This is a genomic window from Bythopirellula superficialaquae (assembly GCF_059632245.1).
The window spans coordinates 4,612,363-4,670,033 of sequence record NZ_CP197426.1; the positions used below are offsets into that span (position 1 = coordinate 4,612,363).

A 57,671-nucleotide genomic window follows, 5' to 3' on the forward strand; every position below is an offset into this window, starting at 1 on the left:
CGCGGATTAGCCGTCGGCACGATCAAGCACACGCACCACCAGCACGAGTTGGACGTTCCTGGAAAAGATTCTCACCGGCATCGTATGGCTGGTGCCAAAGTGGTCGGTATTGCGTCGCCTGCGTTGAATGCCGTCTTTGTTTCAACGGATGGTAGTCAACGCGGCAGGGAAGACTACTATGCTCAATTCGAGCCCTTGTATGCGGAATGCGAACTGGTTCTCGTGGAAGGAGACTCTTTCGCCCCTGCCCCAAAGCTTGAAGTTTGGCGCAGTGAATTCAAAACGCCGCCGCTTGCTGCCAGCAACGGTTCCATACTGGCGATTGTCAGTGATGATGTTGTGCCTATTTCGAAGCCCGTCTTGCCACGCTCGCAGGTTTCGCAACTTGCTGATTGGATTTACAAGGGTATCGTTACAAAATCGCAACCCAAATAGAGTGAGTGGTAACGCCAGTTTCTGGTGTGACTCTTGTCGCGGAATAGGATAGGAGAGAATGCCCCCCAGGGCTGGCTTACGCAGAGGCCCTGGGGATGCACGGGGATCTAAATGCAGCCGGATAGCTACATCCTCCGAATGTTCCGTGGTGTGAGTAGTGAGCAGATAACAAAGAGACTGACCAACGTGAAACTACCTGGTTCAGGTGACTGCGGATTTAAGTTCCAGAATCGTCCGATCAGCCGCCAGTCATTAAGAGATAGATCAAACATTACAACGTCGGCAGTCAGCAAGCTCTCAAATGCTGAACCACGATTATTCGTTAGATCGACAAACACATCAAAAAACGAGTCGATCATTGTCGGTGGAGTGAGAATTGATACCGGCTGAAGGGGCTGGGTGACTATGATAGGACTCCCTCCTACCAGTTCCAACGATACTAATTCAGTCGGAATGGTTTCGTGCATGCTCAGCGGAGGTGTCTGCAAATGAGGGTCCAGGGCGGAGGTCAGATCATCCAGATCGAGCAGTTCCGCTGGAAGATCGCTAAATGTGCGAATATTCCTCAATCCCGCAGTTCCCGCGAAGTTCGGGGCCACTTGCAGATTCATCACCACTGCCTCCGTGAAATCCGGAAATGGAAATATCTGCGTCAATTCGTAAACGATGGCTAGAGGTTCTCCAATTGGTAATCCATCTCTCGTCCAGTAAGCGCCCAGAACCCGCCCTGAACCCTGCATGGCAGCACCGATATGAGCGACTCCCTCTGGAGGTACTGAATTGCCCGACCAAGAGAGGATGGTGCCTCCGGTGCTTGGATCAGGTCGTGTGGTAAAGTTCGGGAAGAAACCCGTGTAAACTTGTGGTGGAGTCCAGTTAGGGCTCGCCACCACGATCTCAAAATCGTTGGCTTCCTGCCCGGTATAGTTTAAGAAGTCCCAATTCAACCAGGGGTCGTGAAAGATGGACTGCTGGCCGACGACCTCAGGACTTCCTGCAAATATCAAAGTTCCCATAACGAGCCATTGAAACAGACTTCTTATACACATGAGTTTTCTCCTCAAAGGTAAGCTACGAAGTACTCCATTCGAGAAGCTTTGGCATCCGTGTTATCAAAAAGGACCATTCACAGGTACATAGGCTCCTCCTTTCTCACTCTATCGTCGGTAACTCAATCATCAACCTCGGAAGCAAGAAGGCCGACAAAAGAGGCTGCTTTGAATGATCGCAACCCTTTCGCGACCGCTGACCAGTATCGGACGTAGTCGATCGTCGTTTATCTCAATCGAATGCATCACCATCGTTAGGCTTTGTCAACTCAAGTACAAATTTGACCAGTGAGTGCTGATAGTCACGCAATAGTCGGCTAGCATGAGCAAATACGTTGGTGCCTTGGTGGTCTGCCTCTCATGATTGTCGTGCAAGTTGGTAATAGCTGGTATGTCAAGCCAATTTACGGATTTGCGGATCCTTATATCCTTTTTGTGTGTCGTTTGGATTTTCGGACTGGCACAGAGAAATGTCAAGCAGCCTGCTGTTGCTGCGGAGAATTATGCGATAGAAAGGCAGTTTCAACCATAAATCGAGAAGTAGAAAGAGCCAATCTCAGCCCGATTCTCTATGGGCGCCGTAGACTACTCTGCGGGGAAAGAGCAAGGCCTTCTCTTGCCTCGCGGCATTGCGATCAAATCGGCGATCGTCGTGGCATCAAAAGACTTTTCCACCAATTCCGCAGCCTCATCAAGGCGGCTGTGGAGCGGACACAGCCGGCGACCGTGACTAGCAATTCCAAGTGGGCATTCAGGGTAGCGTTTGATAGGATCAACCGCGTTAATAGCAGCCAGCACAGAGATATCTTCTGGCTCGCTTGCCAGAATGTATCCACCACCCATTCCGCGTTGCGACTTTACCAAGCGGGCGCGGCTAAGGTTCTGCATGACTTTGGCGAGATAGCCGACAGGTACGTGCGTGGCCGTCGCAATCTCAGCGGTTGTGCGTGCTACTTTCTGCTCGCCTGCCAGGAAAACGATAGCTCTCAAAGCATATTCGGTTGTTTGTGAAATCATGGTTGGGCAATACCGAAAGCTGGAGACAAGGAAACATACACACCTTTATCTCCACAATTATGCTAGATGTACTCACAGCAGTCAAACAATTCAGAAGTTGGTGACGTTTGGGATGTTGACAAGTGGATTAAAGGAGATGTTTGTATAACCTACGCTTCCGTCGGATGGTGTTGTGCAATAATGACAACTATCGTGCTCCGTTTGACGCGAAGGTTGCTGAATCGCAAATTTCTTCCGATAGCGGATAAGTAGCTCCTTGTGCCTTGGACAAAGATTCAGCAGCACAGGGGGCTAGCACACTTAGAGCTTGACTAGAGTTGGGCGGACCGTTCTGATAATTGGTTTCATAAAATGTCGGCGGCTCGTAAGTCCAGCCCGCATCGAGCATTTCCTGTTGCTTCTTGAGCTTGCGGTAGAGGTAACGACCAGCAATAGGGGCAGCCAAATACGATTGCCAGCCAAACTCTGTGTGCAACTCTGAGAGCAATTCGTTAATCTGAGCGACATACTTGGGATTGTCCCGATATTGCCGACGAGTTGCCCAAAGGACTCCCGCATAGCGGACCGGAAGATTAGCTGCTTCGTGAGCAAAGCGTGCTCGAATACGGAGGTTGGGATGCTCCTTATATTTTCGCCAACCACGCAAAACAGTGCGCACAATCCTTACAACACTTGGTCCATTTGCTTCAAAGTCTCGTCGAAATGCACGAAGCAAGAACTCTGTTTCTTGACCGTTTTTGATGTGTGGATGATGGTAATTGAAGACGTGCTGACCATGAATATCGGCGATAGATACTTCTGCTAGGCTTTTGAGCGAGTCGTTCGCCTCATGCTCGGCAAAGAGCGGCGTACCTGGAATAGGGGTATAGAGCATGAACTGGTGGAACTCTGTTTTGTGACTCACGGCATGCTCAATTGCCTCGTTAATATTATCAGGTGTGTGATCTTCCAAGCCAATTATACTTGAACCCAAAACGCGAATTCCGTGCGACTGCAGTGTTCTTACAAATTCAATGGTGTCCGTGCCAGCTAACTTGGTGTACTGAGACCCTTTACCTTCGAGTCCTAGCCAGACCCAAGATACTCCGAGTGCAACAAGCTGCTCCATGGTGTACTTCTGCAAGACATTCGCCGAACTGAAAACATAAAGAGACCACGGTTTTTTGTGTTCATCTATATGCTCAAGAAGCTCTAGAGCACGCTTTTTGTCCAAGAGAAAGTTTTCGTCCATGACAAAGAACGCCCGGACTCCCAAAGTCGACTCTAACTCGCACATAATTTGGAAAAGTTCTTCGCCGCTCTGGTAATATTTAATGAATTTTCCTTTGCCCCCAAACATGGCTGACGTCGAGCAGAAGTTGCACCCAATAGGGCAGCCAACTGACGGAATTAGTGTTGCACAGGCATCGCCGGGATGATTGCGGAGACTGACGCCCATGATTCGCGAACCGATGTTTGCACGGACGATGGGATGTCTCACGGGCTGATCGTCATCCTCACCGAGAAATTTTCTCATCCAACTCACGCCATCGCCGCGAACTATGTGATCTACGTCAGCATACTTCGACAACACCGCAAGATTGGCAATGTGCCCGCCGATGACAATAGTCGCCAGCGGCTGATGCTTGCGAATTAGCTTGCACATACGACGCACTTTGAACAAATTGGTCATGATCGAGCTTATGCCGACGACGTCGTATTGATTTGTCTTCAGTTCTTCCACAAAACGAGCTTCCGTCGGAAAGTCAAGAAGCGTACAAGGGGCTTTTAAGTTCACCTGAATCAACATCAGTCCCCATGATCGATTGAAAGTGCGTAGTGAAAAGGCTTCTTGCACCCTGGTGACCTGATTGTGATAAAGCTCCATTGGGTTGATGAGCCGACTGCCGTAAGCGTCATCCTGCGCATAGGGTCCGAAAACGCTCGTTAGCAGCACACGAGCATTTGTACGCTTAGGATGTAGTGGGTGTGACATACGGAACCTCATCTTAAGTGAGAGTCGATTACCAACCTACAGGGTCTTGAGGCCCGACTAGGCCCACACATAGATCGCTGCTCAGAATCGATTCCATTGCCGACACCGATTCTTGGGAGTAGCCACTTCTTTCGAGTTCGACGAATTTGGCAAGTGACAATTCGTGACGGAGGAGATGCCGAAGGAGAGTCATATCTACTCCGTCGTGTGTATGTAAAATCTCGTTGCCATTTTCGTCAAAAAGGAATGCGGAAAACAACTCTGGATGGATCGTGGCCTCAAAATGATCCAAGAACTTGTTCCAATCTCCGGCGCCAAGTTTCTGACCTAGTTTTATGCCGTTGTGGTAGTATGCTACTTCCACGATTGGTCTAGTTACGCCTTCATTTTGAAGAGCTCTTGCGCAGAGTATCTTATTGCTCGCTTCAAGCCTACGAAAAATGTTGAGCTTGGCTTTCTCCTTAACGTCTTCTCGTAATAGCATGGCAACTTCGCCGGCAATGGCACCGGCGGTTTCTAATTTTAGGCAAAGTGCCAAGCAGACAAGATATTCTTCTCGATTCATATAGATCCTAGTTATAACTGGCCGCAACAGTCGTCGCCTATCGATGAAGCCATAGTTTGACATGGAACGCCATAGCGTTTTCTTAGTTTGAATGCGACCTTGAGGTACTTCTCGTGAGTTTCTGGTTCCAGGTCATCGTGCTCCACTTCTGCAAATGATTTGAGAAGACGCAACTGATCTTGCTCGTTAAGCACTTTATCAGCCATCCGAAACAGACAATGATCTTCCTTATGAATATGTTCTCGAAGGAGTTGACTGTATGCCTTGGCATGAGCCGCAAACTTGCCGATTGATTCAACACTTCCGGCCGCCACTGCGCTGGCGGATATTGCAATGTTATGTATCAGTCGGCGTCCTTCTTCGTGTTCGCAAATCATGACTCCGGTGGGACCTTGTGCTCGAGAAAAGCCTTTTTCCTCGAGTAAAGGGAATAGACAGCCCTCTTCCTTGCCGTGATGGCAACGGTCAGCAAAATTGGTTAAGAAATCGATGGCTTGAATTGCGGACTCTACATCAAGCTCGTTAGTAGTTTTAGCGCGCTGAGCCATGATGTCCAGGCAATCCAAAACTTGCTCGATGACACGATGCTCTTGCATTAGAACTTCAGTAGGACTCATTTCATTCTCTCCAAATAGAAGCTGTATCTTCTTCCTGTGGTCTATCAACAATTCCCAAGCAGAGACCGTGTTTGGTTGAGATTTAAACGAGGAGTATCTACTCCCAAGATTCTCAAACAGTGGTAGGATTAACGGTCTGTCTTTATAATGCTTCTTTTTGATGTGCGATCATGGTTGTTTTGATATCTGCTAATACCGCGATTGCCGCAAGGTTTCTCTGCAACAGGTGCGAGATCTTTTTCTAGTATCTACGTCACCGCCCCCTAACTCCGTCAATAACTCTGAAATCATCGTTCCCCGTAGTTGCTCTTCGAGCATCTCCAAGGCTTTATCTAGGCGATGATGTAATGGGCAAAGTTGCCGTTTGTGTGATGAAATTCTGATCGGACCACGGCGAGTGCGATTGATGGACTCGACCGCGACAACAACATCCCAAATCGAGAGCTCTGCGGGATCAATTGCCAAGAGGAAGCCCCCGTACGTACCGCGCCGCGAATAAACAAGACCTACTTGTACCAATCGTTGCATGAGCTTCGACAAGTAGGACGATGGAATCTGCGTGGTTCTTGCAATTTTCGGAGCAGAACACGGACTCCCTCTTTGATTTGCGATCGCGACAACTGCACGCAGGGCGTAATCTTCTGACATTGATATCATGGCGAAGTAGGCACAGCCGAAACAATCAAATGGATATATGGACCTTGACATCCGTAATTGTGCATATTAGGCTACCCGTGTCAACATAACGTACTTCTCTGAGTGCAGAGTCATCCGGACAAACTGGCAGTGGTTCAATTTGGCTGTGGATTCGTTGAGCAGAGGGCTTTCGAATGAATGAGCGCTTCGCGGATCGAAGGTGGTTTTTGTGGTTTTTTTCTGCCTTGCCCCTTTTGGCAATGCCATTAGCAGGTTGGGGCGTTACTGCACCTCTCAACGAAGCACCTTCGATCTCAAAGCAGGCGTATGCGTCGCAGTTGACGCAAAGAGAGGCGGGGAACAACCCCGGCGCTAAGGTAACAAGCTCATCCGCTGCCACTCGTGTAGCGAAAGGCCAAGTTGCACTGGATGCGACTGCCTTAGGCGCTCAGTTGTTCAGTCGGCACTGTGCGGCCTGTCACGGGGAACAAGGGAATGGCAAGGGGATCGCTTCCGATTTCCTGTTCCCCCGTCCACGTAATATTCGCAAGGGGCGCTTTCGTATTGTGAGTACGAAAAACAGTGTTCCCACACGTGAAGATTTGCAGGCCGTTCTGCTACGAGGTATGCCGGGATCATCGATGCCGTCTTGGGGCCACTTATCCAAGGCAGATAGAGATAATCTTATCGACGAAATAATGAACCTTCGACGTGCTGGAGTGCGGGAAGATTACATCCATTCACTTCGAGAACTCGAGGGATTGACGGAAGAGGAAATCGCAGAACCTGAATTACAGCAAGAAATCGAAGATCATGTCAAGGAGTTTTCGACGCCAGGAGAAAGTGCTGAAATACCGGTAATCACGCCCGCGACAGAGGAGGCAATCACCAGAGGAAAGCAGATTTATTCTCAGTTTGGCTGTGTTTCCTGCCACGGTACGACAGGAACTGGCGACGGCGTTCAGGCGATGGTAGATGAGGAGAATCTACCGACAAGTCCCCGTGATTTCACCCTTGGCATCTTTAAGGGCAATCATGACCCAGCATCACTTTATCATCGTATCGCATACGGAATGCCTGGTACTCCAATGCCGGGTTCCAGCACGATGCAACCAGAGCAAATGGTCGATCTTGTCCACTACATTAGGTCACTTTCCTCTGAAGAGCAGCGTGAGGCGGCAGTTCTCAAGCGTACGAAATTCATTGCAAAGCGAGTTGCGAGACTTCCTGTTTCAGAGCAAAGTGCAGAATGGTCGTCCATCAAAGCATCATCTCTGAATCTCTTTCCACTATGGTGGAGGACCGATGGCAGTCCACACGTAAGCGTCCAAGCGTTACATGATGGCCAAACGCTCGCCATCCGCCTATCTTGGAAAGACGATACCTTTGATAACCATGCCTTGCAGAGCGAGTCTTTTGAGGACGCGGCTGCAATCCAGCTCTATCAGGGTGACTCGGAGCCATTCTTGGGCATGGGGGCGATTGATTCGCCGGTCGACGTATGGTTCTGGGATGCAGATCGACAGGGCGGAGAGACAGCCGCGGAAAATTCTCATCCACGTGCAGTCGTAGATGTCCTTCCCTTCACCGAAAAGGCTGCTGCAAGTGCTGAACTTGGGCGTCCTGGAACACTTATTCGCGATCAGATCGATCTGTCATTTCCAGCACGCGCGTCCGGCAATCAAATTGTACCGGGCCGCGAGAGAGCGGGAGGATCAACTCTGCTGGCAGGCGGACCAGGTAGCGCGACTTTCCGTATACCTCGAAGCCAGGCTGTCCAGGCACACGGCACTTGGGCCGACGATCAGTGGGTGATCGTTATGAAGCGATCACTTTCGCCTAAGTCTTCAGGCGATGGCCTCCGCTTACGTCCTGGAACCAAAGTCTCTGCGGCTATTGCTATATGGGATGGCAGTCATCGAGACCGGAATGGGCAAAAACTTGTCACAATTTGGCATGACTTTTCTTTAGAGAAATAGCAGCAAGGGCGATAGGTCAAGGAACCAAATTATGGAAATATCACGGCGTCGATTCCTCGAAATGTGTACTGCTGCAAGTGGCAGCATACTGCTGGCAAATAGTACTGCGAATGGGGCCTTCCAGCCTGTGAACATCGACAATCCTCTTGGTAGTTACCCAGACCGTGATTGGGAAAAGGTTTATCTCGACCAGTATCAATTTGACAGCGATTTTACTTGGGTTTGCGCGCCTAATGACACTCACATGTGCCGCCTCAGAGCGTTCGTGCGAAATGGGGTCATGATTCGCAGCGAACAAAACTACGACCATGATCGCTACGGCGATCTGTACGGTAACAAAGCAACGAAATCATGGAATCCGCGAGGCTGTCCCAAGGGATTCACGATGCAACGTCGTGTCTATGGTCCCTATCGTCTCAAGGGACCTGTTCTTCGCAAGGGCTGGAAAGATTGGGTTGACGCAGGGTGTCCCTCATTGTCGGAGACACCCGAACTGCGTACCGAGTTTAAATTTGATGATCGAGGCAATGATAGCTACATACGTCTATCATGGGGTGAAGTTTCTCAGTACATTGCAACCGCACTAATCGCAATCTCGAAGACATACTCTGGAAATGAAGGTGCAGTTCGCCTTCAGAAGGATGGGTATGAGCAGCGGATGATCGATAAAGTTGGCGGAGCCGGCACCCGCATCGTCAAGGTAGGTTCAAATCTTCCAATCCATGGCATCGTAGGCAAGTTTGGTATCTATCGCTTTGCCAATCTATTGAGCCTCGTCGATCACCATGTTCGCGGTGTAAAACCTGAAGAAGCTCGGGGTGCTCGTGAATGGAATGAGTACACTTGGCGCGGCGATCAGGCCCCAGGTCACCCGTTTGTACATGGTCTACAAACATCAGATATGGACTTCAACGACCTGCGATTCTCAAAGCTTATCATTCAGGTCGGTAAGAATCTTATCGAAAATAAGATGGCCGACTCACACTGGCTCAATGAATGTATGGAGCGTGGAGCTAAGTTAGTTGACATCGCACCTGAGTACAACTCACCCGCGACAAAATCTAACTACTGGATTTCCGTACGTCCGGGGCTGTCCGACACGGCGGTGCTCCTGGGCGTCACCAAGATCATGATCGACGAGGGGTGGTATAAACCGGAATTCTGTCGCCAGTTCACTGATTTTCCCTTACTCGTTCGTACGGACAATTTGCGGCGTTTACGGCCAGAGGATGTTCAGTCTGGCTATCAGCAGAAGGATATATCGACTGGGCCGTCCTACACGATTCAAGGGATCACGGATGCTCAGCGCGCGAAGATTGGCGACTTTTGCGTATGGGACACTGACACACAGAGCGTCGCATTTATCAGCCGGGATGACGTGGGCCACAAGTTGACTATCAACGCAGCACTCGATGGCACCTATGAAGTCAAACTGGCGGATGGAACGAATGTCGAGGTCATGACTATCTTCGAGATGTATAAGCGTCATCTCCAAGATTACGATCTAAAGACGGTCCAGGAGATTTCTGGTGCTGATCCTGCCCTGGTGCAGCGTCTAGCGGAAGACATCTGGAATACTACGCAGGCTGGGCATCCCGTCGCAATTCATGTGGGTGAAGGCGTCAATCACTACTTTCATGCCACACTGCATAATCGAGCGAGTTACTTGCCGTTGATGCTGACAGGCAACATAGGCATCCACGGCGGAGGGTCGCACACTTGGGCGGGAAACTACAAGGGTGCGTTAATGCAGGGATCCCCCTGGAGCGGTCCTGGTGTGGGCACCTACACGGCAGAAGATCCCTTTAATCCGGTCATGGATGAGCAAGCTCGCATTACCAAGTCTTCCCTCCGACATACCTGCGATGCTGAGGAGCCGTCGTACTGGGCCTGCGGGGAGCGCACTCTGACTGTGGAACTGCCGGAAGGTAAGGAACGCTGCTTCACGGGTGACAGTCACGTTCCAACGCCTACTAAGGTAATCTGGTACAACAACGCAAATTTTCTTAATCAGTCCAAGTGGATTTACAACATCATTGTCAACGTCTTGCCCAAAGTTGACATGATTGTTGATCAACAGATCGAGTGGACTGGCAGCGCGGAATATGCTGACGTTGTGCTACCAGTCAATTCTTGGCCAGAGGTCCAGGACTACGAGTGCGGGGCGTCATGTTCAAATCCTTTCCTGCAAGTCTGGAAAGGTGGGATAAAGCCCGTTCACGACTCCATCGACGATGGGATGGTGTTTGCCAAAGTGGCTGACGCGCTGGCAGCCAAACTCGACGATCGGCGGTTCTCGGATTACTTCAAGTTTGTCACAGAACGTAAAGCAAAAGTCTACATTCAGCGAATCTTCGACAATTGCACGACCACTCGTGGTCAGGACGGGCCGTATGATGTTGACCGCGTGATCGCAGGCGACTATGGCGGCGAACCGGGCGCGGCGTTAATGCTCTTTCGCACCTATCCTCGCGTGCCATTTTGGGAGCAAGTCCACGATTCCATCCCGTTCTACACAGACTGCGGACGCTTGAGTAGTTATTGTGATCTACCCGAAGCGATCGAGTACGGAGAAAACCTGATCGTTCATCGGGAAGGCGTCGAGGCGACGCCATATTTGCCGAACGTCATCGTGTCGACAAGTCCGTTCATCAGACCAGTGGACTTCGGCATCTCCTACGAAACGACAGATCCTGAGTTGCGCCAAATACGCAACATTAAAATGTCCTGGGAAGAAGTAAAAGCAACCGTCAATCCCTTGTGGAAGCAAGGATACTCATTCTTTTGCACCACTCCCAAGAGTCGGCATTCAACCCATTCTTCGTGGTCGACTGTCGACTGGCATTGGATCTGGAGCGATAACTTCGGCGATCCTCATCGCACCGAAAAGCGCTCGCCGGGTGTCGCTGATCGTCAAATTCAGATGAATCCTCAAGCGGCGAAAGACAGTGGACTCAGTGAGGGCGACTACGTTTGGGTGGATGCGAATGATTTAGATCGCCCTTACTTGGGCTGGAAAGATGATACGGGTCCGCGCCACAAGGCATTTCGTTGTCTTGTGCGAGTGAAATTTAATCCTGGTCTGCCTTACAATTTCACGATCATGAAGCATACCGGATGGATTGCTACTGAGCGTAGCGTGAAAGCTCATGAGACCCGACCTGATGGACGAGCACTTGCGGCTGAGACCGGTTATCAAGCCAGCTATCGGTATGGGTCGCACCAAAGCATCACTCGCAATTGGCTGATGCCAATGCACCAGACAGACACTCTTTTTCACAAGAAAACTGGCTCGATGGGCTTTGTTTTTGGTTTCGATGTTGACAACCACGCCGTTAATACAGTCCCCAAGGAAACTCTCGTCCGCATCTCCAAAGCGGAAGATGGTGGTCTTGGAGGAAGCGGCATCTGGAAACCCGCCACTTCAGGCTACAGTCCTGGTGAGTCGACTGCACAGAACCAACGCTACCTTTCAGGTGGATACGTCGTAGTTAATTCATGATCTGAGGGCTTATCGCAATGTTCGATAGTAGCAATGCCGTCCCGAAGATTCACCCGGCGTCTCGGGAGATTCTTCCCGAAGACCCACTCGAAATGCAGGCCCATGAAATGCCAGGGGACCAAGAACTCATGGTGCGAATGCTCGTGGAAGAGTACGCTCGACTTGGTTGGGACGTTGACGATCTGATCCGATTGTCGCAAGATCCCAACTACTTTGCCTTCAACGCGCTTTATCATCAGTTTGGTGAGGAGGTATTAAGGCAACGTTTTAAGCAAGTCATCGCCCGCTGCGGCGTAATGCGAGTGAAGATTACCGAAAAAATGCCTTTAACTGAACAATTGGTACAAATCGATTTGCCAACTTGATGGGAGACACAGGATATGACTACGGTTTATAACTGGCAAATCGGACGTTCGATGAGCTACCCTCATGAAGAACACCACCCAGAGTGGCAGTTCGCATTCGTCTTCAACCCCAATCGCTGTATTGGCTGTCAGACTTGTACGATGTCCTGTAAGAGTACCTGGACCTTTTCTCGAGGCCAAGAACTCATGTGGTGGAATAACGTCGAATCAAAACCTTATGGCGGCTATCCTCAACATTGGGACGCGAAACTCCTAAACATGCTGGAAGAGGTCAACCCAGGTAAGCAGGTGTGGAACGCAGCGGAAAACGAATCTCCGGCCAATCCCTATGGCGTTTTTGAAGGTAAGACAATCTTTGAAGCAGCGCAAGATAGGCCGAGCCCCGACGGCTTCCAGCGGGCACTAGGATATTTACCTGCCGATGATGAATGGCGATCCCCAAATATCCATGAAGATACTGCCGCGGGCGATCAATTTCAGAAAGAACGCCAGTTTGGGGGGAGTGCTCAGCTTCCTGAGCACAAGATCTGGTGCTTCTATTTGGCACGAATCTGCAACCACTGTACTTACCCTGGCTGCCTCGGATCGTGTCCTCGAAACGCAATATATAAGAGACCTGAAGATGGTGTTGTGCTGATCGACCAAAGTCGCTGCCGCGGCTACCGCAAGTGCGTTGAAGGCTGCCCTTACAAGAAGGCGATGTATCGCCCGACGACGCGCACTTCAGAGAAGTGTGTGGCCTGCTTCCCACGACTGGAAGGCAAAGATCCGGTGATTAGTCCGACAGGTGCGCCAGCGGAAACTCGTTGTATGTCGGCTTGCGTAGGCAAAATTCGTCTGCAAGGTCTTGTAAAGATTGAAGACGGCAAGTGGGCTAAGGATTTACGTAACCCACTCTACTACTTGATTCGCGAGCGAAAAATTGCCTTGCCGCTCTATCCACAATTTGGCACGGAACCCAACGGCTTCTACATACCTCCTCGCTGGGTGCCGCGCGGTTATTTAGTGCAAATGTTTGGGCCTGGTGTTGATAGCGCAATAGAACAGTATAGTTGCCCTGACAGGGAACTACTCGCTGTGATGCAGCTTTTTCGGGCTAACCAGCAGATCGTGTTCAGCTACGAAATTGAAGAAGGCCCGAAGGTCGCGGAAGTTGAAGTCACCATGCCCAACGGAACATCCAAGACGCAGGAGATCTACAACGATACGGTGATCGGGTTTAATAAATTCAAAGAGGAGGTTGTTCGCGTTACGGTGGAAGAGCCGACTTTTGAACGACCTGCTGAAGCACATGTTAATTCGATCTAGATGAAGCATATTTCAAGGCGGCAAGAGATACATGACGACGAAACTTAAACAAATCGACACTCACGACCAAGCAATCAGTCTTGCTAGGCAAATTCTCTACCGATTCGCTGCGTGCACGTTAATGGATCCCAGAAGTGGTACTTGGGAAAGGATGAGGGAATTCGAAGACGACTTTTTGATTCACGAAGCAGCCGCTGTTTTGCGGTCTCACGCCCAAATGGACAACTCAAGCTTGGCACCGGGAGAACAACCACCATCCGAACTCTGTGTGAAGTCCATTCTCATACACCTGCCTAGCTCCTCAGAAGAAATGAACTCGAAATATGAGCAGACTTTCGGATTGCTAGTTTCATCGCAATGCCCGTTGTATGAAACCGAATACATCGATAGCAAGTTTGTTTTCCAGCGGTCAAATGGCCTAGCCGATTTAAACGGCTTCTACGCAGCCTTCGGACTAAAGGTATCTGACGACCGTCCTGAGCGATCGGACCATATCGTTCTTGAACTCGAATTCATGGCGCACCTGATTGGACTGGAACGCGCTGCGGCTGAGGTCGACACTCCGGATTGGATCGATCGTCGACTCGTAAGCCATGATGCGCAGGCCAGTTTTATACGGGAACATTTGGCCTGGTGGGTGCCAGCCTTATCGAGGCTGCTGGGGCGAGTCGATCCCGACGGATTCTACGGTAGTGTTGGCACGTTTCTCGGAGCATTGCTGCCAATTGAAAGATCTCTGTTTGGCTTGCCGGTTCCCACCAGAGGCGCCGCACCCAGTGAAAATGAAATGTCAGAGATGTGTGATTCCTGCCAAGGTAATGGCTGAGCTCGTCAGCGATTGACATAGGAATTGCACACCGGGTGACTATTATCACTCCATTGATGCGTTGTCGATGCAGCAGGATAAGCTATTTGCGATAGACCAGGAACGTTAGACATCTTTGTTTTCAGCAATCTACAAGAAAGACTATCTGTCATGAGAAAGCATCTAGTTTTTTGCTCCTTGGTATCCCGATTTGTCATTCTACTCGCTCCCCTATCGCCCCTTATCTCCGACTGCTCCGCCGCGGACGTAACGTCCACGTTCGTGGGAGCAGGCTTGTGGACCGACGACAGTAATTGGGACTCAGCGCAGTTTCCCGACAATGGTAACGGTGGATTGACCTACGATGTGCTGATCGGTGCCAGTGCAGTCACACTCAGTCAAAACATCACAATTGAAGGCATCTATTTTTCTGGCGGGATACTCACGGTCTCTCCGGGCAATGTCCTCACGGCCAACGATCAGTTTGACTGGACGGGTGGCAACCTGTTGGGGGCTGGAACGACGACGGTCAGTGGCACGCTCACCATCAGCGGCGGCAACAACAAGTTCTTGGGCGAATACGGCAACAACGGCCACACGCTGATCAACAATGACGCAGCGAGTTTCAGCGGCGGCACGCTCTACATGGTAGATAGTGGCACGGGCGATCTGGCCGCGAACATCACCAACAACGGCACCTTCCACGCCACTGACGACGCCGACATCCTCCTGTACTACTACTACCCCAATGGTGGTAACCAGCCTAGCTTCACCAATAATGACACCTTCACCAAGAGCGGTGCCGCCACTGCCACCGAGATTGGTGTCGCCTTCAATAACCTCGGAACCGTCAACGTCGACAGCGGAATACTCTCCCTCTCCGCAGGTGGGATGAGCACGGGCGGCGTCTTTGCCGTCGATGCGGGTGCGACGTTATATTTTGGCGGCAGTCACTCGCTCGACACAAGCTCCTCGCTCAGCGGAGCCGGTAACGTCGATTTTTTCAACGGCACCACGGCTATCGATGGCACCTACAACGTGACCGGAACAACGATCGTCAGCGGCGGTACGGCGAATTTCAATGTGTCGGCCACTGCGGGCAGTATCGCACTTTCTGGCGGGATACTCACGGTCTCTCCGGGCAATGTCCTCACGGCCAACGATCAGTTTGACTGGACGGGTGGCAACCTGTTGGGGGCTGGAACGACGACGGTCAGTGGCACGCTCACCATCAGCGGCGGCAACAACAAGTTCTTGGGCGAATACGGCAACAACGGCCACACGCTGATCAACAATGACGCAGCGAGTTTCAGCGGCGGCACGCTCTACATGGTAGATAGTGGCACGGGCGATCTGGCCGCGAACATCACCAACAACGGCACCTTCCACGCCACTGACGACGCCGACATCCTCCTGTACTACTACCCCAATGGTGGTAACCAGCCTAGCTTCACCAATAATGACACCTTCACCAAGAGCGGTGCCGCCACTGCCACCGAGATTGGTGTCGCCTTCAATAACCTCGGAACCGTCAACGTCGACAGCGGAATACTCTCCCTCTCCGCAGGTGGGATGAGCACGGGCGGCGTCTTTGCCGTCGATGCGGGTGCGACGTTATATTTTGGCGGCAGTCACTCGCTCGACACAAGCTCCTCGCTCAGCGGAGCCGGTAACGTCGATTTTTTCAACGGCACCACGGCTATCGATGGCACCTACAACGTGACCGGAACAACGATCGTCAGCGGCGGTACGGCGAATTTCAATGTGTCGGCCACTGCGGGCAGTATCGCACTTTCTGGCGGGATACTCACGGTCTCTCCGGGCAATGTCCTCACGGCCAACGATCAGTTTGACTGGACGGGTGGCAACCTGTTGGGGGCTGGAACGACGACGGTCAGTGGCACGCTCACCATCAGCGGCGGCAACAACAAGTTCTTGGGCGAATACGGCAACAACGGCCACACGCTGATCAACAATGACGCAGCGAGTTTCAGCGGCGGCACGCTCTACATGGTAGATAGTGGCACGGGCGATCTGGCCGCGAACATCACCAACAACGGCACCTTCCACGCCACTGACGACGCCGACATCCTCCTGTACTACTACCCCAATGGTGGTAACCAGCCTAGCTTCACCAATAATGACACCTTCACCAAGAGCGGTGCCGCCACTGCCACCGAGATTGGTGTCGCCTTCAATAACCTCGGAACCGTCAACGTCGACAGCGGAATACTCTCCCTCTCCGCAGGTGGGATGAGCACGGGCGGCGTCTTTGCCGTCGATGCGGGTGCGACGTTATATTTTGGCGGCAGTCACTCGCTCGACACAAGCTCCTCGCTCAGCGGAGCCGGTAACGTCGATTTTTTCAACGGCACCACGGCTATCGATGGCACCTACAACGTGACCGGAACAACGATCGTCAGCGGCGGTACGGCGAATTTCAATGTGTCGGCCACTGCGGGCAGTATCGCACTTTCTGGCGGGATACTCACGGTCTCTCCGGGCAATGTCCTCACGGCCAACGATCAGTTTGACTGGACGGGTGGCAACCTGTTGGGGGCTGGAACGACGACGGTCAGTGGCACGCTCACCATCAGCGGCGGCAACAACAAGTTCTTGGGCGAATACGGCAACAACGGCCACACGCTGATCAACAATGACGCAGCGAGTTTCAGCGGCGGCACGCTCTACATGGTAGATAGTGGCACGGGCGATCTGGCCGCGAACATCACCAACAACGGCACCTTCCACGCCACTGACGACGCCGACATCCTCCTGTACTACTACCCCAATGGTGGTAACCAGCCTAGCTTCACCAATAATGACACCTTCACCAAGAGCGGTGCCGCCACTGCCACCGAGATTGGTGTCGCCTTCAATAACCTCGGAACCGTCAACGTCGACAGCGGAATACTCTCCCTCTCCGCAGGGCTCGATAATCTGTCGGCAGGGGCGCTCACAGGCGGCGTCTACCGCGTCGTCGACGGTGGCAGCGGAGCAACCCTTACAGTCGTTGGCTCAATGGTCGACATGATCGCTTCCACGGTAGAACTCTCAGGCGCAAACTCGACGCTAACTTTTGGAGGCACAGACCTTGCTGCATCACTGCAACTAAACACAGGAACTCTCAGGATTCTCAACGCTCATCACTTTAACATGGCATACGGACTAATAAATAGAGGCACGGTGGAGCTTGGCGGAGCTGGTCAAAATCATGGTACGCTCACTTCCGGCGATGAAATTGGCAACGATGGTGGTGAGATTTTTGGCCATGGCATGATTGAAAAAACATTTTACGAAGGCACATCTGGGGTTGCCATAAACAACTCAGGGATCATCCGTGCGTCGGGTGGGGTGCTGATTATCGAGGGTGCAATCAATGGTCCGGGTGGCACCGTCCAGGTTGATCAGGGGTCGACGCTTGATGTGCATGCGGACGTTGGTTCTTCCGCTAAGTTCTTAATCCACAACGGTACGAGTCTCCAACTTTTTAAGACTTTTACAGTCTATGACGATTACCTGAATAGTAACTCCGGCGTGGGCAACGCCTTCAATCCGCGTGCGCATGTGACTGGCCCGGGAGCAATCAATGCTTATCCGGGTGTGTCGCAAACATTGAGTGGTGACGTGACGGACGGCACCACAGCCTCCGCAACGATGAGCTTTGGCAATGTGCACGTCGGTAGCTCCACGACCATGAACTACCAGATCAATAACGTGGGAGTCATCGGACCAAAGCTTCGTGGAGCCATTCAGACGACCGCCAACGGCGCCAACCTGACAGATAGTCGGCTCATCGGCTCAGGGGTGACAGCAAGCAATTTTGGCCCAATTTTGGCTGGCGCCAGCAGCGGCAGCCTATCGGTGACGTTCAACGCAACTACCGCTGGAGCACTCACGGCCCAACAAATGAGAATCATTAACAACTTTGGTAACGTAGACGAGCAAATGCTGCAGATTACCGGTGCTGCTTTTCGGTTGGCTGAGCCTGTCCACGCGCCGGAGCCAGTCGATTTTGGGATTGTGCATGTCGGCGACGTGGTGGCTCAAGCGGTCTCAGTCAGTAACACGGCGATTAACGATGGATTCTCGGAGAGGCTCAACGGATCAATCGGCAGTCCCACGACCGGTATTACGACGAATAGTGGTGCATTCAGCGGCCTGGTTCCGGGTGACACCAACAGCACTAGCCTCTTAGTTGGCGTCGATACTGCGACCGCTGGGGCAAAGTCCGGGACGGCGACAATTGAGCTAGTTTCAAGCGGCACCGGGACGAGTGGTCTAGCGGACAGCTCACTAGTCAGCCAAACGGTCAATGTCCTGGCCACTGTCAATAATTACGCCTTGGCAGATGTCATAAAGACGAGTGGAGTTGGGACGCTGACTCCCACGGGAGCGAATGAATTCACGCTAAATTTGGGAAGCACGTTCGAAGGCAGAACCAGTTTGACGGCGGAGCTTGGCATATTAAACGACGTGGCTGCTCCTGCCGACTCGCTCGCCGGCGCGTTCACACTTGCCGCACCTGCGTTCGAACTTTCAGGGTTCACAACTTTTAGTAATCTCGCCGCCGGTGCCACACAGGGTGGGCTGATGGTGACTTTGGGCACGACGACGACGGGATCTTTTGCTGGTCAGATTACGCTCGCTCCACAGAGCACCAATCCCCGGCCCTTTAGCATGGATCTGCCGACCGTGACCATCAATCTCACCGGCGCGGTACATCGCCAGGGCGACTACAACTTTGACGGGCACGTTAATGGTCGTGACTTTCTCGTTTGGCAGCGTGGTGCGTCTCCTGATCCGCTCAGCGCGGCTGACCTCGCCGATTGGCAGGCCGCCTACGGAACGGCACCGCTCGTCGCCACTCACTTCGCAGTTCCTGAGCCAGGTAGTACGCTTTTACTTTTAGTTGGACTCGCGGTGTTGAATCCTTACCGAAGGAAGTGTTTTTTTTGAATAGTTAAACGAAAGGCATATATCCTTGAGTCGAGGGTTCGCAGCATCGACTTCAGACTGCACGCTTATTGACAAGATTTGTTTGATCCCAGACCAGCCGCTAATGTGCCGGCCGCTTGGCTGGGAAAAATCTCTGCGCATCCTCTGATGTCTGATATTGTCCGTCGGTCCTATTGATGAAATGTCAAAAGAATTTCCGGGTTGCACCCACGCGGATCATCAATGCAATCAATACCATACTCACTGAGCACGGTTCCGGCACAGGGGCCGATGGCATACGCACATCATCAATCTGAACGTATTCATTGTGGACCATCGGTAAGAGAAAAGTACTGTAATATCTGAACTCAACCCTAGCCATATCGTCGGGCAACGCGCCGAAGAAGCCCATGTCGATCGTACGCATAACCTTGGGCGGGCCTGTGCCGTAGAACGGACCGAGACTGGAGGTGTCGTGTGTCATCACGATCCACGGGCCACCATTGAGGCTTAGATTGGTATCAAAAGCTTCAAATGCATCCACCCGTTGATAGTTGATTGTGTATCGAAGCGTATTACCGTCGAGGCCCGTAGTGATGGCGAATGACGGAGTTATCAGCGAGACATCATACTGCCCCGAATGGAGATAGGAACTCGCGGTGGCAGCCGTCCCCACGCCTATGGCTCCGCCTCCGTTAGTGTAGTTTAACATGCCTTCGGCAATGTTTGTCGTCCATGGCACCGCGCTGAATGCAGGGATGCCGGTTCCGCCTAGAATTGGAAAATTGTCATGTACGGACCAATTCGCTGGGATTCCCCCTTCAAATGTCTCAGTAAAAGTCTGAGCAACACATGTTGACGCCGTCCATAACAACACGAAGACGCCTAATCGACACTTACGGTTCATGAGACGTACCTCCAGAATTAGAGTTGACGATGCAGCTCGGTGACTTGGTGCCTGTTTGCCCTAGATAACTATCACAAGCGACTTGAACTACTGCTGTACACTTGTTGCTCGACGGATTAGCTCCCTTGGATTCACGACACGGGGAGATCATATCGGGACATTCGATTAAATTACGGATATTTACCTCCTTTTATCCTTGACTGACTGTAATTGCAAGCGATATGCTTGAAATCTGTTGGTACTGAGTCTCAATATCTCAAGAGCAGAAGGTTTATTGCTATGCGTCGTGTCTTATATATCGCTGCCCTGGCTCTAATCGCCATCAACTCTGGCTTATTCTGCGAGGCCGCATCACCCTTCGCAGAGTTCACTCTTTTGGAAAGCCTTAGCATGACCGGGCGAAAGCCGTCTTCACCCATGCCCAGTTCTGGTGATTGGTTAGTAGGCACGTCGGACGACCATAGTCTAGCAACCAGCTACAACCCTTCCGGTGCCTGGAGCCACAACATGGCTGATCTCACTGGTATGGCTGGCGCTGGCTTCAACCTGGCGCCTTCTCTTGCTGGGTCATTGACGCTTGCGCTTACCCCATCCTCTACCGGTATTTGGAACGTGTCGGTGACCGATTTGGACTACATCGGTCAGGCCACACCGTTCTTGTTGATGAATCAATCTCTCGCTACACCCGAGAGTGCGGCCGCTCAGTCTCAGGCATTTGGGGTGGATGGACTTGGCAACAGCGGTACATGGCTGCGTAGCCCAGCGCATAACTGGAGCATCAGCTACGAGTTAGATTCTTATTTTACTACTAATGCCGATGGGGATGCACCAATCAATCCGAATGATGTAGACGTTGCCTTCAATAATAAACTGCAGCGTGGGTACCTCTTGCCAGTTTCTGTACTCACACCAGTTGGTCTAAGCAATCTAGCCCTTGATGATCCCGCTGGATATTTTTCAGGAAGCTTCCACGACTATCTACTCAATGTGGTCGCTCCGACTCTTCCAGTCGATGCATCCTATTTGCTAATTACTCAAATGGGCAAAACTGCACCTGACTACGCGGAGCCAGGCTTACCTATCACTACAGCAGGCCTGATAGGTAACACAACTATCGCATATACAACTGCTATTCTTCCCGAGCCGACTCAGATATCCCTAGTGGTCCTAGCCGCCGGAACACTAGCTGTGTGCCGTAGAAGTTAGAGATCTCTCGGTGTGCAGCGAGCATCCGAACTCACGCAAAGTTAAACGGCCTAACAGCAACATTATAAAATAACTCCGATGAACAACAGTAAACCGATGTGGCGTGATGCCTTCACTCTCATCGAGCTTCTCATTGCCATCTCCATAGTTGCGATAATGTCTGGGTTGCTGCTACCTGCTCTGCAGCACGCGCGGACGATGGCCGACCGTATCAATTGCCAGAACAATCTCCGGCAGATTGGCCTTGGAGTATTCATGTACGCGGACTTCAACGCGGGTAAAATGCCAGTCGCTGCACCTCAAGAGCTTGGTGGACCTCAGGGTCGAGTGCCTGAATCAGATCCATGGCTGCCCGCCCGGATGTTCGGGGGCTCATTGCCTGCGGATCAGAGACCTCTGAACGCATACATCGAGAGTTATGAAGTATTTCATTCTCCATGCGACCGTGGAGAACCACTTTGGTGGTTCGATACGGCCGATTACCAGGCTACAGCTAGTGCTTATGTGCTCTACGGCAGTAGCTACTTCTATGCCTCCGGATACAATCGTCAACTGGGTGTCATGATGCCTATGGGAATTGCTAAGTTCGTTGGCCTGGATTTCTCATATGTCAATTTCAATGATAGCCCTTTGTCATTGGGAGAAAGTCTCAAGCTGGGTTTCTATGAGCAATCGAGTCGCAAGGTCCTCGTGGGAAGCATTCCAATCCACCGAACGATGAGTGGCGTAGTCGCTCAAAATCCCCGAGCTCAGTGGTATCTGCCCGATTCAAGCCACCTCTGGGCCAATGCAGTTTTCCTTGACGGACACGTAGAGTTTGTTCAGGTTTTCCCGTATGACGCAGAGTATCAGGGTGTTAATACCGTCCCAAGTGAAGATAACCCCTATTACTAAGTTGTAGATCGAGCCCATGCTGAGTTATTCACGACTAGAATTGGGGGCAGCTTTTATCGCCATCGTATCAGCCATTTTGGTATGGACTTTGGCGTTGCTTCCATGCGACGAATTCAAATCCACTGAGTTAAAGGACGTTGAATCGATCAACACTACAGTGATTGCGACGTACGTTAGCTTGGACCGCATCAGAGTAGATTGTCGGGTAAGAAATAGTGGTTTGCATATGGCGGAGCGAATTATCCTAACCGCTCGAATCCGAGATCATCATAACAGGGTGATTGCGACCAACCCTTTTGGCAGCGTGTCCGACTTGGCTCCAAACGCCCAATGCGACGTCCAAATACTGCTGCCAGGAAATCTGGATCTCAGTCGGTGTACCACCGAAGTAGAAAGCACGCTTGTAAGGTGGGCGAACTAAGGGCAATTGCACGGGAAGTTGCTGCATGCACCAATAATTTGGTAGCAATGTGTATCAGTAAACCAGACAACGCAATACAATCGCTGCCCCTAAAGACCAGACTGCTACGAAAGCCGCCTCCTGCAAGCCGAGTTGCCGCATATTCGGGCGAAGATAGGGTAGTGCTCCGGTTCTCAGAATATTTGCCACGCACTGGGTACGCCAAAAGAAGAACGGCCATAGTAGCCCATACAGCAAGAATGCTGCGAAACCAGTCGCCCCCGCCCCTAACGCGGCCGCTGGGGCCGCCGCCGATAACGCTGCTGTACCGAGAACAATCGAACTGGTGGCAAGGAACCCCTGACGATCGGCAACGGCTAGTGCTCCTATCGCTACGAGAGCAGAACCACCAAGTATCCACAAGAAATGATTCGGCCCGCTCAGAAGCCAAGCCCCAAGGGGCATAACGAGCATCAGCACCGCACCAATGATCGCTTCGCGCTTGCGACGCGTTAACCCCGCAGCTAAAGCGCCTATGAACATGAATCCCCCGACAACCCCAGTCCCAATCAACATGCTCCGCTCGACTCCGTAGTTATGGCCGAGGACACTGCCAGCGGCCACGGCCACGCATAAATAGATCCATGCTCCGTGAAACCGGAGAATGTCGAACCGACGCTTGTCGACAGCGGTATGGATTAACGCCGTGCGATTGGGTTGTCTGCCGATGACTACGTGATTGCTCATTTTTTTCAAGCGTGTTGGCTCTAAATGCTATTTTGAACGGGAACAATCCCAACTTATGTGTAAATTCGGTTAGGAGAAGTTCTGCTTACTATACCTAATTTGGATGCGCATATCCAGAATTCTAGGCGCATTGGTATCTGAAAAAACTGGTTGTTCCTAGAAAAGCTCACGACTTTCTGACAGAACAAAAAACGTCTCGAAACTGAATTGCGCGCTCAGGTGCCCGACAAATCGTCCGGCGAGTTTCAATATGCTCACGACGAGGTTCGCCACGCGTTCGACAAGTCCGAGTACGATAGGACCCAATCCCAGCATTGTCAAATAGAACGGGGGAATCCCGTACACATTTCGTGGCTTACATCAGAAAAAGAAAGTCGCGACGATAATGGCAAGTACGGGGCGGGGCATCCACGCAGGGACAACTAGCGATGCAATTGGAGGTCACGTGCCACTCAAATTTTGGCCTCCTCATCCTCGACCTGAAACAAACCCAATCGCAAACACCATGCCATCGCCAGTCCTAATAGGAAACCAACAGCTATGTTATTCAGGCCCATGCAGGCAGCGGCAGTTAGCAGCATTGCAAACGCATCAGTGCGACTGGTCTGGTCTCGACAGACAAGGGCCAGTTCCATTCCGGCGAACGCCAGCATGACACCCAGGACGCTTGCGGGGAACGCTCGGCAGAGGGTCATCAACGAAGCACCAAGCGAGACCGCCAGCAGCATTTTGACGACGCCAAGAAACAGGATGGAGCCGTTCGTCCTTGCCCCAAACCGGTATTGTCCCGCCAGTCCACCCGCACCATGACACATGGGCATTCCGCCGAACCAGCAGGCGACCAAGTTCATGATTCCAACCGAGATGGCAACTTTGCGTGGCTCCACTCGGCGGTCTGGAAACAAGTCAGCGGATAAAGCACAGACGGCGATTACTGAGTTGAGAGTCGTGAGTGGGATCTGCGGCAGAGCGGCCTTGGGGAATGCGGTCACAAAATCGTTCCATGACAAAGGGGTCCATGATGGCAGTGTGAAGCCGAGCCCCAACTCGCGTGCTACGTTAGGATGCGTCCAGAAGGCGAGCGTTAGCCCGACGGCAAACAGTATGAGAGCAGCGGGCGCCTTGCGCGAAAAAAACAAGAGCAAGACAGTCACGGCAGAGACGATGCCGGTCAAGTAGCTATCGGGGGCGAACCACTGATTCGTACCAGTTACCATCTGCATCCCCTTCATCAGCAGAGATAAGCCGAGTGCCAGTTGAAGGCCACGGACGACGGACTTCGGCACAACACGATTCAACCAATCAATCAATCCCGTTACGCCAAGCACGAGGATGATTGCACTGACCGTTGCCCCAGCGGCAAGTATTTGCGGGACCGTCAAACCTTCAGTCAGGGCGACTGCCGCAATCGCCTTCATCGGCTGCACGGCCATTGGAATCGCGAAGGCAATGCCAGTGATGACATTGAAGAAGCCGGCGAAGAACAGAGCCGTACCGAAGTCCAACCCATTCTGTGCCGACATGCCGACCAAAAGTGGTAGAAACGTACCCATATCACCAAGCGAGCCAGCGATCTCATGGCGATTCAAGCGAGCGGCAAGTAGGTTCCGCCACATCCCCAAAGGGGCTACTCGTTGTTGTCTGTCGGTGGGTGGCAATACCGGTTGCATTTGGATGTTAGTAGCCATTTTTAGTGTTGTCGTTTATGGCGTTCGCTCAGCCTCTAAGTCCGCTAGCGAAATTCTATCAACTTTCAATCCTAATAGGTTAGCCTTCGAAGTCAGGAAAACTCTCAAACGGTCTCGCTCCGCAAGGCGCTCTGCGGCGGAGCACGAAGAGCGGATACTCGCCAAATTGATGTGGCTCGCAGCAAGTGGTCACGATATCGCCGCAAAACGGCAAATGCGGGCCGGACGGATTGTTAAATCCCCACGACTTGTCGAACCCCCATACATCGCCTTACGGTAGGGTCATCAATCTGGGCGTCGGTGGTTGAAAGGTTCCTGCTTAGGTGCGACACACCGAAGAACATTATCTGGCATACGCAGCTCGCTCAGAAGGGCGTGACAATTGTCACCTAGGCGTAGTTCGAAACGGCCACGCACGCTGGCTCTGGGCGGAGAGACTGGTCGCCAAAGCCATCAACGTTGTTTTCAGCGGGATGCACTAGCATTCCACGGTTTTTACAGGTGTGGTCCCTGGGACGGATACAAAACGCACCCACTTAACAGGAAGTCACCTAGTAACCGACGACAAGTTACATCCTCCTATGGCAGGGGTATTAATGATGAAACTTGAGAAAGCTGAACAAAACTTGATGACGATTGCAGACATCTAAACGGGAAAGTAAAATACATTTACTTCGGTAAAAATAGGTCTAATTTGAAAAACCCTGACTTGCCTCATAACATCAAGGTCGTCGGTTCATATTTGTAATTCCAAGTTTTCGATCAGCCTAGGTTGTCGAGTAACGCTGGCAAGAGCGATTATTTGCAGTGCCATTAGGGAAACGCTAGCCGGGAAGCGCTAAATCTGACCGCTGTTCAGCTCCGCAAATTTCTCCTGGGAGATCCCATCCCCGACTATCATCGCCATGCCCTAAGTACCGTCGCAGGAACGGTAGCAAAATTTGTTGCCGATACGATCCTTCGCTTATCTCTTTGTATATAGACAGTCGACATGAGTGAGCGTGTTCTGCCTTAGTATTGCGACCGCAGTGGGGGTCATTCAGATGCCAAAAAGCTCGACCGTGGGTCAGGAATCAGGTCAGGAATGGGGTGGAAAACTTGGAAGAAACCGCTATTCTGGGACGTGGAAAACGCTTGTTTTCTTGGGATTTCATAGAGGGTTCGGTTTCTCTTAATCAGTAGGTTGTTGGTTCGATTCCAACAGGGAGCACTTTCTTAAGTTGTTTCGAGAATAGCTGTTTGCCTCTTCGATGCCCTTCTCCACGATATCTGTGCCTATTCTCAAAGGTGCAATGTGGCAATAAGTTGCAATCTTGCGCAAGTGCTCGGACAAGCTACGAGCAGGCGGAACCCGAAGAGAGAACAAGTGGCGAACAAGTGGACCGGTATTCTGAGGAGTTTCTGTTCTCGTTCCACGACCCACACGGCCAAAAGGCTCGTTGTGAGAAGCCAAGTTTAAGAGATTCCAGCAGCGTTTTAAGAAAGTGATATCCGAGACTCCCGTGAAACGTCTGATCAGATATTGCAACGGGTAGTGTATTGTTCACCGCCTGTGGTCATGGGACGCAACTCTTGAGTATATCAATGAATGGAAAATGCGGTTCCCCAGGGCGAAGGTCTAGGCCAATCTAGCATTTGAAGCTGGAAGACAACCCTCCCGGTCCCTTCTCCAGCTAGCGAAGCGCCGCAGCCAGACATCACGCCGAAAAACGTCAAGAAGTCCCCAATCGCTACAGACACGGGGAGGCACGATGTTAAGATGGTAACGCTTGTCGGCCTGGATCGGTTTCAAGTTCAACCCATCTGGGACTTTTCGGCTTCGTGTATGAAGCTTCACTACACTACTGAGAGGTTTGTCTAATGAAAAAAAATCTGTCTTTGTCTTTCTTTTGCCTCATTGCAGCATTGGTGTGGTCCTGCCTGACGCCGAGCATCAGTTCGGCAGTTGAAGTCATCACTGTTCGTAGCGGTCAATCGGGTGGTGTTCCCGGTGCCCCAGGTTCACTCGATGATATCGTAAATTTCAACCCGTGGGGAAATCCTGGTGGATCGCCTGTTTTAGGAACTCCATTTACACCGGCAGACTATGCCGCCACCAATACTGGTCTCAGCGCAAGAGTGATCACTCCTTTGTCAGTTTGGATGGGAGGAGCCGTCGCGCCGCTGAGTGATCCGCTCGCTCGCTGGATCAATTTTGAATACGATCCCTCGAGTGGTTATGGCATTCCCGCAGGATCCGCCCTTTATGCCGTTCCCTTTTTCATCAACTCGGCCACCTTCTCTAACGCAACGTTGGTCGTGGAAGGTGGTGTCGACGATTGGCTCGGTGACGCTCTCGGTGGAGGACCAAACCCCGATGGTCTCTACGTGAACGGTGTTCCCAGCGGTCTGTCGACTCTGACACCTGCCGACTTCAACTATGCAGTCCCCACCACGCATATCGTGGATATCACGGCGAACGTGACCCCTGGGCAGAACTACCTGTATTTTTATCAGCGCGATGGGGGTATCGGAGTCAGCGGACTCATCTTTAGCGCGACAATCACCGTGGTGCCCGAGCCAAGTTCTCTGGGACTACTCGTGATCGGCTTGGCATTCGCGTTCAAGCGGCGTTTGGTTTAGCTCCACTTCACACTAAAATTGAAAAACGACACTGCGTACAGGTGACTGCGAGTTGCCTGTGCGCAGTTACTTTTGTTCGACTTAGAGAACGCAGGTGAATGCGGATTTAAGAGACATCTTAGAAGATGGGCGTCTTTTGATCCGTTCGTATTTTCGACACTCGTCGCCGCGAGTCGCTCTGGCGAAAAATCTTCGGACAACGGTGTGTCAAAACTCATCTCCTCAAACAAAACGCCGAGTACTCATCGACAATTAGCTTCTCGGCAAAATATTTTGGGGAATATCGGCACGTGAGATCAGCCGACAATGCCGGGTGGCATCAGGCTGTTGATCGCCGCGACCCGGTTTTCTAAACGGACCCGATCGTAGATTTTCGAGGTCAACTTGGGGTCACTGTGCCGCGCAAAATCAACCACAGTTGAGAAATCGGCGCACCGGCACAGGTTGGTAATGAACGCCATCCGATGGCTGTGAAAGTCCGCCACTCCCAGGTCCCCAACATAAGGCAAGCCAGCGGCAGTGCAGTCGATTTCCATGAGCTTACTAGTCTTCCGCAAGCGACCACTGCGGGTCATGAGATGGAAGATTCTCTCATTGGGACTCGCATTCCGAATGACCAGTCATTTACGGAGCTTTTGGGCCACCATGGGGTGCAGGGGAATCGGCTGGTCGTCCCGCTTGGCTTTGGTGGATGATGCCCGAATATGAATGCAGGGAGGCTCACAATCCAAGGTAAGATTGGCGGGAGTGATAGCAGCCAACTCCTTACGACGCAGGCCCGTCCACGCGGCAACAAGGTAAAGAATCGCTCGTTCCGAACCGGAGATCGATTCGATCATCTTGCCGTTCTCAGTGGCGGCAATGAGCCGAGTAAATTCACCTGGTTCAAGTGGTCGTCGTTGACGCCGATTAGGATCGGACTGCTCATTAATGGCCGAAAGCATTTTGAAGGGATCTTCAAGGAGGCGATCAGATTTGACCAACCAGCGGATAAACGCTCGTACTGATTTCAGAGCGGCATTCCGAGTGCGAAAGCTCTTACCATCGGCAATCAGAGCGGCTAAATACTTGTCGAAAACATTGGCATCTAAGTCACTAATCCCTTGGAACTTGCAGGCAATGAAGACGCGGCGAATGATTCGCAGGATTTCCATAATGTGCGTTACCGAGCGGCCAGCACCTTGCAGGTGGGATCGGTAATCCGCCAGATGGCTGCCAGCGATGGCTCGTTCTATATCCTCGATCGCCAATTGGCTCGCAAACTTGACAATGCGACCATGGGAATCACGCTGGTGGGACCGTTTAGGGAAAGGTTTAGCTGAGCCGATGAGCGGCCGCCTCAGGTGACCAGCGAACGGATCAATGATCCCTGCCTTTTGCTGATCGGCCTGTTTCTGAAGCTTGATCCTTAACTGCCGAGCAGCTTCTTTATCCGTGACACCCAAAGGTACGCGGCGAGTACGCCCATCGGGATGCTTTATGCGGCCATAGAATTCGCTAGTTTCCACGCGGCAACGCTGACCATCACCGACGAGTTCGCCTTCGATAACACGGCCGCTGGAATTCTTGAATCTGGCGAATTTCTTACCGGATCGTTCGACAATTGTCGCTGTCGAAGGCACTTCACGGTGAAACGTTGGTTTGAAGATATCAGCCATAAACGAACTCTCGGGAGATCAGGAGCATGCCAAATCCCCAATAAATCATTCCGCTACCTCACTCCGCAATTACCCTGTGAGCACCCTATTCATCACACCTGTTCATATCGTTCCATTCGCTTGCCGATGGGCATCCTGCCTGCACCCAGGCACGAACCTCATCGGGAGCGAATCGCAGAGATCGGCCAATCTTGGTGATAGGTGGGACCATTTCGCCTTGTGCCCTCAAATAGGCAAACTTCCTGGCACTGATACCTAGAAATTCAATCACTTCAGCACTTCCCCAGAGAGGTTCGATTGACAACATGGAGGAGCGTGGATGGGGGGACCTCGTATGACGCCTATTTAGCTTCTGAAAGTTTTAATAAAAGGAGTTGAAGCCCTAAGTCCTCAACGAGTACTTAAATCTCTCGAAGATACAAAACTGTATTGTCACTTTCCCTAACGTACCATCTAACAATCGTAAAAAAATCGTTCATTCCACGAAAAATTGAGAATTTAAGAACCACGACAGGCATTCGCAAAAAGCCCGGAGTATGGCCCGGTTTCACCAAGAATTGGCAACCAAGGCCGACTGCAGAATACGGGCCAGGCAGTCATTTCACGGGGAAGAAAGTCTTGCGATAAAATATCCCGCGACAACTGCCGTGCCGATGACTCCGGCAACGTTAGGTCCCATCGCATGCATAAGGAGAAAATTTTGCGGATCGACGCGTTGGCCTTCCACCTGCGAAACGCGCGCAGCCATCGGAACTGCCGATACACCGGCTGATCCGATAAGTGGATTAATGAGTTGGTTGGGACTGACTAAATTCATAACCTTGGCCATCAACACGCCACCAGCGGTTGAGATCCCAAAAGCAACGACCCCCATCGCCTGAATCTTAAGCGTACTGGCCTGCAGAAAGGAATCTCCGCTCATGGTGATGCCAACACTTGTACCCAGGAAAATCGTGACGATATTAATCAATTCATTCTGACTTGCTTTTGTTAGGCGTTCTACGACGCCACTTTCGCGAAAGATATTTCCCAACATCAGCATGGCAATTAATGCGGATGCCGAAGGCACAATGAGGATACAGATTACCATCGTTGAAAACGCGAATATTAAGCGTTCCAGCTTGGAAACGCTTCGCAGCGATTTCATGCGTATCTTGCGTTCTTTCATTGTGGTTAAGGCACGCATGATAGGTGGCTGAATCAAAGGCACCAACGCCATATAAGAGTACGCGGCTACAGCAATCGGACCTACTAACTCTGGCGCCAGCTTGTTCGCGGTAAAGATGGAAGTGGGGCCGTCTGCTCCGCCGATTATGCCAATCGATGCCGCTTCTTTTGGAGTAAAACCAATCGCCGAGGCACCAAGAAAAGTGACAATCACGCCGGCTTGAGCCGCGGCGCCAAGCAGCAAAGTACGCGGATTGGCTATCAGTGGCCCGAAATCAGTGAGTGCCCCGACTCCCAAGAAGATCAGCGGTGGGTAGATTTCCCACTCAATGCCTTTGTACAGATAGTAATATAAGCCTCCCGGTTCACCATTGTGAGGTTCGTTCAGAATTCCGAGCGTAGGCAGATTGGCAAGCAAGGCTCCGAAGGCAATCGGAATCAGCAGCATCGGTTCAAACTGCTTCGCGATCGCCAGATAAAACATCACACCGCAGACCAACCACATGACCAGCATTCGCCAGGTAATGAGTTCAATAGCCGTCAGTTCCAGAATTTCCTGAATCATAGAGTCGCACTACTCCAGCACGAAAAGTGCTTCACCTTCTGCCACCGACTCACCCTGTTTGACATGCACAGTTTTGACAGTCCCAGATGTTGACGCCATGATGTGATTTTCCATTTTCATGGCATCCAAAATCATCAGTGGTTGATCGAGGCGTACTTGATCGCCGGCTTCGACGAGTACCTTGACCACCGTGCCGGCCATCGGGCTACAAATGGTGCCGGGAGCAACTTTGCCCTGCGGAACGGCACTAACTGCTGGAGGGACTTGGGGAGAGGAAGACGGCGAGATCGCCGCTGGTTGAGCATGTTTCACAGGGGCGAGCAAACCTGTTTCGTCAGTCAAATCTTCAACCGTGACGTCATAAGTTTTCTTGCCAATCGTGATTCTCAGCTTCTTCATAATACCCTCAGAAATTGGCAAAGGCTTCAAAGTTTGTATCTTGTGTTGTAGGCAAGCATTTGACTTGTCGACGACTTAAAGATCAGGGAGGCGTGCGACCTGTTCTCGGCAACTTGTGCGAAATATGGTGCTGGAAACGACCTTCCAAAGCTCGCTCCATACCTCCTGATGTTAGACCCCTTATGTAAACGATGCGGTGAGGCACGGATAGGACCTCGGCAACCGCCGCGGCGATCACGGCCACGACTTCCTCGGCCTCTTCCGATTCCGCGATTGGAGAAACAGCCTTAGAGGTCCGCTGACGGGCTAAAATCTGAAATACGTAACCTATAACGCCACAAAAGATGGCCAGTAGACCCAAAACGAAGAATACAACAAACGAACCGGTCAACGAGAACTGGCTCAATTCACTAAATGTGGAGTCTTCGTTAACAGCGACCGCAGAGATTACGAGAGACATCAGCATCATAGTGGTATCAAGCCATGCTTTTTCGGCGGACGAGTGGCGCTCTTGGTAAGCGAGTTTCGCAGCGCCAGTGAGACAATCCCACGAGTCTCAGAGGGAGCAATGACATCGGTAATCATACCATGCGAGGCTGCCATATAGGGAGAAGCAAACTTCTCTTGGAATTCTTCAATGAACTGTTTACGTAAAGCCGCTTTGTCATCGGAGGCATCCAATTCTTTACGGTATAAGACATTTACGGCACCCTCTGCCCCCATCACAGCGATTTCGGCCGTGGGCCAGGCGAGCACGATGTCTGCTCGAAGATCGCGGCTACACATGGCTAGATAGGAACCACCATACGCCTTGCGAATGATGACCGTAATCTTGGGCACGGTTGCCGACGCATAAGCAAACAGCATTTTTGCTCCGTGACGGATAATTCCACCCCTTTCCTGTCCCACGCCGGGCAAGAAACCAGGAATATCAACTAGCGTAACGAGTGGAATATTGAATGCATTGCAAAAGCGGATAAAGCGTGCCCCTTTGTCGGAAGCGTCGATATCGAGCGATCCCGCCTTCACGTTTGGCTGATTGGCAATGATGCCTACGACTATGCCGTCAATTCGCGCGAAGCATACGATCAGATTAGCCGCAAAATCCCGATGCACTTCAAGGAATCGACTCTCATCGCTGAGGCGGCCGATAATCGCGTACATATCCAGGGGAGCTTTGGGATCTTCTGGAACCAAATCGTTCAGATCTTCATCGGGGTCGAGTGAGATTTCATCAAGGGGGCGATGAGGTGGATCTTCGATATTGTTAGGCGGCAGATAGGAGAGCAATTCCTGCGCAATCTGAATGGCATGCTCGTCATTGTCGGCGACAAAATGGACGTTGCCGCTTATACTGGCGTTCGCCGCCGCGCCGCCGATTTCTTCCATAGTCGCATCGACACCCGTGACGGCCTTAATCACTTGCGGGCCACATATAAACATATTGGCGTTTTCGCGAGTCATGATCAGAAAGTCCATTAAAGCAGGCGAGTAGGCGGCCCCTCCCGCGCAATTGCCAGCGATAATGGCGATCTGCGGTACGGAACCCGACAACATGACGTTGCGATAGAAAACCTCACCATACCCGGAAAGCGATTCAACGGCTTCTTGAATCCGGGCACCGCCAGAATCATTAATAGCCACCAAAGGCATGCCGCATTCCAGGGCATAATCCATAACATCGCAAATTTTCTTAGCGTGCCGCTGGCCTAAGGCGCCGCCACCGACTGTAGAATCCTGGCTGAACGAAGCCACGGGCCTGCCATAGACTCGGCCAACGCCAGTGATGACTCCGTCGCAAGGCAGAAGCACATTCTCCAGGCCGAAATCATGGCATGCATGCTCGACATGCATGCCCCATTCCTGAAAAGTTTCATGGTCAAACAAACGATTGAGACGCTCACGTGCCGTGAGCTGTCCTCGGGCGCGTTGTTTCTCCAACCTGGCTTGTCCGCCACCCTCTGACGCTGATCGACGACGCTCTGCAAGTTCGTCCAGTAATTTCTTACGGATGCTCATAATAGAATTTGCACACCTCTTGCGAACTTAATGTTCGCATTCCAATGACGGAAGATAAATGGAACAAAGGACAAATCAACAGCATGTGACTAGCCTCGCTCAAGTCACTCTCCATGGATGTATTTAAAGGAGAGGTCAAGCCTCGTACGGTACATGATCTTTCCGTCTTCAATCTTGAGATCCATTTTCTTGACCTCAGCAATCCGCAAATCGTGAAGGCTCTTTTGCGCTGTCTCGACCGCATGCCGCGCGGCATCCTCCCAAGAAACCTCGCTGGTTCCTACTAATTCAATGACTTTATAGAGACTCATTGACGCGGTACTCCCTGTGAATTTGATACTCTGGCGAGTAACTAACGTAATAGCAATCTAACACTCCGAGAATTCCTCATTCAAGGGGATACGCAATTGGCAAGATGCGTTATTCTTTCTCTTTGGATTCCAGCTCATGAATGCGTTCTTCAAGTTTTTGGATTCTGAGGACCGTAGAGAAAGTTTTGATCGACGTTCTTGCCTTTGCTGGTGGACGGCGATCGCGATCATCACGATGTTCCGAATTTACTTCGCCCGTCTTACGATCAACGCGCAGTTCGACTGCCGCGTCATTTTATAAGCTTCGACTTCCCAGGATCCATCATCAAACGAAATATCAACAATCGGATCGTAACCGGCTTTTTTAAGCTTCGTTACGATCTTGGCCATGGTCAGTTTGCTCTCTTGGGGCACATCGTCAGCCTTAGTACTTAACGGTGCCGCAAACGCGGCAAGCCTCATCGTCGTCTTTAGCAGTGACTTCATATTAATCTCTCATTTTCTAAACTCATCGTGAAAAGCTAAGGTTCAAAGGACGACGGAGTCTGAGACCTTGGATACGTTGAGGCTGAATGAGCGGTTCGATCTTGCTATCCAGTTCATGGCACGGAGTGGCTTGTTCTAGCTCCGAGAGTGACACGATGTATTGGATCGCGGCACTGCCGAAGAGGAATTTTTGCTTGCCCACGGTGAGCCATAGCGGTTCGACGCCGCGGCGGCGAGCCTTGCGTAGGCGTTTCGGCGAAATGCCGGTGGCCTCGATAAAGGCCCGCCGGGAGTAGAGGCGCTCGGGCTGGATCACTCCGGTGGACGATTTGCTTTTCTTTGCCATGTTACGAACGGATTCCGTTTTTCAGCTTTTCACCACGACCCGCTTGCGAGCGGCTTGGGCATGTTTGGAAAATTGCTTGTGGTCGTCGAGGCCGATGACTTCCAGGGTGAGACCTTCACGTTTGAAATCGCGCTGCATGTCGGAGAGCTTGTTCATCGTGCTGTGATCCACCAACTTTGTGTTGGAAAGATCGACCACAAGGTTTCGCTTTTGCGCCAGGCCGGCGTTCTCGATCGCTCGACGCAGCGGAATCCAATTGGTAAAGGTCGCTCCCTTACTCAAGGCAATGACCGACGTGTTATCGCCTTGCTCGGATATTTCCAGCGAGGGTTTCAGCAGCGAAGTGAGCGGTACGCCGTTGATAAGGTGCACGAACAGTTCGACACCGATGCCGATGAAAATACCGATTAAGAGGTCGGTCGCCAACACGCCCACAATCGTTGCCAGGAAGACGGCCATCTGCTCCGGACCGATATGCCAGGCGTGTGCGAACTCGGAAGGATGGGCCAACCGATAGCCCGTGTAGATCAGCATTGCCGCCAGGGCTGCGAGCGGAATTTTGTGCAGCAGCACGGGAATCAGGGCCACAAATACGAGCAGGAACACACCGTGCCACATGTTAGCAAATCGGGTGCGGGCACCATTGTCGATATTCGACCGACTGCGAACGATTTCCGAAATCATCGGCAGGCCACCGACAAGCGCCGCGAACAAGTTCGCCGTTCCCACGGCCACGATATCGCGATTGAGGTTGGTTTTGCGTTTCCAGGGATCGATCAAGTCGATGGCTTTCGCGCTGAGAGCCGATTCGAGCGTGCCAATCATCAGAAACATGAAAACCCACTTCCACGCTTTGGGTTGCAAGAGGGCCGAAAAGTCGGGGAACGTGATTTCGTCGAACATGCCGAAAGGACGGCTGGGCATCGATACCAAAAACTGTTCGCTCAGCTGATATTTGTGGCCCTGCATGATGTAGGAATGTTCGTGGAGCAAATCAAAGCCCATACCCATCGGCACTGCCACAACCAATACCACCAGCGGCGCGGGGATTGCTTTACAAAACGCGAACCGGCTTCTCATCATCGGCCACACGAACATGACGGCGAGGCTGACGAGCCCGATTGCCGCGATGGCGGGATTGGCTTCTCGGAAGAATGCGGGGATCTTACCCAACAATTCGAGCGGCTCACCCTTGGCGGCAACACCCAGCGCGACGGGAATTTGTTTTGCGATAATAATTACGCCGATGGCCGCCAACATGCCATGCACGGCCGAGTTCGGAAACAAATCGCCAAGCGCGCCGGCCTTCAACAGGCCGGCAACAATTTGCAAGGCCGCTGCAGCTACGCCAACGGCCAGTGCTGCTTTGTAGGCCGTCATATCGGTCGCGCTGAACCCGCCCGAGATCCCATCGCCGCCGAAACTCTCAATGCAGCCAATGGCGATCACAATCAAGCCTGCCGCGGGGCCTTTGATCGTGAGCTCGGAATTACTCATGAATGTGGTGATTAGCGCACCGATGATCGCCGTGAAAATTCCCGCCAGAGGCGGATAGCCACACGCGAGCGAGATGCCCAAGCACAACGGAAGGGCGATCAGGAAAACCAAGAATCCCGAGATGGCGTCGAATTTAAAATATTTAGTGAATCCGGCGGCATTTCCCACGGGAATTTCACTGGTCATCTCTTTCGTCTCTACTACTGCGGCGGACATTTCTAACGACCAACCTTTCTAGGACATTCCCGGCGAGACACACGCTCGTCAGGATTTTTATTACTCACGTATTTCTGGACTTGTGTTTGGGATTGGCTCGCTTACGGCCCAAGTCGCGACAACGTCGTCGCTCTTCGGAGTAGACGCGGCCAATGTTTTCGTTCGACTCTTTATGAGGGCCGTCGCCGCGTGATATCGCGAGGCGACTCCTGGCTGGGGTACGATACCGCCGCCGATAATCAACAAACTCAGCACCATCACGGCAACGCGCTCCGGCGCGCGGCAACGCAAATCAATCGTGCCGGTGTGAACTTTGCCATTGAAGATTCGAAAATAAGCTTGCAGCACCGCGATGCCGTTCAGAGCCGCGGCGAGTAAGACGATGGCCCCGATCAGCGGATAGGCCCGCACGGCCCCTTCGACCAAGAGTTCGACCGCAACGAAGCCAATCGTTCCCGGAAAACCAATGCTCGCGAGGCCTGTAAGCAAAAAGAACCCGGCCAGCACCGGTACGGCTTCATAAAGGCCATGATATTCGGCTATCGAGAGTCGACCCGTGCGAGTTTCAACGGCTCGCAGCGTGAGGCCAAATCCCAAGAGCGATAAACTCACCGAGAGCCACACGCACAATGCGCCCGTCAGTCCGATAGGCGTGGCGATTTCCACCCCCACGAGTACGAGCGAGGCGTGGCTGAGAAACAGATAACAGAAAAATCGGCGTGCCTCGGTTTGCACAAGCGCCATTCCAGAAGCGTATACGGCGGTCAGCAGCGAAAACGCGGCGATCACACCGAGGATCCAATCCGGTGCGGTCGGCAGCACCAACCGCATCGCACCGTAAGCGCCCACCATCGGCGTGACGAATAGCAGCGACGTACCGAAGCTGGCTTTCTCAAACAGGTCGGTCATCCAACAATGCACCGGCACGACTCCACTTCGCAGCAGCACGGCGGCCGCCAGCAAGCTGATGCCGATCGTGGAAAATGAGTTTTCACTTGAAGTCATCAGGTATTGCCCGGTCACAAGCAAGGCGATAAACAGCAACATATGAATTAGAAACACTCGCGGCGAACGATTCCGGCGGATGATTTCCACAAGCGGCGGAATCGTGCTCAGACTTAAGAGCACGATGATCCCCCACGGAATCTTGCAGGCTAGCGTGGCGAGGAGAAGCGATTCGGACACAAGCGTCGCCGCAAAGGAAAAGCGTTTCACTTTCGAGCGGAGCGTGGCGAGTTCGGTCAGAAAATACTGGAGTGCCACGAGCGCCAGGAGCGGAGCGCTCAGTTCATCGACGACAAACAAATCGACGCCGAACAATTGTTCGAAAAGGTCCCAGCGGTCGTGAGCTTCGAACGAATGAATGTAGGCCAGATCGAACCAGGCACAAACCGCGGCAATGAGCGAAACGGCCGAGACCAGCAAGCTGATGCGGCGTGCTTCCGTCGAGTCCGCGGCCCGGACTGCGATGATCGAACCGATCAAGGGAAGAAAAATTGCAACCTCCAACCATGGAAAATGAAGTTCGTTCAAGACTTCACCTCACCTTTGGCTGCGGTTGCAACGAAATCGGACTTCTCACCACACAAAAAGGTAGTCCAACTTTGCTCCATGCGGTTGCACCATGCAAACACGGCGAGGAACGGCCGCACGATCCAGCGATCCATAGCCGAGTCGAGCCAACCACGGCGATAGGAGAAGCGGTAGAGAAACTCGGAAAGGGCAGGGTAGTTGGCCAGCCGCTCTTGTTGAACATGTTCGGTAAGGTGCGAGCCGATGGCGTTTTCCATCTGGCGATAGTCTCGCAACAAACTGGGAGCCCGCAAAAGTTGTAGGGTTCGCAAGCACGCGTGGCCAATGATGTGAATCAGTGCCAGATACCGTAGGCCGCAACCGATTTCGACGGTGATGATCCCCACCTGGGTGAGCGATGCGAACGCCAAACCGCTTTTGACATCGCTTTGTACGCGCGATGCGAAAGCAGCAAACACGGCGGTCAAAAGCCCAATCAAAATCACCGCCGCGGAAAGCATGTAAGACAACTCAAGTAGTGGACCGACCCGGAGCAGCAAGAATGTTCCCAAATGGACCGAGAGGGCACCGTAAAACACGGCGCTCGATGGGGTCGGGCCTTCCATCGCTCGCGGCAACCAACCGGAAAACGGGACCAACGCCGACTTTCCCGCAGCGGCGATCAGCAGCAACGACCCCACAATGAGTGCGTGATTCGGTGACAAGGTCGCTTGGCCATATGGCCACGGTCCCGAGCCCATGACTGCGTCAAAGTCGCCGCTGCCGTGTAGGTGATGCAACGCCACCGCAGCGAGCAAAAACGATGCATCAGCCAACCGATATACCGACCACACCCGCTGCCCGTTGGCCACTGGCCCACGACGTTCATGAAAGTAAGCCACCAACAAGGCTGAAGACAGACCGACCAGTTCCCAACCGAGGAACAAAGTTTCAATCGTTCCGGCAAGTGTCGCAAGCACCATGCCCATCAAGAAAAAAGCGTAGAGCAAAAAGAAGCGGCGGAAACCGGCGTCGCGGTGCAAATAACGGCTCGCAAATGCACCAATCGTTCCCACCAAAATGTAAGTGAGAATCACAAAGGGAACCGACAGCCGGTCGAAAACGAACTTCAAGCTGAAGTGAAAATGCTCGCCGGGGATCACCACCCAGTTGCCGAGTTCGAGCGGCACGTGCCGTGAATCGGTCATTAACATACTGGCCAAGACCGCCAGCGCGGCGAGTAATCCTGCGAGTACCGAGGCTTGCGTGCAATTGCTGATTGATCGTTCGCTCAGCGGCTTGCCGACAAGGGCCGACAATCCCAACACGCACAGCAACACCACCGGCGCGGAAACAACACACGTACTAAAAAATGTGAGCAACAGATCGGTGTTCATCGTGTGGCAATCTCCTCGACATGTTCCGTTGGGGAAACTGCTTGATTGATTTCTGCATAATTGAGATGTTTGCGCCAACCGCGATACCAATCGGGCGACCTTGCCACCACTGGCAAGGAGCGCTCTTCGGGATGGTAAGGCTGGAACTCGCCGTCGGCAAAAATGTGCATCTGATCGCTTTGCGGATCCAAGAGACTCAGCTGCACCCAGCGATTGCGAACCAGTTGATTGATCGTGGCGTTGCGCTCCATGATGGAAAGCATCGCAGCGGGTGTTGTCTCGATCACGAACAGAATTCGCACCGGTTCGTGAATCTCGACCATTTGAGCGGACAAGCCGGTTCGCAGATCGCTTTCGGCGCCTTCCATCACTCCGATAAGCGAGGTGAGGTTGTGCGGCAACTTGCTCCCGCAACCGTAGCCAACGTTGTCGACCGCTGAGAAATAGTATTCGAGGCTAATACCCGCACACACAGGGATCACCGCGCCCAGCAGTCCGGCGAGGATGGAGGTTTGTTCGTCGTCGATTGTGGGATCGTAGGACGTGAGAAATGACCGGCGATCTAAGAACAACCCGCGGGTTCGTGCCCGGCGTCCCACCATGCAGACGGCATTTGTGGCATGGCAGTACTCGGGCCGGACCTGCGAGAGGTCTTCGGAACGGTTCTCGACGTGCTTCAACGCCGCCGAGCGCGTGAGCGTGAACGGCGCTGATTCAAAACGTCGGCACCGTTCGTGGGCATCGGCTTGCCGTGCTTCGTCGAGTGAGATCTTCGCTCGCGAAAACAAATCCCATTGCACCGGAGGCAAGCGATCGAGATCAAAATAGGTCAGGCTGTCGTCGCACGTATTGTGGAAGCCGCCGATGAAGAAAACTTCGTTGGAGATCGTTAAACCGCGCTGGGCCAAGATATTTCGCACTCGCGGTTCATTGGCCATGGCGGCAAACGCGCGTGCATTGGGTCCACCCTTGCCACCACCGCAAGCTCCGCAGTCGTACGCCGCTTCGTGGGGATTGTTGAGGCTCCCCGAACCATGACCCATGATGAATACGAGCGGCGCGAAATTCTTGGTGAGCCCAATCGCCCGCAAACCCCCTTCAACAATCTTGGCCATTTCTTCGATCGTGTAACCAAGCTGATGGTTTTGCGGCCCGGGTTGTGGGCCGTTTCGCTCGAGGCGAAGCTGTGTCTTCGGCGGGTTCACCACGTGCCGATACAACCGGCCCATCTTGGCGGTCGCTCGTGGAAACAAGATTCGCAAAATCAACGGCAACGACGTGATCGAACCCAAGAGCCCCGTGACAATGCCACCCGTTGCGGTCCGTGTTTGCAAGTGAAGCAGATGAGACAGCCGACCGACGCGTCGGCGAGTATCCGCCTGGCGAGCACCGCTTCCGTCGAGTGAGAAAACAGGCTCTTCGGTCACGTAGTGCGAAGGTTTGATCACAATCGGGCAAAGGGGGCGATAATGCGCTTCGTCGGCACCGCGGTAGTACATCGCGACGCCAAAAAATCCCGCCACCCCAAAGGTTTCGACGGCGGGGTCGATTTCTTCTAACTGACGGCGGAAGGATTCTTCGCGGTCATCAATGCAGCACACGATTTGGTAAGCGGGCGATTCGGGGCTCTTTTTCACGGCCGTTCGCTCAGGATGTCGTTGCGAAAAAAGGGAAACGGCATCCATCGTTTGGTTGCGATACCGCCGCTCGTAAGCCAAGTGATACAAGTATCGACGGCGCAAGGAATGAAACGACTCGACTTCATCAACAAGCTGTTTCCATTCGCGCACCGTGAGCTGGTCCAGTTCCGCAGGGCTCCAGCATCGAAGTTGTGCGAGCTGAAACACCTGGAAAGCCCTGCGTTCGACGCTACTGTCCTGCGATATCTCTGCCGATTGGCACAGCGTGTTTAATTCAGCTAGCGAACCCTTGAAGCCCAATTCCTCGGCAGCCACATAAGCAAGGGCCAACCGTTCGAGAATCAGCCGCACGGCCAGGTATTCAACCAGCGTATTTTCCTGGGCAGGGCGGACGGTCCACTCGCCGTTAGTTTCCATCTGCCAAAGCATCCCCGCCCAGCCTTTCAGGACGAGCAAAGTTTGCGACAGGTACTCGCCCTGTTCGGCGGCGGAGACTCCTAGAGATTTCAGCGATTCGGCAATCGATGCGAGCGCGGCTATCTTGCCCTCGGCCAATTTGCTCAATTCAGATGGCAAATCTTCGAGCCACGCTTCCACCGGCTGAGAATTGCACATCAACGCGCAATACGCCGCCAAGAACCCTTCATCGCGTTTGGGCAACTGCCAGCTCGCGTAGCCCTGATCCAGATACGCTGCACAGAAGCGAGTTAGCTCCGCATTCACGAGCAGGTCGATGTCTTGTCCAGTCCGTTTCAGCAGGGCATCGCGGTGACGCACCATCTTTTGCGAGTCGACTTTCTCGGTCGGGACCTGGCTCACGCCGTGCCACACCAATTGCCACAGCAGATGGAGCGTTGACGATTCCGAAGTTTCTTCACTCCAAATCTCAATGTTGGCGACATCGAACTTTTCTAGAAAATGAATGTTCGTTTCGTGGGCGTAAGCGCTGGCCGCCCTGCCGTTACTCAACAAGTCGCGTTGGATCCAATGTTTGGTGGAATCCAACAGCCGATTTCGCAGCGTCGCGGAAACTTCGGTCCGAAATTGAAACAGCGCGTCCGCTTCGTTGATAAACCAGCGAATCTCGTCGTCGCTACCGTCAAACAAGGGATAACGAAGCATCGTCAACTGCAATTCGTGCCGGGTTCCCAAACAACCGATCAGCACGTCACCCTTTTCATCGAGATCTTCCAACAACACGGTGTGCAGATCGTGGGGAAGAATTCGCCCCTCTTCCAACTCACGACGATAGCGGGCTTCGCTCAGATACGGCTCGCAGCCGAGTACTCGCTTGGCTTCCAGCACAGCTTCTTCAAAAGGTAAATCCTCGAAGGCGTGCAACGTGTTGTGGTGAATAAACACCGTGATCGGTCCCTGCGTGGGCAGCAGGTGCGCCGCATGCTCGATGTCATGCTGCAAACCCGATAGACCAGTCAAGGTCTCCGTATTCAAAACAAAGGGAGCTGTTTGCTCGGCAGCCAAAGACACGGTGAGCTCAGCGAGGGGTGGGTGTTAATGGCCAAATTCGATATTGAACTTGTGCTTCGTGCACGTTTCGTGGCATCCTGCAGTCGTGATTGGCAACTATAGGCGGGAGTGTAGTACAGCCTACTCTCCTTCTTCTTGTACGCTCTATCGACTCGTATCGCAAAGGAAATGCCGGTTACAATTCTGTAAGGAAGCGTTCGATTGCTCCAAAGTGCCGAGCTTACTTAGATGAGGATGTTAGAATTAACTTCGGAAGTGTTAGAATTACTTTTCGGAAAGGTAACTTCACCCGTCATGCCCAATAGGCGGATATTTAGCTGCTGGACAGTCAGCCCGTAAACCACTCGTGCGACACCAAGAACCCTAACTGAGAGATCGCACCGTGAAAGGCTTGTGATTGAAGACGATGCCATAATCGGACGAGCGCTCGCGCAAGGTCTCCAGGAAGCTGGCCATGAGTGCGCACTGGTCGCCAATGGCAGGTTGGGCCTTAGCAAAGCGCAGTCTCAATCGACCGATGCGATCGTCCTTGATTTGGCGCTGCCTGAACTTGGCGGCATGCAAGTCTTGCAATAACTTCGCGCCCAGGGAATCGACACCCCCGTGCTGATCCTCACGTCACTTGGTTCGGTCGACGACCGCGTAGCTGGCCTCGACGCCGGCGGCGACGATTACTTGGTGAAGCCATTTGCGTTTCCTGAACTGCTCGCGAGGTTGGTAGCCATCACCCGGCGGTCGATTAACCAAAGTTCGCAACTCATGGAGGTGGGGCAACTCATTCTCGATCTTTCTACGCGGCGTGTAACACGCGAGGGGAAAAAGATCGACCTCACGCCCACCGAGTTCAGCCTGCTCGAATTCCTGATGAGAAACGCCGGCCAGGTGCTCACGCGCAAAATGATTTGCGAACATCTGTGGGAAGCCGATTGGGAAGGCGTGACTAACGTCTTTGAAGTTCATGTCACGCGATTGCGGGGCAAAATTGATCGCGACTTCGATGAACCCCTTCTACATACCGTTCGCGGCCGTGGTTATGTGCTGCGAGCTGCCGTCACGACCCAAGTCCAATAGCTCTTTTATTCACGCGTTTTCTGGACGGTGGCTTCCTGAATCTCACGTGGACTAGCTATTATGGATCGTGAATCGGTCCGCTGCCTTTTGAGCTGCCCAGCATGTCCAACTTTTTACACACCGCCCGCTTCCGTATCGCGATGTGGAATACCTTCGGTGTGGATGGGATTGCGCTGGCGGCGCTCTTGGCCGTGCGCCAGGGCGTCTCGTGGACGATGCTCCAAGAAACCGACGACTTGCTGACCGAAGATGCTCGCGAGATCGAGCTCGCTCTGAAGGAATTACCTGAATCACAGTTCTTGCAACTCACGGACGAGCTCCGCCGGAAAGCCTTTGGACATAAAGAACATGACTGGTTTGTCAGCCTGATCGACGACCAAGGAAAAACACTCTGGCAAAGCGCTGAACCACCCAGTCAACTGCCCGACTTTGCCGATTTTTCCACACGCTCGCGACGGACAATCAATCAGACTCGGCTGTTGTGCCAAACGGTGAAGCCCAATGCTCATCACGTTACCAAAATTTACGTTGGAGCCACACTCGATAATCTTGAAGAGGAAATTTCCCGAGTTGACAGAATCGTCGTCGCCTCGGGGACTTCCATCCTGTTGCTGTCACCTCTCTTTGGATACCTGCTTGCCGGTCGTGCCACCAAAGATGTTCAAGAAATGTCCGAAACAGCCGAACGCTTGAAACCCGCGGCCCTCGATGAACGCTTGCCCATTCGTGGAACGAACGATGAATTTGATCGCTTAGCGCTCACCATCAATAAGCTGCTCGACCGCATCGCCCTTTACATTTCCCAAAAGCGCGACTTCCTGGCTGATGCCGCTCACGAGCTGCGCACGCCGCTTGCCGCGATTCATAGTTCAATTGAGGTCGCGCTCACCAAACACCGCTCTCCCGATGAATACCGACGTTTGCTCGAAGACGTGATGGAAGAAGGGGAATCACTCGAAGTTCTTGTCAATCAACTTTTGTTGATGTCGGAAGCTGCTGCTCCGCCTCACGTGGGCGAACCTGCGGAAGTCAATTTGAGCGAAGTCGCGGCAAAATCCGCTGATATGTTTAGTGGAGTGGCCGAAGCGAACGAAGTTCAGTTAAGAGCAGAGATTGCGCGTGGTATTTTTGTCTTGGGCAACAAGCCCCATTTGCGACAATTGCTCAACAATTTGCTTGACAATGCGATCAAGTACTCCCGGCCTAATTCCCAAGTCGTCGTGCGAATGGCGTTGAATTCCGTGGATCAAGTCGCAGTGCTCTCGGTAGTTGATACCGGCGCAGGAATTCCCGCCAAAGATATTCCGCTACTGTTCGACCGCTTCTTTCGCGTCGACCGCTCACGCAGTCGTGACGGAAAAAAAGGGACTGGCTTGGGCCTCTCGATTTGCAAAACGATTGTTGAAGCCCATGGCGGAACGATTAGTTGTCAAAGTGCTGAGGGACATGGAACGACCATGACGGTGCATATACCACTCAAGCCTTAGGATTTCTATGGACATCGTTGGCCGGACGACTAGGCTTTTTCCCCAACATCACCCCTGACGGCGCCTGCGTCGGCGATAAACTCCTAAAAGTCGAACTGCGCCCTGGTGCCGAAGACGTCAGCATTCGTATTATTGCCGATTGGCCGATCCAAGATCGGATGGATGAAGTTAAAATCTACCCGTGTGTACTTGTTGAGGTACCAGTTGATGCCGAAGGTGAAGTCCTGCAGGCGTCCACCAGCTACGTTGGCGTCGTTCAGGTCGAGTGTCGAGTACCGGCCGCAAACTTCGATGGCGCCGGATCCGCCTTTGCCAAAGTTTACGTCAGGCACCACGCGGGTAAAGGCACCCGCTTTTTTGTCGTACATGCGCCGTTCGCCAGTCACGACGTATCCCAACTGGGCATAGCCGGCGGGAAGGTGTAGAAAGCTGCTGCCCTGCTGATCGAGCATACCTAACATGAGTTCCGATTGAAACACCATCGAGCCGAGCCCCGCCGCAAACTCACCGCCAATGACTTGATAATTGGCCGTCGGCAGGACGCCGGTGTCGACGAAGAAAGGAATTGGGAAGTTCGTCGCGTTATTGAAGTCGAGTTGTGTGAAACCCACTTCCGGCGTCGAACGAATTCGCAGTGTGCCCGTCGATGGATTATTGTAAGTGTAGCCGCCACCGACGTGGATCACATTGCCGTCGCCGTCACCCCATAGAATGGCCGTCGATCGCATCGCCATACCGTAGCCCCGGTCGCCGGCCACGTTACCGAACACGTCGGATGGAAACCGGTAACCCGACCACGCCAACGTAATGCTTTCGTCGAGCGCCGTGTCATAAAAGCCAATGCCTTGCTGTCGGAACGGGACAAGTGCAAAGGCTAGTGACCGTTCCATGAACATAATTTCACGGATACTGGTCGCGGGCTCCATGCTGAATGGCTGCTTCCACTGACCGACTTTGACGTGTCCAAGCACGGGGATATCGGCGGTGTCAACCCATACGTCTGTAAAGTTGGGCCGCCCGGGAAAGCTGAAATCGTATTCCATTTTATAGGTTACGTTGTCAGCGAGGTTGCCCTTGGCACCGAGACGCGAGCGGCGGAAGCCGGCCACATCCTGGGCATCACCCACAACGGCTTGGTTGGCGGAGTCCTGTGAAAACCAGATGCCATCAATCTGCGCGAAGCCGGAGATGGTTATTACAGGATACTTCGGCTTCGCCGCGCTGCTGTCTCCGCTGGCTGTTTGGAAGTAGTTGCCCACGGGCAGCACGAAGCCTTCACCAAGGCTCGGCGTAGCGACGACCGGCGTTTCCTCAGGAAGTGTTTTACTGTCCCGTCCTGCAAACGGCACTGATTGTGAGACTACTGGAACATCAGCGAGGGCGGTACCCAGAAGCGAAAATGCAGTCAGGTAAGCTAGCGCAAACACACTTGATATTTCATGATATTTCATTGAGTGCATCCTACGCAGCGATCTGAAGAGTCGCCACCATACCAACTTGGTGAGTTGGGGTGTGCTGCGAATGTAGCCACAAACCACAGGCACAGCACACTCCGGTGGCTGGCGGCTACCACGAACTCGTGCCGTGATAGCTGTGACAAAACGGGGTGGACCAGCGTTGTAGGGGTTAGGTGTGTTTACTCCGTGTTGGATCGCTGGCCGAAAACTAAGGGTGGGTCGTCCCCCATTTGGGGCGTCATTTAGGGAGTGCCATACATGAAATCTCTGTTCTCATTCCTCGCCCAACAAGCAATAGTGCCGAATGCTGTGAATCCCGCCTATTTTTCGATCCATTGCTTTTTGGACAGACGCCTCAATGTTTTCTCAATGTCACTTGCGGAAGCTTCGTGGCGATTCGTTACCATCGTGCGCAACGCTAAATCCCCACTAACCGGTTTAATTGTCATCTTCGGCATAAGCATATACGCCAATCGACGCAAACTGCTTTTCTTACTCTTTTTTAATGAAGTTTCGATACACCCGTTCACTGGCAGAATGCTGGTTAGGCAAAGGAGATAAGCTTTAATGAGGCCGTCTTGGTAACCTCCAAGTGCCACGAAATAAGGTGTTATTAGTCCTACTTATCGTGTGATGCGTGCGATTTATTTTCCATTACGATCCCATTTTTATTAAAGATCGCTAACTCGCGGTGGCTTAACAACTTGTAAGGTTTCGGGCGAGTTGAGTCAGACGGATGCCGCGGGAGGGCCGACGATACTATCAAAGAGGACCGAAATGCGGTTCTCGTTTATTACTAAAATGAAAGCTTCAGCATGTCCAAGCTCCTCTCGTTGTCGATCGTTACTTGGTCGTTCGCGCTGCTCATCACGTGCACGTCAGTCGCCGAGGGGCAAAAATCGGAAAGTGGTTTGATCGGCTTTCAGTCGGCAGAAGGTGGATTCAGCATCGAGCTGCCGGGGAAACCGGCGCACGAAACCACTAAAGTCGGCAATGCCAAAGAGACGCAGCATCAATTCACAGTTGGAGCTGAGCAAGGGGCGTTCATCGTCTCGTACCAGGACAATCCCAATCTCGCAGGGAGCACGCCGAAGCAACTGACGGCCGCCTTGGAATCGGGCCGTGATCGACTGCTCGAAGTGTTTGGCGGTAAGTTGCTCCATATCAAAGAAGTGCAACTCGACAAGACGCATCCTGGCTTGGACTTCCGCGTGACGATCCCACAGGCAAAGGGAGAGGCCCGTTGCCGCTTTTATATGGTGGGAACTCGGCTCTACCAAATCCTGATTGTGGGCATGCCCGAGTTCACGAAGTCCGAGCAAGCCACCGCAGTGATTGAATCCTTCAAGTTGCTGAGGTAGCGGGCCTATCCCATCTTCTCAACTGGCGTGAGGGCACTCGACTGGGATTTGTATTCTCAGCTGTTCAGCGCAGTTCGACGCCGCTGCCAGATCGGCAGTGCTTAACACTGTGGGCTCGTATCGATAGAGACAGCAAAGAATCCGATGCAAATTACTGATCGATAGGTCGTTATGTGACGACATATTTAACTCTAAGCCGTCCTGTGTTTTGGTAGTCCATACAAACACCGTGATTCGGCTACCGTCACTAAGATAAGGACTTATCGATGCGAGTCAGTCTGATGATTTCAATGCTATTTGTGATATCAGCAGTACCTGTTCACGGCCAAACCAACTCGAGTCATTCTCAACAGGCGGCCACGCAGCCTGCCGAGGATCCCAATTTACATCACCCGCTGTTTCGCCATCCAACATTCCAGCAAGCGTGGGAAGCGGCCCAGGTCAATCAGTGCCCGATTTTCTTGTATGTGACTTCCGACAATTGTCGCTACTGTAAGAAAATGCTGCGCGAGACGCTTGCTCAGCCGCAGGTAGCAAGAGTGATTGCAGACCATGCGGAACCATATGCTTTTAACGCGACAACATTCCCAGAGTTAGCGCAGAAGCTGGGTGTGCGTGGATACCCTACCACGCTGGTGATTTCACCAGATCGGCAACTCATGTGTCAGATCGAAGGCTTTGTCGAGCCCAAGGAATTTATGAAGCGAATCAAGCCGATTTTTCAGGACTTTGAAGTGGCCCAACAAGCTTCCTACAAGTCGAGATAGAGATGTCGGCCGACTTTCGGCCTCCTGCATTTTTAAAGAAAATTCTGCCAAAGTCTCCAGTACGAAAAAATCTGAGAATTGTCGAAGGGGGCAGTATTGACATGTCGCAATGTTGCGATATATTAGCATATAGGGCACAAACAAAATATGGCCGTGAAACTGCGACTGACTGATTTAGATTCCATGGCTCAGGCCGCTGAATGCCTCCGCGCGCTTGCACATCCTCATCGCCTGCGGATGGTACAGATGTTGCTCCAGGGTGAGTATACGGTTGGTGAATTGGCGGAGGCGTGTAATTTACCTAGCCCCATGGCTTCCGAGCACTTGCGATTAATGCAGCGCTGCGGGTTTCTTACAAGTGAAAAGGAGGGACGTAAGGTGTTCTACCGAGTCGCCGAGCCTCATTTGAGTAGCATCCTCAAATGCATTGAGGATCGGTTTGGGGTCGCTCAGGTTGCAAGTTAAGGGCCCACCTTTTTTTCGCAATAAATATCGTACTGTATCGACATAACTACAAATAGAAGTTCTTAAGAAAATCATTTTGAGGAGCAAGACATGAGCGTCACGACGATTTCCCCTCAGCAACTGCATGATCTAGTGCAATCCGGACAGCAAGCAGAGCTAATTGATGTCCGTACGCCCGTAGAGTTTCGCGAAGTTCATGTCGATTTCGCGCGCAACATACCCCTCGATCAGCTCCACTCAGCGACCCTGACGGCCGGTCGAAACGAACAAGGACCGCCTCTCTATGTGATTTGTCGCTCGGGGGCTCGCGGCAAGCAGGCTTGTGAGAAGCTGCATGCAAAGGGCTACACGAACGTGGTCAATGTTGAGGGAGGCACGCAATCTTGGGATCAAGCCGGGCTGCCGGTGGTGCGGGGACAGAAGGTCATGTCGCTTGAACGACAGGTCCGCATCGCTGCTGGGCTGATGGTCGTCACTGGTGCTGCATTGGGCTACTTCGTACACCCTGCGTGGATCGGTCTCGCTGCGTTTGTCGGTGCTGGGCTGACATTTGCAGGAATCACCGACACCTGCGGCATGGGAATGATCTTAGCGAAAATGCCTTGGAATCAAGTACGTAGCAAGCCAGACTCCTCGTCGAAAACAACATCATGCCAGGTAACTCGTTGCTGTTGAACTAACCATTGGCCCAGCAGCTGACTGGGCCCCTAAGGAGTGCGTTCCTATGTTACTAAAGTACTTTTACGACAAATCACTGGCTCATGCTTCGTATCTCGTAGGATGTCAAAAGACCGGAGAAGCAATTGTCATCGACCCGGGTCGAGACGTTGAGCAATACTTGCAAGCCGCCAAATTGGAGGGCCTCCAAGTTGTCGCCTCAACCGAAACTCATATCCATGCGGATTTTGTCTCGGGTTCTCGTGAACTTGCTGATCGGGTTGGAGCCAAGCTTTACCTGTCTGACGAAGGGCCAACTGACTGGAAGTATGCTTTTGCAGAACAGAATCACGCCGAGCTTTTGAAAGATGGTGACGAATTCTTTGTTGGCAATGTCAAGCTATCGGTGGTGCATACTCCTGGACACACACCAGAGAGTATTTCGTTTTTGCTCACCGACGTGGGGGGAGGGGCCAATGAACCCATGGGAATTTTTACGGGTGATTTCGTGTTCGTCGGTTCGATTGGCCGGCCTGACTTGCTGGAAACAGCGGCGGGTATTACGGGTAGCGCGGAAATCGGAGCTCGACAGCTTTATCATTCCATGCGGAATTTCTTACAACTTCCCGACCATTTGCAAATTTGGCCCGCGCATGGTGCGGGGAGCGCTTGTGGCAAAGGCCTGGGGGCGGTTCCTTCGAGTACAGTCGGATACGAAAGACTGTTTAATCCGGCCCTTCAATACGACGATGAAGAGCAGTTTGTCGACTATATTTTGACCGACCAACCTGAGACACCGTTTTATTTTGCCGTCATGAAACGGGTGAATAAACTTGGACCCGAACTGCTTAAGAATCTTTCGCCGGTTTCCGAGATAGACGCCAAGCTCTTGGCCGTGACCGCAGCCGAATATTTAGTCATCGATACAATCGCGAGTGCAGAATTTGAATCGGCGCACGTTCCAGGCACGATCAATATTCCCGCATCCAGCCTAGTTCAATGGGCTGGTTTCTTTGTGGATTACAAACAGCCGCTTTATCTGATTACCGAGCAAGACTCTCTGCCCACCGTATTGCGGGGATTGCGATCGATTGGGATCGATCAGATTGCCGGTTACTTCGATCCAGAGAAGGTGCGGAACCAGTGCCTGCGAACACAATCCTATGTTTCTGTTGCCCCCAAGGAATTGCAAAGCCGGATTGCTGCTGGAGAGGTCGCCTTGGTTGATGTGCGGGCGGCAACAGAGTATCGCGCGGGCCATATCCCCAACGCTCAAAATCACTTTTTAGGGACCTTGTTTCGAGACCTCGATGAACTTCCAAGGGATCGAACCCTTGTGGCTCAATGTCTTGGCGGTGGGCGCTCGGCGATCGCGGCAAGCCTTCTTCAAAAAGAGGGCTTCGACGTTATCAACATGGAAGGGGGATATCGAGCTTGGGTCAATGCGGGATTAGAAACAAAAAGTGAAACCCAGAAGGTTAATTCGTGATCAAGCCTGCCAACTCGCTAGAACTCGATGCATTTGTTCCGGGGAATTGGGAGCCTGTCTACTTTACAAAGCTTAGTGGCTCAAGAAGAAATTAATCTTATGCGACAACATCGATCTCGGGCCACCAATCTACCTGATTCAGCGTTTAGCCAAGACAAACTCCTCTCGTCATTTCGCATATGAGTTGGAGTTTTTCGCATGGCATTCTTAACCGTGGTCTTTGGCGCGATCGTCGGCTTTTCGCTGGGACTCACAGGCGGGGGTGGAGCCCTGTTTGCGATACCTCTTTTAGTTTACGGGCTGGGAGTCGATCCACGTGAGGCCGTTGGAATATCATTAGCTGCAGTGGGAGCAACATCTGCCATTGGCTTGGCGGGCCGTTGGAAGGCTAAGCAGGTCGAATTACAGACCGGATTGCTGTTTGCCGCAGCCGGTATGTTAGGTGCGCCGCTTGGCTCCTGGCTATCGGCGCAGATTTCAGAGAAGCTGCTCCTCACGATGTTCGCTATTTTAATGTTGCTCTTGGCTGTTCGGATGTGGTTTAAAGCGGATCAATCCGTCGTCAAAGTCATATGCGTTCAGGACGATGAAACTGAAGGCCCCACGTGCCGTCGAGATTCCGAAGGCGTTCTTCGTTTGTCTTCTCCCTGTGCATTACTGCTAATCATCGTCGGTGTATTAACCGGGGTCTTGTCGGGTTTATTTGGCGTTGGAGGCGGCTTCGTCATTGTGCCGGCCCTTGTCCTTTTCAGCGGGATGCCGATCCATCGCGCCGTGGGAACTTCTCTGCTAGTGATTACCTTTGTCAGCATCTCGGGTGTCACATCGCACCTCTGGGCCGGGCGTGATATTTCTTGGGAAGTCACATCGTTGTTCCTTGTCGGGGGCATTCTCGGCATGTTCGGAGGAATTTGGGCGAGTCGATATCTTTCAGGAGCTTCGCTTCAGCGTGTGTTTGCGATCGCGATAGCCCTGGTTGCGATTTTTGTCATCGGTCGAACAACCTTTCCAATCTAGGAGCTGCCAACATGTCACAAACTCGACACCATCAAATCGTGATTGTTGGCGGTGGAGCGGCTGGCCTAACCGTCGCGGCACAACTAACAAAAGGGTGGTTTAACAAATGCGACGTTGCCGTGATCGAACCTTCTGACAAGCATTACTACCAGCCTTTGTGGACACTTGTCGGGGGCGGCGTAGTCAGCAAAGAGGCGACGCGGCGTACGGAGGCGTCCGTGATGCCACGCAGCGCGAAATGGATTCGGGATGCCGTGACTGAGTTTCACCCTGATGAAAACTATGTCCTGACTTCCAACGGTTCCAAGATCACATACGACTGGCTCGTAGTCGCAGCGGGTATCCAGCTTAACTGGAACAAGATCCCCGGCCTCAAGGAGTCCGTCGGCAAGGACGGCGTCTGCAGCAACTACTCGTATCAAACTGTTGATTCGACCTGGAAGAATATTCGCAACTTTCGTGGCGGAACCGCGCTGTTCACGCATCCCAGCGGCGCCGTCAAATGCGGCGGAGCGCCGCAGAAGATCATGTATTTGGCGGATGATTACTTCCGCCAGTCCGGCGTGCGTGACAAATCCAACGTAATTTTTGCGATCGCCAACCCGACAATTTTTGCCGTCGATAAATATCGGATCTCGCTAGAAAAGGTCGTTGAACGCAAGCAGATTGACTGCCGCTATCAGCACGAGCTAATCGAAATTCGCCCCGACAAGAAGGAGGCGGTCTTCAATCGAGTCGATACTGGTGAGACAGTTGTCATTGCCTACGACATGCTCCATGTCGCACCACCGATGAGCGCGCCAACCTTTATTGCAAACAGTCCACTTGCTGATCAGGATGGCTGGGTCGATGTCGACCGCGAGACGCTGCAGCACAAACATTTCAGGAATATCTTTGGCATCGGCGACTGCAGTAGCTTGCCCACTTCCAAAACGGCGGCCGCGATTCGCAAGCAAGCACCAGTACTGGTCGTGAATCTTAAAGCAGCAATAAGTGGATTGCTCTTACCGAAAAGCTACAACGGCTACACATCGTGTCCAATCGTTACGGGCTATGGTTCACTTATCTTGGCAGAGTTTGGCTACGACAAGATTCCAACGGAGACGTTTCCGTTCGATCAATCGAAGGAGCGGTGGAGTATGTGGTTGCTCAAACGATTTCTGCTACCGTTCCTCTACTGGCACGGCATGCTGAAAGGCCGGGCTTAACGATGCTCCTTCGTATCATCAGAACCGCATACTGCCTTCATCCCCGAAAGGAATGAGATCCATGACTCGCATCATCCTGACCTTCGTCATCGTTATCTGCGCCGCATTTGCAGACTCGGACGTCTGGTCGCAGGCAACCAGCGTCAAACCGGGAATCAATGATTCATTTCGCGACCCTGACGTGCAGGAATTCATTGGTCGCTTCGAGCTCGAGAGCCGAGAGTTGTTCGCCCGTCGCCATGAGATCGTGGCGGCCTGTCAGATCAAGCCCGGACTAACGGTCGCCGACATCGGCGCCGGGACGGGTCTGTTTACTCGGCTATTCTCCGAAGCCGTGGGGAAAGATGGTCGCGTCATCGCTGTAGACATTTCGCAGAAGTTTCTCGATCACATCAAGGCGACCAGCCGTGAAGCGGGCCAGCGAAATGTGGAAACGCAGCTCGCAAAGGACGACTCCACGGGATTGCCACCCCAGTCTGTGGACATCGCTTTTATTTGTGACACCTATCATCACTTCGAATTTCCCTTGAAGACGATGGCATCGATCCAGCGGGCACTCAAGCCCGGTGGCAGGGTAGTGCTAGTCGACTTTCGCCGCATTCCTGGGACGAGTACCGACTGGGTGTTAAACCATGTTCGCGCTGGACAGGAAGTTTTTGAAGCCGAGATCAGCGAATCAGGCTTTGCAAAGGTAAGCGAAGAGCCTGATTTGCTTCGGGAGAACTACTTTGTGGTGTTCCAAAAAAGTATCTCGAACGATCCAGCGCGGGCACAAGGTCCGCCATGGGGAATGGGGCGAGGGCGAGGACCGGGGTCTGGTAGAGGTCGCGGTCCCGGGTCAGCAATGCGAGCCGATCAAGACGTTTTTCATTACTTGCTCGCACACCATAAAGATATTCGGCGTGCGGTCACGCGGACGGACAAGGGGGTTGAAACGGTCACGGAATCTGATCGCCCCGAGGTCACTAAGAAACTTCAGGAGCATGTAGCCGCGATGCACAAACGTGTCCAGGAAGGTCGGGGACTTCGGTATTGGGACGACTTATTTGCAGCTATCTTCCAGAGGCATGCGAGCATCAAAATGACGGTGGAAGCAACAGATAAGGGCGTTCGCGTTAAAGAAACCTCTGACGATCCACTTGTCGTCGCCCTCATCCAGGCCCACGCTGATGTTGTTAGCCAGTTTGTAGCACACGGGTTTGAAGAGGCCCATCGTAATCACGCGGTGCCTCCGGCCGCGAAAGTAAAACCAGTTCCCTCATCGGAGACCAGCAAAGAGTAAAGAGATTGCCGTCCCGATACCCAATGCCGACGACCATTCACGGCGATGCCCGTGGGTCTTGAGTTCGCGCTGCGAACCGCCGCCGTCGCCGGTTTCGCCAAGAACAAGGAGAAATCGCATGACTCGAACCGGATTGAATGCGATTCTTGATGCCATCGCATACGTTGGGCTCGTTGTGTTGGCCACCACGGGCTTGATGCTGCGCTGGCAAATGCCCCCCTGATGTTGCAGCCCAAATCGATGCAGTCTGCGATGAGTTTCGATTTTCGCTAAGAAGAAGTGGCGTCCCTCGGCTCAGTCCCTACGTGAACCGTTTCTCTGCCGACGCAAGACAGGTAGTGCTTGCAAGGTTGGTCGAGATTACAGCGGAGTTTCTGCAGGCTTGGGGCGATGCAAATTCCGGAAAGACTATACGTGACGCCAATCCAGAACTCGACGCCGAACTCGAGTCCCTCTGTTGCGATCTCGAGAACACGATTTCATTCCACCCACAGCCCCAGAGCAGTGATTCGAGCGTTCTAGCTCCCGGGTCGCAACTAGGTACCTACCGAATTGGTCAGTTGCTGGGCAAAGGCGGAATGGGTGCGGTCTACGAGGCTCTGCATCTGACAAGTGGTCGTCGACTTGCCTTAAAAGTCATTAAGGACAAGAACTCTCCAGCTGATATTCGTCGTCGATTTCTGCTCGAAGGTAGGTTGGCGGCGGCGATTAACCACCCTAACAGGGCGTTCCCTACAGGTTGTTACCGCAGGATATGCCCCGTCCGCAGTTCGATCAGTGAGCAACAGAGATCGAACACCGTGCTGATACCGAGCTTTGATTTGCCGCCGTGTCGCTCCCCGAAGCGAAGCGGTATTTCGTGGACGATTGCACCGGGTGAATGGACAAGGATATCGAGGAGGGCTTTGAAACCTCTGGGGCGAAGGTCTGCCGCCATAGCCTGGAATAGTTCGCGCCTGATGGCAAAGAATCCGCTCAGTGGGTCGGTTGCTTCTATACCCAGAATGTGGCGGCTAAGCATGGTTACTGTTCGGGACCCCCACAGACGAATACCTCCCCACGAACCGGTTGTGCCTCCCTCGACATATCGGCTGGCTATGGTGATATCGCTGTTGTCTAGCGAAGCGATCATTGCTGGTAGCAATGAGGGATCATGCTGCAAATCCGCATCCATCACCACAAGGGCATCGCCCTTGCCGAGCGACAAGCCGTCGATGATAGCGCTGGCAAGCCCCTTCTTGTCGATTCGGCGAACGCACTGAACCCGTCGGTCCTTTGACGATATCTCATCGACCAACTGCCACGTCCCATCGGGCGAATCGTCATCGACTACAATGATCTCATAGTGCCGCGTGCCGCCCAGGGCAGCGTGTATTGCAGCGATGATTGTTTTGATATTGGCAGATTCATTGAACGTGGGCAGGACAACGCTGACACGCGCTGGTTCGCCGACGCGATCTAGCTTCGGTGAGATATTCATCGTGGCACCATCGAATTGTTATGGATGATCGTGAAGGATTTGCTGCTTAGATGGAATTCTTTGAATTTCAGACTCGCTTGCTGATGGCTGTCGAGAAAGGGTGTGATCCGGCCGACCTGGTCCGTTTTCGCTATGGCAACGGCACCCGGTGTTTTGAGCTCCTTTGCCAGCCGTTGCGGGTCGTCGAACGATGGCAGCACTTTGAACAGCGGGTCGACAACGCGGAACCCACAACGTTTAATTTCAGCACCTGGCAGAAAATAGAGTATCCGCCCCCGTGGGGAGACGGATCGAACGTATTCCATCGCCGGGCGGTAACTACGTTCCTGGTCCAGACGAGGAAATACTGCTATCTGAAGGGTCAAGAAGATTAAGGCCAGATATCCTGCCGTGCTGAGAGGAATGCGAGCCGTATAAGCCTGCCTCGCATCTTTCAATAAAAATGCTCCCAGGAAAAAAGTACCAATGCCGCTGATGAGCAATGACGAACAAAGATCGCTAATGACCGAGTGTGCTCGTGCCGGAAGATGAGCGTAGTCAAGCAACCCTGGGAATAGTGCGCTCGCGATCAATGGGAAGCTAGCCGAGATGGCGACGACGCCGAGCACGATTCGGCTGACCTGGAAGACCCGCAGTGGCGGACTTGTGATCAGGGTATGTAAGTAGCGACCAATAAGGATTGCTGCAGCAGGGTAAGCGGGCAGCAAATAGACCTGTCGCTTAGTGGCGGCGACACTCAGAAACAAGAAGGTGATTCCAAACCACAGGAGGACGAGGCGCGTAAAGGGGTCTTTCCAGGAGTTTCTTGCGGCGGACCAGAGAGCCGATGGCAGAAGAAGTGCCCAGGGGGCCATTTCTAGCCAAATGCCAATGGAATAGTAATACCACGGCTGACCATGACCGCGGCTAGCAGCTGTAAAGCGTGCGAAATTCTGTAAATACAGCTCGGTCCAAACGTGTTTTGCGCCCGTGGCTTTAGCGAACGCGAAATACCATGGCAAGCATATGGCAAGCGAGATGACGCTATACCCGGCAATTGCCAACATCGACTTCCAGTTCCCTATCGAGGCAAGCCAAATCGCCAGAATGAGGCCCGGCAGCAGAAGTCCCAGGGGGCCTTTCGATAGGACCGCCAGACCAAAGCATGCGAACGCCCCACAGCGCAAGAGATAGCACCAAGGGCGCTGCCGGAACGGTTCCGTGGAAAATGATACGCCGTAGAGCAGGAGGCCCGCCGTTTGGAATAGGGCGAATGCCATGTCTGGATGGTAATTAATGGACTGAAAAACAAAGAGGGGTGTCGTACCCAACGTCACGACTGCCCAGAGATTCGCAGAGGAAAATCCATCTGGTTGTTTCGGGGGAAGGAAGGCCAGCATCGCAAGGAGCAAGAGTGCCATGACCGCCACTGGAAATCGTAGAACGAATGGCGACGGTCCGCCGAAAACATGGGCCGAGGCAGCTCCGAGCCAGTAGGTCAGCGGAGGATAGTCAGCCCAAGCCTCGTCATTGTGCTTTGGGGTGATCCAGTTTCCGGAGCGGTACATTGTCATAGCAGGTTCGGCGACATCCGG

48 protein-coding genes (2 of these 48 only partly in view) are annotated in these 57,671 nt (G+C 52.7%); 21 read left to right on the forward strand and 27 right to left on the reverse strand.

Annotation, left to right across the window (positions count from 1 at the left end; translation table 11 throughout):
• A protein-coding gene (mobB, locus tag SH678x_RS19085) for a molybdopterin-guanine dinucleotide biosynthesis protein B (RefSeq protein WP_496920046.1) crosses the window boundary here: on the forward strand, positions 1–435 show its 3' portion. Its footprint begins 81 nt before the window's first position; only the last 435 of its 516 coding nucleotides appear in the window; the start codon falls outside the window, past its left edge; it ends in the stop codon at positions 433–435.
• Positions 436–560: 125 nt separating this feature from the next.
• Here the strand turns inward: mobB and SH678x_RS19090 are convergent, their stop codons facing one another.
• The 6 genes from SH678x_RS19090 to SH678x_RS19115 all read right to left on the reverse strand — a co-directional run bounded on the left by SH678x_RS19090 (position 561) and on the right by SH678x_RS19115 (position 6,366).
• Complete coding sequence (locus tag SH678x_RS19090; RefSeq protein WP_496920047.1) at positions 561–1,451, reverse strand: hypothetical protein; 891 nt, start codon at positions 1,449–1,451, stop codon at positions 561–563.
• A 618-nt stretch (positions 1,452–2,069) separates the two neighbouring features.
• The gene (locus SH678x_RS19095) at positions 2,070–2,501 is read right to left on the reverse strand and encodes an RrF2 family transcriptional regulator (protein WP_496920048.1); all 432 of its coding nucleotides are present in this window, start codon (positions 2,499–2,501) and stop codon (positions 2,070–2,072) included.
• Positions 2,502–2,688: 187 nt separating this feature from the next.
• The gene (locus SH678x_RS19100) at positions 2,689–4,476 is read right to left on the reverse strand and encodes a B12-binding domain-containing radical SAM protein (protein ID WP_496920049.1); all 1,788 of its coding nucleotides are present in this window, start codon (positions 4,474–4,476) and stop codon (positions 2,689–2,691) included.
• Between the two features lie 28 nt (positions 4,477–4,504).
• Positions 4,505–5,041 (reverse strand): hypothetical protein, encoded by a 537-nt coding sequence (locus SH678x_RS19105; RefSeq protein ID WP_496920050.1) that lies wholly within the window; start codon positions 5,039–5,041, stop codon positions 4,505–4,507.
• An 11-nt stretch (positions 5,042–5,052) separates the two neighbouring features.
• Positions 5,053–5,658, reverse strand: a complete 606-nt coding sequence (locus SH678x_RS19110; protein ID WP_496920051.1) for a hemerythrin domain-containing protein — start codon at positions 5,656–5,658, stop codon at positions 5,053–5,055.
• A gap of 189 nt (positions 5,659–5,847) precedes the next feature.
• Positions 5,848–6,366 (reverse strand): RrF2 family transcriptional regulator, encoded by a 519-nt coding sequence (locus SH678x_RS19115; protein WP_496920052.1) that lies wholly within the window; start codon positions 6,364–6,366, stop codon positions 5,848–5,850.
• Between the two features lie 122 nt (positions 6,367–6,488).
• Here SH678x_RS19115 and SH678x_RS19120 point away from each other — a divergent pair, with 122 nt between their 5' ends.
• The 6 genes from SH678x_RS19120 (at position 6,489) to SH678x_RS19145 (ending at position 19,212) form a co-directional block, all read left to right on the forward strand.
• The gene (locus tag SH678x_RS19120) at positions 6,489–8,273 is read left to right on the forward strand and encodes an ethylbenzene dehydrogenase-related protein (protein WP_496920053.1); all 1,785 of its coding nucleotides are present in this window, start codon (positions 6,489–6,491) and stop codon (positions 8,271–8,273) included.
• Positions 8,274–8,553: 280 nt separating this feature from the next.
• Positions 8,554–11,775, forward strand: a complete 3,222-nt coding sequence (locus SH678x_RS19125; RefSeq protein ID WP_496920054.1) for a molybdopterin-dependent oxidoreductase — start codon at positions 8,554–8,556, stop codon at positions 11,773–11,775.
• Between the two features lie 17 nt (positions 11,776–11,792).
• Positions 11,793–12,140: a hypothetical protein gene (locus tag SH678x_RS19130; RefSeq protein ID WP_496920055.1), complete on the forward strand. Its 348-nt coding sequence runs from the start codon at positions 11,793–11,795 to the stop codon at positions 12,138–12,140.
• A gap of 15 nt (positions 12,141–12,155) precedes the next feature.
• Positions 12,156–13,448 (forward strand): 4Fe-4S dicluster domain-containing protein, encoded by a 1,293-nt coding sequence (locus SH678x_RS19135; protein ID WP_496920056.1) that lies wholly within the window; start codon positions 12,156–12,158, stop codon positions 13,446–13,448.
• Between the two features lie 31 nt (positions 13,449–13,479).
• Positions 13,480–14,274 (forward strand): TorD/DmsD family molecular chaperone, encoded by a 795-nt coding sequence (locus SH678x_RS19140; protein ID WP_496920057.1) that lies wholly within the window; start codon positions 13,480–13,482, stop codon positions 14,272–14,274.
• A gap of 150 nt (positions 14,275–14,424) precedes the next feature.
• Complete coding sequence (locus tag SH678x_RS19145; RefSeq protein ID WP_496920058.1) at positions 14,425–19,212, forward strand: beta strand repeat-containing protein; 4,788 nt, start codon at positions 14,425–14,427, stop codon at positions 19,210–19,212.
• Positions 19,213–19,396: 184 nt separating this feature from the next.
• Here the strand turns inward: SH678x_RS19145 and SH678x_RS19150 are convergent, their stop codons facing one another.
• Complete coding sequence (locus tag SH678x_RS19150; protein ID WP_496920059.1) at positions 19,397–20,098, reverse strand: hypothetical protein; 702 nt, start codon at positions 20,096–20,098, stop codon at positions 19,397–19,399.
• Positions 20,099–20,605: 507 nt separating this feature from the next.
• Here SH678x_RS19150 and SH678x_RS19155 point away from each other — a divergent pair.
• Together SH678x_RS19155 and SH678x_RS19160 are read left to right on the forward strand one after the other, a co-directional pair.
• A complete protein-coding gene (locus SH678x_RS19155; RefSeq protein WP_496920060.1) occupies positions 20,606–21,304 on the forward strand; it encodes a hypothetical protein in 699 nt (232 codons plus the stop codon).
• A 78-nt stretch (positions 21,305–21,382) separates the two neighbouring features.
• On the forward strand, positions 21,383–22,198 hold the full coding sequence (locus SH678x_RS19160) for a type II secretion system protein (RefSeq protein ID WP_496920061.1): 816 nt from the start codon (positions 21,383–21,385) through the stop codon (positions 22,196–22,198).
• A 475-nt stretch (positions 22,199–22,673) separates the two neighbouring features.
• On the opposite strand, the gene SH678x_RS19165 is transcribed toward SH678x_RS19160, so the two are convergent.
• Both SH678x_RS19165 and SH678x_RS19170 read right to left on the reverse strand, forming a co-directional pair.
• Complete coding sequence (locus SH678x_RS19165) at positions 22,674–23,345, reverse strand: hypothetical protein (protein ID WP_496920062.1); 672 nt, start codon at positions 23,343–23,345, stop codon at positions 22,674–22,676.
• A 452-nt stretch (positions 23,346–23,797) separates the two neighbouring features.
• A complete protein-coding gene (locus SH678x_RS19170) occupies positions 23,798–25,033 on the reverse strand; it encodes a putative sulfate/molybdate transporter (RefSeq protein ID WP_496920063.1) in 1,236 nt (411 codons plus the stop codon).
• A 1,860-nt stretch (positions 25,034–26,893) separates the two neighbouring features.
• On the opposite strand from SH678x_RS19170, the gene SH678x_RS19175 reads away from it, so the two are divergent.
• Positions 26,894–27,655, forward strand: a complete 762-nt coding sequence (locus tag SH678x_RS19175) for a PEP-CTERM sorting domain-containing protein (protein ID WP_496920064.1) — start codon at positions 26,894–26,896, stop codon at positions 27,653–27,655.
• 296 nt (positions 27,656–27,951) lie between these two features.
• Here SH678x_RS19175 and SH678x_RS19180 read toward each other — a convergent pair whose 3' ends face one another.
• From SH678x_RS19180 to SH678x_RS19245, 14 genes are all read right to left on the reverse strand, one after another.
• A complete protein-coding gene (locus SH678x_RS19180; protein WP_496920065.1) occupies positions 27,952–28,230 on the reverse strand; it encodes a hypothetical protein in 279 nt (92 codons plus the stop codon).
• A 45-nt stretch (positions 28,231–28,275) separates the two neighbouring features.
• Entirely contained in the window at positions 28,276–29,313 is a 1,038-nt protein-coding gene (locus SH678x_RS19185; RefSeq protein WP_496920066.1) for a tyrosine-type recombinase/integrase, read from the reverse strand.
• 85 nt (positions 29,314–29,398) lie between these two features.
• Positions 29,399–29,620, reverse strand: a complete 222-nt coding sequence (locus SH678x_RS19190; RefSeq protein ID WP_496920067.1) for a helix-turn-helix transcriptional regulator — start codon at positions 29,618–29,620, stop codon at positions 29,399–29,401.
• A gap of 294 nt (positions 29,621–29,914) precedes the next feature.
• Positions 29,915–31,045 carry a sodium ion-translocating decarboxylase subunit beta gene (locus SH678x_RS19195; RefSeq protein WP_496920068.1) on the reverse strand — a complete coding sequence of 377 codons (1,131 nt, stop codon included), beginning with the start codon at positions 31,043–31,045 and terminating at the stop codon, positions 29,915–29,917.
• A 9-nt stretch (positions 31,046–31,054) separates the two neighbouring features.
• A complete protein-coding gene (locus SH678x_RS19200) occupies positions 31,055–31,474 on the reverse strand; it encodes a biotin/lipoyl-containing protein (protein ID WP_496920069.1) in 420 nt (139 codons plus the stop codon).
• 52 nt (positions 31,475–31,526) lie between these two features.
• Positions 31,527–31,913 (reverse strand): OadG family transporter subunit, encoded by a 387-nt coding sequence (locus SH678x_RS19205; protein ID WP_496920070.1) that lies wholly within the window; start codon positions 31,911–31,913, stop codon positions 31,527–31,529.
• The gene (locus SH678x_RS19210; RefSeq protein WP_496920071.1) at positions 31,910–33,463 is read right to left on the reverse strand and encodes an acyl-CoA carboxylase subunit beta; all 1,554 of its coding nucleotides are present in this window, start codon (positions 33,461–33,463) and stop codon (positions 31,910–31,912) included. Before SH678x_RS19210 ends, SH678x_RS19205 begins: the two co-directional genes overlap by 4 nt.
• Before the next feature lie 104 nt (positions 33,464–33,567).
• Entirely contained in the window at positions 33,568–33,774 is a 207-nt protein-coding gene (locus tag SH678x_RS19215; protein ID WP_496920072.1) for a dodecin family protein, read from the reverse strand.
• 246 nt (positions 33,775–34,020) lie between these two features.
• A complete protein-coding gene (locus tag SH678x_RS19220; protein WP_496920073.1) occupies positions 34,021–34,260 on the reverse strand; it encodes a PepSY domain-containing protein in 240 nt (79 codons plus the stop codon).
• A gap of 22 nt (positions 34,261–34,282) precedes the next feature.
• A complete protein-coding gene (locus SH678x_RS19225) occupies positions 34,283–34,606 on the reverse strand; it encodes a hypothetical protein (protein ID WP_496920074.1) in 324 nt (107 codons plus the stop codon).
• Positions 34,607–34,627: 21 nt separating this feature from the next.
• Positions 34,628–36,289: a SulP family inorganic anion transporter gene (locus tag SH678x_RS19230; RefSeq protein WP_496920075.1), complete on the reverse strand. Its 1,662-nt coding sequence runs from the start codon at positions 36,287–36,289 to the stop codon at positions 34,628–34,630.
• A 90-nt stretch (positions 36,290–36,379) separates the two neighbouring features.
• Positions 36,380–37,852, reverse strand: a complete 1,473-nt coding sequence (locus tag SH678x_RS19235; RefSeq protein ID WP_496920076.1) for a proton-conducting transporter transmembrane domain-containing protein — start codon at positions 37,850–37,852, stop codon at positions 36,380–36,382.
• Positions 37,849–39,228 (reverse strand): proton-conducting transporter transmembrane domain-containing protein, encoded by a 1,380-nt coding sequence (locus tag SH678x_RS19240; RefSeq protein WP_496920077.1) that lies wholly within the window; start codon positions 39,226–39,228, stop codon positions 37,849–37,851. Before SH678x_RS19240 ends, SH678x_RS19235 begins: the two co-directional genes overlap by 4 nt.
• Positions 39,225–42,305, reverse strand: coding sequence for a DUF2309 domain-containing protein (locus SH678x_RS19245; RefSeq protein ID WP_496920078.1), 3,081 nt, complete (start codon positions 42,303–42,305; stop codon positions 39,225–39,227). Before SH678x_RS19245 ends, SH678x_RS19240 begins: the two co-directional genes overlap by 4 nt.
• 444 nt (positions 42,306–42,749) lie before the next feature.
• Between SH678x_RS19245 and SH678x_RS19250 the strand changes: the two genes are divergently transcribed.
• The 3 genes from SH678x_RS19250 to SH678x_RS19260 all read left to right on the forward strand — a co-directional run bounded on the left by SH678x_RS19250 (position 42,750) and on the right by SH678x_RS19260 (position 44,914).
• Positions 42,750–42,932, forward strand: coding sequence for a response regulator (locus tag SH678x_RS19250; protein WP_496920079.1), 183 nt, complete (start codon positions 42,750–42,752; stop codon positions 42,930–42,932).
• A gap of 27 nt (positions 42,933–42,959) precedes the next feature.
• Positions 42,960–43,427, forward strand: coding sequence for a winged helix-turn-helix domain-containing protein (locus SH678x_RS19255; RefSeq protein WP_496920080.1), 468 nt, complete (start codon positions 42,960–42,962; stop codon positions 43,425–43,427).
• A gap of 101 nt (positions 43,428–43,528) precedes the next feature.
• The gene (locus SH678x_RS19260; RefSeq protein WP_496920081.1) at positions 43,529–44,914 is read left to right on the forward strand and encodes a sensor histidine kinase; all 1,386 of its coding nucleotides are present in this window, start codon (positions 43,529–43,531) and stop codon (positions 44,912–44,914) included.
• Positions 44,915–44,997: 83 nt separating this feature from the next.
• On the opposite strand, the gene SH678x_RS19265 is transcribed toward SH678x_RS19260, so the two are convergent.
• Complete coding sequence (locus tag SH678x_RS19265; RefSeq protein ID WP_496920082.1) at positions 44,998–46,365, reverse strand: OprO/OprP family phosphate-selective porin; 1,368 nt, start codon at positions 46,363–46,365, stop codon at positions 44,998–45,000.
• Positions 46,366–47,186: 821 nt separating this feature from the next.
• Between SH678x_RS19265 and SH678x_RS19270 the strand changes: the two genes are divergently transcribed.
• The 8 genes from SH678x_RS19270 (at position 47,187) to SH678x_RS19305 (ending at position 54,617) form a co-directional block, all read left to right on the forward strand.
• Positions 47,187–47,732 carry a hypothetical protein gene (locus SH678x_RS19270; protein WP_496920083.1) on the forward strand — a complete coding sequence of 182 codons (546 nt, stop codon included), beginning with the start codon at positions 47,187–47,189 and terminating at the stop codon, positions 47,730–47,732.
• 281 nt (positions 47,733–48,013) lie between these two features.
• Positions 48,014–48,499, forward strand: coding sequence for a thioredoxin family protein (locus tag SH678x_RS19275; RefSeq protein ID WP_496920084.1), 486 nt, complete (start codon positions 48,014–48,016; stop codon positions 48,497–48,499).
• A 183-nt stretch (positions 48,500–48,682) separates the two neighbouring features.
• Positions 48,683–48,964 carry an ArsR/SmtB family transcription factor gene (locus tag SH678x_RS19280; RefSeq protein ID WP_496920085.1) on the forward strand — a complete coding sequence of 94 codons (282 nt, stop codon included), beginning with the start codon at positions 48,683–48,685 and terminating at the stop codon, positions 48,962–48,964.
• Positions 48,965–49,054: 90 nt separating this feature from the next.
• Positions 49,055–49,639, forward strand: coding sequence for a rhodanese-like domain-containing protein (locus SH678x_RS19285; RefSeq protein WP_496920086.1), 585 nt, complete (start codon positions 49,055–49,057; stop codon positions 49,637–49,639).
• Positions 49,640–49,688: 49 nt separating this feature from the next.
• Positions 49,689–51,110, forward strand: coding sequence for an MBL fold metallo-hydrolase (locus SH678x_RS19290; protein WP_496920087.1), 1,422 nt, complete (start codon positions 49,689–49,691; stop codon positions 51,108–51,110).
• Positions 51,111–51,308: 198 nt separating this feature from the next.
• Positions 51,309–52,127: a sulfite exporter TauE/SafE family protein gene (locus SH678x_RS19295; RefSeq protein ID WP_496920088.1), complete on the forward strand. Its 819-nt coding sequence runs from the start codon at positions 51,309–51,311 to the stop codon at positions 52,125–52,127.
• Positions 52,128–52,138: 11 nt separating this feature from the next.
• Entirely contained in the window at positions 52,139–53,335 is a 1,197-nt protein-coding gene (locus SH678x_RS19300; protein ID WP_496920089.1) for an NAD(P)/FAD-dependent oxidoreductase, read from the forward strand.
• 61 nt (positions 53,336–53,396) lie between these two features.
• Positions 53,397–54,617, forward strand: coding sequence for a class I SAM-dependent methyltransferase (locus SH678x_RS19305; RefSeq protein WP_496920090.1), 1,221 nt, complete (start codon positions 53,397–53,399; stop codon positions 54,615–54,617).
• Here SH678x_RS19305 and SH678x_RS19310 read toward each other — a convergent pair.
• From SH678x_RS19310 to SH678x_RS19320, 3 genes are all read right to left on the reverse strand, one after another.
• On the reverse strand, positions 54,594–54,737 hold the full coding sequence (locus SH678x_RS19310; RefSeq protein ID WP_496920091.1) for a hypothetical protein: 144 nt from the start codon (positions 54,735–54,737) through the stop codon (positions 54,594–54,596). The two genes, SH678x_RS19305 and SH678x_RS19310, sit on opposite strands and share 24 nt — an antisense overlap.
• A gap of 622 nt (positions 54,738–55,359) precedes the next feature.
• Complete coding sequence (locus SH678x_RS19315) at positions 55,360–56,097, reverse strand: polyprenol monophosphomannose synthase (protein ID WP_496920092.1); 738 nt, start codon at positions 56,095–56,097, stop codon at positions 55,360–55,362.
• Positions 56,094–57,671, reverse strand: the 3' portion of a protein-coding gene (locus tag SH678x_RS19320) for an ArnT family glycosyltransferase (protein WP_496920093.1). Its footprint extends 165 nt past the window's final position; 1,578 of the gene's 1,743 nt are visible here — the last part of the coding sequence; its start codon lies beyond the right edge, outside the window — the gene reads right to left on this strand; the stop codon is at positions 56,094–56,096. The genes SH678x_RS19315 and SH678x_RS19320 overlap by 4 nt, the downstream gene beginning before the upstream one ends.

Bases quoted from the DNA above. Each gene is read 5' to 3' on its own strand.
- SH678x_RS19310 (WP_496920091.1), bottom strand. From the start codon at position 54,737: ATGCGATTTCTCCTTGTTCTTGGCGAAACCGGCGACGGCGGCGGTTCG.
- SH678x_RS19275 (WP_496920084.1), top strand. From the start codon at position 48,014: ATGATTTCAATGCTATTTGTGATATCAGCAGTACCTGTTCACGGCCAA.
- SH678x_RS19290 (WP_496920087.1), top strand. From the start codon at position 49,689: ATGTTACTAAAGTACTTTTACGACAAATCACTGGCTCATGCTTCGTAT.
- SH678x_RS19300 (WP_496920089.1), top strand. From the start codon at position 52,139: ATGTCACAAACTCGACACCATCAAATCGTGATTGTTGGCGGTGGAGCG.
- SH678x_RS19210 (WP_496920071.1), bottom strand. From the start codon at position 33,463: ATGAGCATCCGTAAGAAATTACTGGACGAACTTGCAGAGCGTCGTCGA.
- SH678x_RS19145 (WP_496920058.1), top strand. From the start codon at position 14,425: ATGAGAAAGCATCTAGTTTTTTGCTCCTTGGTATCCCGATTTGTCATT.
- SH678x_RS19125 (WP_496920054.1), top strand. From the start codon at position 8,554: ATGATTCGCAGCGAACAAAACTACGACCATGATCGCTACGGCGATCTG.
- SH678x_RS19205 (WP_496920070.1), bottom strand. From the start codon at position 31,913: ATGATGCTGATGTCTCTCGTAATCTCTGCGGTCGCTGTTAACGAAGAC.
- SH678x_RS19280 (WP_496920085.1), top strand. From the start codon at position 48,683: ATGGCTCAGGCCGCTGAATGCCTCCGCGCGCTTGCACATCCTCATCGC.
- SH678x_RS19195 (WP_496920068.1), bottom strand. From the start codon at position 31,045: ATGATTCAGGAAATTCTGGAACTGACGGCTATTGAACTCATTACCTGG.
- SH678x_RS19240 (WP_496920077.1), bottom strand. From the start codon at position 39,228: ATGAACACCGATCTGTTGCTCACATTTTTTAGTACGTGTGTTGTTTCC.
- SH678x_RS19170 (WP_496920063.1), bottom strand. From the start codon at position 25,033: ATGGCTACTAACATCCAAATGCAACCGGTATTGCCACCCACCGACAGA.
- SH678x_RS19190 (WP_496920067.1), bottom strand. From the start codon at position 29,620: ATGTTGTCAATCGAACCTCTCTGGGGAAGTGCTGAAGTGATTGAATTT.
- SH678x_RS19150 (WP_496920059.1), bottom strand. From the start codon at position 20,098: ATGAACCGTAAGTGTCGATTAGGCGTCTTCGTGTTGTTATGGACGGCG.
- SH678x_RS19180 (WP_496920065.1), bottom strand. From the start codon at position 28,230: ATGACCCGCAGTGGTCGCTTGCGGAAGACTAGTAAGCTCATGGAAATC.
- SH678x_RS19115 (WP_496920052.1), bottom strand. From the start codon at position 6,366: ATGTCAAGGTCCATATATCCATTTGATTGTTTCGGCTGTGCCTACTTC.
- SH678x_RS19260 (WP_496920081.1), top strand. From the start codon at position 43,529: ATGTCCAACTTTTTACACACCGCCCGCTTCCGTATCGCGATGTGGAAT.
- SH678x_RS19315 (WP_496920092.1), bottom strand. From the start codon at position 56,097: ATGAATATCTCACCGAAGCTAGATCGCGTCGGCGAACCAGCGCGTGTC.
- SH678x_RS19100 (WP_496920049.1), bottom strand. From the start codon at position 4,476: ATGTCACACCCACTACATCCTAAGCGTACAAATGCTCGTGTGCTGCTA.
- SH678x_RS19265 (WP_496920082.1), bottom strand. From the start codon at position 46,365: ATGAAATATCATGAAATATCAAGTGTGTTTGCGCTAGCTTACCTGACT.
- SH678x_RS19295 (WP_496920088.1), top strand. From the start codon at position 51,309: ATGGCATTCTTAACCGTGGTCTTTGGCGCGATCGTCGGCTTTTCGCTG.
- SH678x_RS19220 (WP_496920073.1), bottom strand. From the start codon at position 34,260: ATGAAGTCACTGCTAAAGACGACGATGAGGCTTGCCGCGTTTGCGGCA.
- SH678x_RS19130 (WP_496920055.1), top strand. From the start codon at position 11,793: ATGTTCGATAGTAGCAATGCCGTCCCGAAGATTCACCCGGCGTCTCGG.
- SH678x_RS19185 (WP_496920066.1), bottom strand. From the start codon at position 29,313: ATGGCTGATATCTTCAAACCAACGTTTCACCGTGAAGTGCCTTCGACA.
- SH678x_RS19305 (WP_496920090.1), top strand. From the start codon at position 53,397: ATGACTCGCATCATCCTGACCTTCGTCATCGTTATCTGCGCCGCATTT.
- SH678x_RS19165 (WP_496920062.1), bottom strand. From the start codon at position 23,345: ATGAGCAATCACGTAGTCATCGGCAGACAACCCAATCGCACGGCGTTA.
- SH678x_RS19120 (WP_496920053.1), top strand. From the start codon at position 6,489: ATGAATGAGCGCTTCGCGGATCGAAGGTGGTTTTTGTGGTTTTTTTCT.
- SH678x_RS19175 (WP_496920064.1), top strand. From the start codon at position 26,894: ATGAAAAAAAATCTGTCTTTGTCTTTCTTTTGCCTCATTGCAGCATTG.
- SH678x_RS19135 (WP_496920056.1), top strand. From the start codon at position 12,156: ATGACTACGGTTTATAACTGGCAAATCGGACGTTCGATGAGCTACCCT.
- SH678x_RS19090 (WP_496920047.1), bottom strand. From the start codon at position 1,451: ATGGGAACTTTGATATTTGCAGGAAGTCCTGAGGTCGTCGGCCAGCAG.
- SH678x_RS19225 (WP_496920074.1), bottom strand. From the start codon at position 34,606: ATGGCAAAGAAAAGCAAATCGTCCACCGGAGTGATCCAGCCCGAGCGC.
- SH678x_RS19160 (WP_496920061.1), top strand. From the start codon at position 21,383: ATGAACAACAGTAAACCGATGTGGCGTGATGCCTTCACTCTCATCGAG.
- SH678x_RS19095 (WP_496920048.1), bottom strand. From the start codon at position 2,501: ATGATTTCACAAACAACCGAATATGCTTTGAGAGCTATCGTTTTCCTG.
- SH678x_RS19140 (WP_496920057.1), top strand. From the start codon at position 13,480: ATGACGACGAAACTTAAACAAATCGACACTCACGACCAAGCAATCAGT.
- SH678x_RS19155 (WP_496920060.1), top strand. From the start codon at position 20,606: ATGGCTGATCTCACTGGTATGGCTGGCGCTGGCTTCAACCTGGCGCCT.
- SH678x_RS19270 (WP_496920083.1), top strand. From the start codon at position 47,187: ATGTCCAAGCTCCTCTCGTTGTCGATCGTTACTTGGTCGTTCGCGCTG.
- SH678x_RS19215 (WP_496920072.1), bottom strand. From the start codon at position 33,774: ATGAGTCTCTATAAAGTCATTGAATTAGTAGGAACCAGCGAGGTTTCT.
- SH678x_RS19285 (WP_496920086.1), top strand. From the start codon at position 49,055: ATGAGCGTCACGACGATTTCCCCTCAGCAACTGCATGATCTAGTGCAA.
- SH678x_RS19230 (WP_496920075.1), bottom strand. From the start codon at position 36,289: ATGACCAGTGAAATTCCCGTGGGAAATGCCGCCGGATTCACTAAATAT.
- SH678x_RS19105 (WP_496920050.1), bottom strand. From the start codon at position 5,041: ATGAATCGAGAAGAATATCTTGTCTGCTTGGCACTTTGCCTAAAATTA.
- SH678x_RS19110 (WP_496920051.1), bottom strand. From the start codon at position 5,658: ATGAGTCCTACTGAAGTTCTAATGCAAGAGCATCGTGTCATCGAGCAA.